Genomic DNA, 56,857 nt, shown 5'->3' on the forward strand with positions numbered 1-56,857 from the left:
CCGGAACGATCCGGCTGGCGTGCCCGCAGGCCTTCGCCCTTGAGTACGCCGTTCCGGCGCTTACCGAACTGCAGGGGCAGCACCCGGGACTGCAGATCGAACTGATCACCGCTACGCAGCGGGCCCGGCAGTATCGGTCGGGCGTCGATATCGAAATCGTCGTGGGACGTCCGGATGCCCCGCGCTCGATCGCCAAGCACATCCGCGACTACCGGCTCCAGCTCTACGCTTCGCAGGATTACATCGCCTCGCATCCGATGCCGCAGACGCTGGATGATCTGGCCGACCACCGGATGGTCTACTACATCGAGAATTCGCTGCGGGTCGATGATCTCGACGAGGCGGCCGACGCACTTCCGCGCGGGAAGGGATTCTTCCGGTCGACCTCGGTGCATGCGCATGTGCTCGCGACCTCGCACGGTGCCGGGATCGGCATCCTGCCTGACTTCCTCGCCCACGGAAACTCCCGCTTGGTGCAGGTTCTGCCCGAGCTGTTCTCCAAGCAGGTGTCGTATTGGGCCTCAGTCCGCCACGAGTCCCTGCGCAACGCCGGAGTCCGCAAAGTCCTAGAATCCCTCTAATTGCTACCTGACGGCGGCCCAGCTACCTCGCGCGAGGTTGCTGGGCCGCCGTCAGGTAGTTCTGGGAGGGGGAGCGAGATGCTGGACAGTTCAGGCGGCCACCCAGCCCCCGTCGATGCTGTGAGCGCTGCCGTTGATGACCGCGGCATGGTCCCCGGCCAGGAAGGTCGCGATGGCCGCGACGTCCTCGGGCTCGGCGAGCTTGGGCACTGCTGAATGGCCGAGGAAGACCTGCTCGAGGACCTCGTCCTCGCTGATGCCGTGAGTCTTCGCCTGATCGGCGATCTGTCCCTTGACCAGTGGCGTGAGCACGTAGCCGGGATTGATCGCATTGCACGTCACTCCGTGCGGACCGGCCTCGAGCGCGGTCGTCTTCGTCAGTCCCATGAGACCGTGCTTGGCCGCGACATACGCGGACTTGTTCGCCGAGGCCCGCAGACCGTGGACGGAGGAGAGATTGATGATGCGTCCCCAACCGCGTTCGTACATCTTCGGCAGCACCGCCTTCGTGAGCACGAACGGCGCTTCGAGCATGAGCGTATTGATCAGCCGCCAGTCCTCGAGCGGAAATTCCGTGATCGGGTGGATCCGCTGGATGCCGGCGTTGTTGACGAGGATGTCGACGTCGAGCTCGGTGCCGTCCAGCGCCGCGGTGTCCGCCAGGTTGACTGCCCACGCTTCGCCGCCGATCTCGTCGGCAACGGCCTGCGCCGAGTCGGCGTCGACATCGGCGACGATGACGGAGGCTCCGGCCCGCGCAAACGACTGCGCGATCGCTTTTCCGAGCCCGGATGCTCCGCCGGTGACGAGGGCGCGTTTGCCGGTGAGGTCTCCCATGAGATGTGCCTTTCGTGGTTCGAGTCTGTCGTACGTGTCCATCTTCCACCCTGCGGAGGCCGAGGAATCATCGAGGTGGGCGCCGAGGCGGCTGCCGAGCGTAGGTCGTAGTCCGACAGGTGAGGTCGGCGCCAGGCAAAGGGGCGGTGCCGATATTCACCGACACCGCCCCTCACCGGGTCAACATCCGGCCTCAGCTGGCCGTGGCGACTCCGCGGCGCACCTTGTCTGCATGGTCGAGCGAGCGCAGGTCGATCCCCTTGGTCTCGCGGGTGAACATGAGTGCGATGAACGAGATGATCGCAGCGGCCAGCAGGTAGAGCGCGATCGGCACCGAGGAGCCGAAGGCGTCGAGCAGTGCGGTGGCGATGATCGGCGCGAAGGATCCAGCGACGATGGCCGTCACCTGGTAGCCGGTCGAGACGCCCGAGTTGCGCATGCGGGTCGGGAACATCTCGGACATGATCGCCGGCTGGCCCGCGTACATCAGTGCGTGGAAGACGAGACCGATGAGGAGGGCGAGGAAGATCATGCCGGCACTGCCGGTGTCGTACATCGGGAAGGCGAAGAAGCCCCAGGTCGCGGTCAGGATGATGCCCACGGCGTAGGGCATCTTGCGTCCGATCCGGTCGGTGGCGGCACCGACGAGCGGAACGAGGACTGCGTGGATCGCATGGGCGCCGAGGAGGAGGCCGAGGATCTCGGCGGATTCGATCTTCACCTGCGTGGCGAGGTAGGTGATCGAGAAGGTCACCACGAGGTAGTAGTGGATGTTCTCGACGAAGCGCAGGCCCATCGCGGCGAAGACCTCACGCGGGTAGCGCTTGAATACGGCCTTGATGCCGTAGTCGACGCCTTCTTCGATCTCCTCGGCCTGAACCTCGTCGAAGATCGGCGCATCGGAGACTCGGGTGCGGATGTAGTAGCCGATGAGGACGATGACGGCCGAGAGCCAGAACGAAATGCGCCAGCCCCACGACAGGAAGTGCTCTTCGGTCAGCGTTGCAGTGAGAACGAAGAGAACCGCGGTGGCCAGCAGGTTGCCCAAGGGCACGCCGGACTGCGGGAATGATGCCCAGAAACCGCGCTCCTTGTTCGGAGCGTGCTCGGCCACGAGGAGGACAGCTCCGCCCCATTCGCCGCCGACTGCGAAGCCCTGGACCACACGCAGCAGCACGAGCAGGATCGGAGCGAGGTAGCCGATCTGGTCGAAGGTCGGCAGACAGCCCATGAGGAACGTGGCCACACCGACGAGGACGATCGAGAGCTGCAGCAGCTTCTTGCGTCCGTACTTGTCGCCGAAGTGACCGAAGACGATGCCACCGACGGGGCGGGCGATGAATCCGACTGCGTAGGTGGCGAAGCCGGCCAGGATCGGCGTCAGCGGATTGTCGGAAGGCGGGAACAGAATGTGGTTGAACACCAGCGTGGCGGCCGAACCGTAGAGGAAGAACTCGTACCATTCGACGACCGTTCCGGCCATCGAGGCAGCGACGACCTTGCGCAGCTGAGCGCGGATCGACTTCCTCTCAGCATTGTTCTGAGAACTCATGGGACTCCTTCGTTTCCACAATCCGCGTCACCGTTGAATGCGCGAATAGGCTTGCTCCGGCGCCGACCGGCTGACAACCCGGAGCACTCAGACCGCATCGGCGCGGCCGGTGTACCCCTGCTTCAGCGCAGTGTTTCGGGCGCTTGGATATTTCTCATCCAAGGATCAGTGTGCGCCACGTTACGGAGTTTTTGGTAACGACCTGGCCATAATCCGAGAATTTCCGGTGCACATTCGTGCACAGCCGATGTGCAGCAGTCAGCTGTGACTGCTGCGAGCGAGCAAGGCCCATTGCGGCGCGAATCGTCCCTGCGCGTCAGGCCAGCACCTCTGCGTCTGAACACCACGCCAGCCATCGAGGTACCACCGCAGTCAGCGCAGCGAGCACAACCCCGAACCTCACCGTCGGCGCGGAGGCGCCTTCGCATCGCGTTCGGCCATCGAGGCGAGCATCGCATTGTAGGCGCGCAGCTCGGCGTCGTCGGTGCGGTCTTCGCTGCGGTCGATGCGCTTGGCCTCCCGGTCCGAGGACTTCGCCCATTGGACGCAGACCATGATCGCGATGAACAGGGTCGGGAATTCGCCGATGCCCCACGCGATGGAACCGCCGAGCTGCTGGTCGTCGATCGCCGTGTAGCCCCATCCTGCGCCGACGTTGCCGAACCAGTCTCCGGCGATCAGCACGTTCGAACTCATGATCGAAATGCCGAAGAAGGCGTGGAAGGCCATCGTCACCAGCAGCATCACGAGCCGCATCGGGAAGACAGGGCGCTTGACGCCCGGATCGATGCCGATGAGGGCTTGGGCGAACAGGTACCCGGCGCCGAGGAAGTGCGCGATCATCAGTTCGTGCCCGATATGAGTATCGAGCGCGTAGTACATGATTCCCGAGTAGTAGAAGACGACCAGCGAACCCGCGAAGTTCACACTCGCCACGATCGGGTGCGCGAAGAAGCGCAGGTACGGAGTATGGACGAGCCAGAGCACCCATTCGCGCAGGCCGACGGACCCATCCGTGCGCGCCTTCGTTCCGCGCATGAGCATCGTGATCGGTGCGCCGAGCACGAGCGGCAGGGGTACGACCATGACCAGGAGCATGTGCTCGATCATGTGCGCGGAGAACTGCACCTCGCCGTAGACCCGGGGTCCGCCCGAGGTGACGTAGACGAGGAAGACCATGCCCACCAGCCAACTGATGAGGCGCAGCACCGGCCATTTGTCGCCTCGGCGGCGGAGGTTGATGAACGCCACGACGTAGGCGATCGAGGCGCCCGCTGCGATCGCGATCCACAGCGGATCCATCGACCATTCGCTGAAGTAGCGGGACAGGTTCGGCTTCGGCGGCAGCGGATCACCGGTGAGGATCTCGGCCGGGGTGGGGTCGCCCACCGGCTCCTGCGGCACGGGCGGCTGTGACCGGGCCAAGGCCACGGCCAATCCCATCGTGACCCCGAAGAGGATGAATTCGACGGTGATGAGGCGCCAGAATTCCACTGTCGCCGAGGCGGCTGTGCCCAAGCGTGAAATGACGAACTGACGGTGCCAGAATCCGATCAGACCGAGCAGGACCGTCGCGAACGCCTTTGCGAGGATGACCTGCCCGTACGTGGTCATGAGGTCGTCGAAGCCCTGCACGCGCAGAAGCGAGTTGACGACTCCGGAGAAGACGATGAGGCCGAAGGCGATGAGGGCGATCGTCGAATACCGTTCGACGATCGGCTTGAGGTTCTTCGAAGCGGCCAGACGGGTGCCCAACAGGGCGATGACGAAGAGCCCACCGAGCCAGAGGACCGCGCCGAGGATGTGCAGACCGAGGCTGTTGACGGCCTGCGTGTGCCCGGAGGCCTCTGCGGAGTGGCCCATCAGAGCCAAGGGGAGGATCACGGCGACGCTGAGCACTCCGGCGGCGGCGATGCCGATATGGGAGCGGGTGCCGAAGCACAGGGTCGAGGCGACAGCGATGAGGACGACGATGAGCACCCACAGCTGCCCGTAGGCGATCTGAGTGACGAACACGCCGAGTTGGTTCGAGAAGTCGAGATAGGCCTGGGCGCCCACAGTATCGACGAATGAGAAGACGAGCACGGCGACCGCGGACAGCGTCCACACGACTGAGGAGTATTCGGCGATCTGAATGGCCTTCGTCCACAGCGGGTCGAGAGGCACGTCATCGTCCGTGGCCTTGTGCCGGCGGGCGCGACCGCCGGCCGTGCGCGGGAGGATGAGGACGGCGAACATGAGGGCGCCGACGGTCAGCGACATCGCAATATTGAAGACGAACTTCGCTGCGGGAAGACCGAAACGGACGACAGAGCCGGGGTCATTGAGCAGAGTCGGGTTGGCTGCTCCGGTGAAGAAGAGTGCGGCCAGACCGGCGATCACCCCGAGGAAGACGACGATGGGGACCGTGGCACGTTGCACGAACCGTGTGATCGGCTCGAATCCTGAAGAACTCACTGCGTGCGGACCGCCCCTTCTGACATGACCCAAGGATATCGTTCGGCGTCGCCGCACTGCCAACCGGGAGATCTCTTCGTGGTCGAGATCTCGGGGAGCCGCCTCGGCGAGGATGGATTCAGTCGTACGGGACGACGATCCTCCCTGTTCGAAGGCGGTCTGAGACGCTTGAAGACGCTCAGAGACAGCAAACGGCCCGGATCATACGATCCGGGCCATTCGACGCTGCTGCGTTGATCAGTTCGGGCTGCCAGCGGCACCCTTCAGCTTCGAACCAGCGGACAGCTTCACGGAGTAGCCGGCCTTGATCTGGATCTCTTCACCGGTCTGCGGGTTGCGACCCTTGCGAGCGGCACGCTCGGTGCGCTCAACGGAGAGCCAGCCGGGGATGGTGAGCTTTTCGCCCTTGGCCACGACGTCGGAGAAGACATCGAAGACACCATCGAGCACGTCCGAGACCTGCTTCTGGGTCAGGCCGGACTTCTCGGCAACTTCTGCAACGAGCTCACTGCGGTTCTTAGCCATAAAAGTGTCCTCCTTAGGACAAGTCGGTAGGTCACCGGTCCGTTTTTCCGATGACGAACTTCCTCGAGATTACCAGCTCGACTTGGTAACGCCGGGCAACTCGCCGTTGTGTGCCATTTCGCGGAAGCGAACTCGCGAGAGTCCGAACTTCCGGAGGTAGCCACGCGGACGACCATCCACCTGGTCGCGGTTGCGAACGCGAACCGGCGAAGCATCGCGGGGAAGCTTCTGCAGTGCGAGGCGTGCTTCCTCGCGCTGCTCATCGGTGGAATCGGGGTGGGTCAGCTGACGCTTGAGAGTCGCGCGGCGCTCTGCATAGCGTTCAACGATGACGCGACGCTGCTTGTCTTTTGCGATCTTTGACTTCTTAGCCATGTGCGCTCAGCGCTCCTCTCGGAAATCGACGTGCTTGCGGACTACGGGATCGTACTTCTTGAGCACGATGCGGTCCGGGGTGTTGCGGCGGTTCTTGCGGGTCACGTAGGTGAACCCGGTGCCGGCCGTCGACTTGAGCTTGATGATGGGACGAACATCCTGTGCCTTAGCCATCAGAGCTTCACTCCCTTGGCGATGAGTTCGTTGACCACAGCGTCGATTCCGCGAGCGTCGATGACCTTGATGCCCTTAGCGGACAGGGTCAGCGTGACGTTGCGGCGCAGCGACGGAACGTAGTAGCGCTTTTTCTGAATGTTCGGGTTGAAGCGGCGCTTCGTGCGGCGCTTCGAGTGGGACACGTTGTGTCCGAAACCGGGGACTGCCCCGGTTACCTGGCAGGTTGCTGCCATGTCTCTCCTCCAGTTCACAAGTTACCGACTCTCGAAACAAGCCCCTGCGGGATTGCACTTGCGTGCCCTCTCCGCTTGCTTGCGCCGATGTCGGAAGACATCAACAAATTTTCTCGACTGTCACCGTGAAAATTGTGTACGCCAAAACAGGTCTGCCCGTTCGGGCGAGATGTCTCACCAGCGCTGAAGCCGTAGCCTGTGAGAGATGGCCGAAGCTGGAGTGCAGCGGTGGGTGAGCACCATGTGTGTCCTAGCAGATCGATCGGTGACCTGGCTGCTACGACACAACAAGAATCAATCTTACTGAGATGGCGGGCCGGAGGGCAAATTCATCCCGGTTTTCGCGGTGGGGTCTTCGTCACTGACATCGCCCACCTGGATGGGCTTGTGCGGTCGTCATCGATGCCCGGAGGGACCTTTGTCGACGCCCGGAGGGACTTTCACAGCTGGGGCCAAGCCAACTCGGTGATTTCCGCAGTAGGCTTTCGTCGGCAACGCGTCCTGTCGGCGATCCTGTTGAACGACTGCTCGACTCGTGCCAAGGTAAGTAGATGATTGCCACCACATCTGGCATTCAGGAGGACTGATGAGCGACGTTCCACAGAGGCCGCGCATTCGTCCGGCGACTAGCGACGACTGGCACAAGGGTTCAGGTGAACCTGCTGGTCAGACCCCGTCGTACGGGAATGACGCGGAACGTTCGTCTGCCGATTTCGACAACTCGACCTACTACGAGTACCTCGAACGGCACACGGGGGAACAGTCGATCTCGAAAGCTCGCAGCGGCAATGTCTTCGCCCCTGCCGGACGCTCACCCTTCGATGACGCTCACTCTGCCGGTTCCCACCAGTATGTGAATTCTCAGCAGTCTCAGCAGCCTGCCGGCGGTGGTGCCGGCAATGGCGTCGGCGGCTCGACACAGAATGGAGCCCAGACTCCTCCTTCCCCACAGTTTCCGCCCACCGTCCAAGACGATTCTTCCTCGCGCAATGGTCTGAAGATCGCTGTCGTCATCATCGTCATACTCATGGTTCTGGCCTTGGTGGGATTCTTCGGTATCCGGTGGCTCGCGCCGTCCTCGGGAACCGTCCCTGTGGATGTCGGATCCAGCGAGCCGGCCAGCCCGTCGCCCAGCCCTTCGGATGACCTTGTCCAACCGACGAAGAGCCCGGAAGACCAGCTCGACGCCTATACCGAAGAAGGCACCGAGAAAGCCGCTGACCTCGAAGGTGAGTGGGTGACTCAGGTGAGCGCGAAGAACGTCGGCCTCAAGGCCGACGGCAAGACCTGGTCAGCGCAGGACATCCTCAACGAGTACGAGGCCAACAAGGTCAAGTACCCGGGCGCAATCCTCATCCACAGCGGCGACTGGGCCTCGTACAGGGACGGCAGCTACTGGGTCACGGTCGTCGACACCGGCTACAGCAATCCGGAGCAGGCCCTCGACCAGTGCCGCTCGTGGGGTCTCGACCGCAACCACTGCATCGCCAAGCGACTCGTCAAAGACGGCAGCCCCAAGGACAACAGCGCCTACCTCGACGGGTAGACCGCACCGTCGGACCGGCCGGAGCACATGCAGGTCTGCCCCTCGACGAGCATCCCGCTCAGTGCTTCAACTGCATCGTCAGCAGGTGGTAGCTCAGCGTCTTTCCATGTCCGTCGAGGTGGCTGACTCCCGTGACACCCCTGCCCAGCATTCCCTTGAGTTCAAAACTCATGGCGTTCAGCCGCGGCAATAGACAGCGGCGGACTCGCGAGACCGGCAGCCCGAAGTGATGCGCCACTGCCTCCTCGGTGACCGCGCGACTCAGCACGGAGAATTGGGCCCCTTCACGGGCAATGACACCGAGGATGAGCGTATCCCCTTTGTCTCCGGTCCTGACTGTGGCCAGGTCATCGACGGTGAGCATGTGCTCAGACTTCGCGGCCATCAGACGCCTCCTCATGGTCAGTCAGTTCGTCGGCGTGAATGACGGAGACCTTCGTGAGTGCACGCGGCAGCGAACACGATTTGACACTGAGGCTCTCCCGAACGGACGTCCTTGCGCCGCCTCCTCCCGCCGGCCCGTTGGTATAGAGCGCCTCGACCTCGGCTCCGATCGCAGAGGCGCGTCTGCGGCTCTGAGCAGCTCCTGCCACCCGCAGTCGCACTTCGGGCGGATCTGCCACATCGCTGAGACCTCTGAAGCTGGCTCCGGCGCCGATGAACTCTACCGAGAGTTCGGATTCCCGATATCCGTGTATGCGCTCCAACCGACGTACGACGATGTCTGCCGCGAGCTGGGCACGCAACAGAGCCCGCGGGCCGGCATAGGTGATCTGTCCTTCTGCTTCCCACCCGCCGAGGTAGCCCAATGTCACCTTGAGCTCGACTGGTGCGGCAACTCCTTTTCCACCAGTTACAGCGATCCGGTCGGACCCGACCTCTCGGAGTACTGTTCCAGTGAAGTCTGCGACCACGTCCGGGGTGACGTAGGCACCGGGGTCGGCCACTTCGTAGAGCAGCTGCTCCGTGCAGGTCCGGACGGTGACGGCGCCTCCGGTACCCGCGAGCTTCCCAATGACGGCGTCGCCGCTGGGTGAGACATCGGCGTAAGGGAAGCCGAGACGGTCCAACCCTGCCACGGGCTTCGTCATCGGGTCGGCGAAGTATCCACCGGTGACCTGGCCTCCGCATTCGAGGAGGTGGCCGATGACAGTGGCCTGCCCGATGAGGTCGGAATCGTCGTCCGACCAGGAGAAGCTGTGGCTCAGCGGCCCGACGTACAGCGAGGGATCGGCAACTCTGCCGGTGATGACGATGCGTGCACCTTCGTCGAGCGCACGTCGGATGCCGGATGCGCCGAGGTAGGCGTTGGCAGAAGCGAGCCGGGGCTCCGAGCTGGCAGCCGGTTGGGAGTCTTCCCACCTAAGGGGATCCGTCGCAAGCACTTGGTCGAGCACATCGTCACCGATGACAACTGCCACCGGCATGTCAATGCCCATGTCGTCGAGAAGCCCAGCGACGGCGCGCCCTGCTGTAAGCGGATTCGCTGCTCCGCCATTGGTGATGATGCGAGTTCCGTTGGCCGAGCAGTGCGGTGCGGTGAGCCGGATCCTATCGAGCAGAGTCGGATCGTAGCCCGCAGAGGGGTCATTCAGCCGGGCTTTCTGAGCGTTCGCGACCGTCCGTTCGCCGAGGAGCTCGAAGACGAGGAAGTCGAGATGCCCAAGCTGCGCGAGCTCGAGGGCCGGGTCGAGACGGTCGCCGGCGAACCCTGCTCCCGATCCGATGCGAACTGTCCCAGGTTCTGGCGGATCAGCTTCTCTGGCCGTTGAGCCCAGATCCTGTGCTTTTACGATACCCACAGCGGAATCACTCCTAGTGCGATGGCGACGATGGTGACGACGATGCTGACCAGCCACAGCCAGCCGGTGGCGCGGATGATGTGCTTGCCGATCGGGACCCCGGCTAAGCCGACAAGCAGATAGAAGGAGCCGGTCAACGGGCTGATGGGGAAGCCCAGTGTCTCCTGCCCGATGATCGATGCCTGACCGAGGACGACCGGATCGATGCCGTAGGTGCTGCCGACGCTCGCCAGCACGGGCAAGAGCCCGAAATAGTATGCGTCCGGGCCGAACAGCAGACTCATCGGCACGCCGAGCACAGCGACGATGATCGGCAACACCGGCATGACGCCGGCGGGAAGCACAGCGGTCGCCGACTTGGCCATCGCCTCGATCATTCCGCTTTCGTCGAGCACTCCCAAGAGCACACCCGCTGCCAACAGAGTGCTGGCCATGAGCATGCATGATTTGGCGTTGAGGTCGAACTGTTCGGACTGACCCGCCATTCCGCGATGGTTGATCAGCAGAGCGAGAATCGTTGCAACCATAAAGGTCAGTGCGGGTGAGATCACGCCAGTCATCATCGTCGCCAAGGCAGCGACGAGCACGACACCATTGAGGACGAGCGACAGCACCGTCGGCCCCGCCTCCGCTGGACCGCGAGTGGAGTTCGAATCACCCGCAACATCGGTTCCGTCGGGTGAGCCCGATCCCGCCGTCTGGTCGGTTCCAGCCGTTTCCTCCGAACCCTGTGCTGATCGGATTGTGCTGGATGCCTCCGCCGAACGGCCGGCTTCTGCAGCCGACGTCGCTGCGACCATCACCGAGTCGGCAGAGTCGTCAGCAGGCACCCGGTCGAGCCGCTTTGCTTCACGATGCCCGAGGTACCAAGCCACTGCCAGAGCCGCAATGATCCCAGCGATCTGAGCCGGGATGAGAGGGACCCACAAGTCGTTCGCATCGACCTTGATCGTTGCCGCCGCACGGGCAGTCGGCCCTCCCCAGGGCAACATGTTCATGACGCCGGCGCCCAGCGCCACGCACGTCGACAGCGTCAACCGGCTCATCCCGAGACGCTGGTAGAGCGGCAGCATGGCTGGGATCGTGACCAGGAACGTCGTCGCACCTGCACCGTCGAGGTGAACGACACATGCCAGAAGTGTGGTCGCAACGGCTACGTTGCGCGGTGAGGATCCGCCGAACCTGATGATCCGATCGATGATCGGGTCGAAGAACTTCGCATTGCGCAGGATTCCGAAGAAGACGATTGCGAAGATGAACATGACGACGACGTCTGCGACTCCCGCGATTCCGGCTGAGACGAATTCACTGATGTCGGTCGGCGACTGTCCGGCGATCAGCGCCGCGACGAGCGGCACTCCGGCCAATGCGACGACCGGAGAGACCTTCTGCGTGAGCAACAACGCCAGAATGATGAGCATGGTGACATAGCCGATAAGTGAAAGCACCTTTGATTCCCTTCTCGATGAACGTATTCATCCTCGTTGAGCATGAGTAGGACCGTCCAATATCCGTTGCGGCTAGACTCATGATTTATGGTTATCAATCTGTCCTTGCACCACCTGCGAGCAATCGAAGCGGTGCAGCGCACGGAGAGTTTCACCCGTGCGGCCGAGGAGATCGAGGTCAGCCAGCCGGCTCTCAGCCGTACCGTCGCGGAGGCAGAGCGACGCATCGGCACACAACTGTTCGAGCGCACTACCCGCAAGGTCACCGCAACGGTTACCGGCACCGAAGTGGCACTGTACGCCGCACACGCAGTTCGCTCGTTCGACTCGGCATTGGAACGGATCTCCGGCTTCGTCACCGGCAGTTCGGGGCAGGTGAGAATCGCCTGCCTGCCATCGTTGGCAGCAACCGGTTTGCCCGAGGTCGTTCACGCGTTTCGCCGGGAGTTCCCGGAGGTCGAACTCGTCATCCGTGATGCGGCTCAGGATCAGGTCGTGCCGATGGTGACCGAAGGGACGGTGGACATCGGCCTCGTCGCCTTCACGGACTCTCTCCCTGCCGATCTGGCAGTGACTCCATTCCTGTCCGATCCTTTCGTCGCAATCGTTCCACGCGGTCATCGATTGGCTGCACGCGCATCTCTGCGGTGGGAGGAGTTCCACGGCGAAGAGTTCGTCGGCTTCAACTCCGTGACGAGCATCGCGCCGATGGTGCGGCGAACTCTGCTCAAGGCAGCAGCAGAACCCCATGAAGTGCAGACGGCAGATACGATTCCCGCGGTCGGCGGCATGGTGGCAGCAGGTATGGGCATCACCGCAGTACCGAGGTTGGTCGTCCCCCTGATGAATTTCAGCGATCTCGTCAGCATCCCGATCATGCCCACCATTGAACGCAAACTGGTGATCGCCTACCTTTCCGATGCTCCGCTCCCGCGCCCGGTCTTCAACTTCAAACAGCGACTGATCGAGTCAGCCGCCGAGTGACTGGCGAAACGCTGAAACGCCCCGGCTTCGCACTGTGCGAAGCCGGGGCGCTCAAGCTCCCGGAGCCGGTCAGAAGCCGGCGCCCGGGCGAGAATCAGGCCAACATCAGAATCGGGTCCTCCAGACCCCGGCCGACGTCGGCGAGGAACTTCGAGATGATCTCGCCGTCGACGACACGATGGTCGGCGCTGACCGACAGCGTGGTGATCTCGCGCGGAACGATCTCGTCGCCCACCACCCACGGCTTCTTCCGGACCTGTCCGAACGCGAGGATCGCGGCCTCACCAGGATTGATGATCGGCGTACCGGCATCGACTCCGAAGACACCGACATTCGTGATCGTGATCGTGCCCCCGGCCTGATCGGCCGGCGGCGTCTTGCCCGACCGCGCCAGAGCGGTGAGATCCTGAATGCCCTGCGCCAGTTCGCCCAGCCCCATGGCCTGCGCGTTCTTGATGTTCGGCACGATCAGTCCGCGCGGAGTGGCGGCCGCGATGCCGAGGTTGACGTACTTCTTCACGACGATCTCGTCGCCCTCGAGGCACGAGTTGATCCGCGGGTTGCGTCCCACGGCCCACGCCACTGCCTTGGCGACGATGAGCAGAGGCGAGACCTTGACGTCCTCGCCCAGGAACTTCGTCGACTTCAGCCGGCGGACCATCGCCATCGTCTCGGTGACGTCGACGTCGAGGAATTCGGTGACGTGCGGCATCGTGAATGCTGAATCGACCATGGCCTTCGCCATCATCTTCGTCACGCCCTTGAACGGGATCCGCTCTTCGAGCGCTCCCTGATCACTCGCCGAGGCGGCCGCCGGTGCCGTCGCACCCGACGTGGGAGCGGCGGTCTGGTTGGCGGCGGCGTGCACATCGTCGCGCGTGACGTCCCCGCGGGGCCCGGTCGGTGTCACCTGGGAGAGGTCGACGCCCAGATCCTTCGCGAGCTTCCGCACGGGCGGCTTCGCCAGCGGCTTGCTCGGTGACGCGGGAGCCGAAGCGGACTGCGACTGCGCTGCCGGAGCAGGTGCCGACGCCGACTGTGCCTGAGCCGCCGGAGCCGCGGCCGGTGCAGGCGCGGCCGCCTCCGCAGCCTGGGCAGCTGAGGCAACCGGGGCAGCCGACGCTGCGGGAGCGGCGGGAGCGGGGACGGAAGCGCCCTTCCGCGGACGCCGCTTCGACGACGTCTCCTTCGCTCCATAACCGACGAGAGTGGCTCCGCCGTCGGCATCACCGGAGGCATCGACCGACTTCTCAGCCGAACCGGAAGTCGGCGCATCAGCGGAGGCGGGGGCCGCCTCGGTGTTGGCATCATCTCCGCCGAACCGGATGATCGGGGTGCCGACCTCGATGGTCTGGCCCTCCTCGACAAGGAGCGCACCGACGGTGCCGGCCTGCGGACTGGGCAGCTCGACGAGCGATTTCGCGGTCTCGATCTCGACGAGAATCTGGTTGACGGTGACAGTGTCGCCGGGGGCGACCTTCCACGCGACGATGTCGGCCTCGGTCAGGCCCTCACCGACGTCGGGAAGAGGAAATTCGAATGACATTCTTGACTCTCCTCGAAATCAGTAGGACAGGGCCCGATCGACACCATCGAAGATGCGATCGAGGTCGGGCAGGTAGTGCTCTTCCATCCGCGAACCGGGGTACGGGGTGTGGTAGCCGCCGACCCGGATGACCGGGGCTTCGAGGTTGAAGAAGCAGCGTTCGGTGATGCGCGCGGCGATCTCCGAACCCAGCCCCAGGAAGGTTGGAGCCTCATGGGCGACGACCAGTCGGCCGGTCTTCGTCACGGACTTCTCGATCGCGGTGAAGTCGATCGGGTTGAGGCTGCGCAGGTCGATGAGTTCGACGCTCTTGCCTTCCTCGGCGGCCGCGGTGACCACGTCCTGCGCGGTCGGCACCAGCGGGCCGTAGGCGACGAGGGTGACGTCGGTGCCTTCGGACACGACGCGGGCGTCATGCATGCCCAGCTCGCCTCGGGCCGACGTGTCGACGTCCCCGCGCATCCAGTAGCGACGCTTGGGTTCGAAGAACATCACCGGATCCTCGCTCTTGATTGCGTCCTGGATCATCCAGTACGCGTCATGAGCGTTCGACGGGGATATGAGCCGCAGTCCCGCATGGTGGGCGAACACGGTCTCGGGGCTCTCCGAATGGTGCTCGGGTGAGCCGATGCCGCCGCCGTAGGGCACGCGGATGACCAACGGGATGTTCTCTTTGCCCAGGGTGCGGTTGTACAGCTTCGCCACCTGGGTGACGATCTGGTCATAGGCCGGGAAGATGAACGCGTCGAACTGGATCTCGATGACGGGACGGTAGCCGCGGATGGCCATGCCGATCGAGGTGCCGACGATGCCGGATTCGGCCAGCGGGGCATCGATGACACGCTGCGGACCGAAGTCCTTCTGCAGACCCTCGGTGACGCGGAAGACGCCGCCGAGTTTGCCGATGTCCTCGCCGATGAGGACGACCTTCGGGTCGTCCTCCATGGCCTTGCGCATTCCGGCGGTGATCGCCTTCGAGAGGGGAAGTTTCTCCATCAGGCCTCACCCGCATCGGCGAACGAGGCCTGGTATGCCAGGAATTCGGCACGTTCCTCGTCGACGAGGGAGTGGGGTTCCGCGGTGACATGGGCGAACATCTCGACGCCGTCGGGGTTCTCCATGGTCATGCAGTTGTGGCGGATGCGGGCGGCGAGGGTGTCGGCCTCGGCGTCCACCTCGGCGAAGAATTCGTCGCTGGTCTCGGTGTGCTTGCCCAGGTAGGCCTTGAGGCGGGTGATCGGGTCGCGGTCCTCCCAGATCTCCTCTTCGGCCTTGTCGCGGTACTTCGTCGGATCATCGGCCGTGGTGTGGGCGCCGCGACGATAGGTGAAGGCTTCGATGAGCATCGGGCCGTGGCCGGCGCGCACGGAGTCGAGGCTGGCGCGGGCCACGGAGTACATCGCGATGATGTCGTTGCCGTCGACGCGGATGCCGGGGACTCCGAATCCTTCGCCGCGGGTCGACAGCGGGGCTGCGGACTGGACGTGAGTGGGTTCGGAGATGGCCCACTGGTTGTTCTGGCAGAAGAACAGAACCGGGGCGTGGAAGGCTCCGGCGAAAGTCAGCGCCTCGGAGACGTCGCCCTGCGAGGTCGCACCATCGCCGAAGCAGGCGATGGAGACAGTGTCGCGTTCGATGTCGCCGGTGCCGACGTCGCCGTCCATGGAGATGCCCATGGCGTAGCCGGTGGCGTGCAGGGCCTGCGAGCCGATGACGATGGTGTAGGTGTGGAAGCGGTGCTCCTGCGGATCCCAGCCGCCGTGGTTCTGACCGCGGAAGATGCTGAGCAGGGTTTCGGGTTCGACACCGCGGGTGTAGGCGAGGCCGTGTTCGCGGTAGGTGGGGAAGACGAAGTCTTGGGGGCGAGCGGCCCGTCCCATGCCGATCTGGGCTGCTTCCTGTCCGAACAGAGGTGCCCACAGGCCCAACTGTCCCTGACGCTGCAGAGCAGCTCCTTCGGCGTCGATGCGGCGGACCAGGACCATATCCCGGTAGAAGCCGCGCAGATCCTCATCGGTGAGTTCTGCTGCGAAGGCATCGTACTCACCGGATTCGACGCGGTTTCCGTCTTCGGTGAGCATCTGGATCATTCTGGGCTCCGAGGACTGACTGTGGGCAGCGCCGGTTCCCACTGAAATGTTGGAGGTCATTTCAGTTCTCCTTTGTTCGAGGTCCATCTTCACCGGAGGTGACCAGTGGTGGACCGTGTCCGTCGGGCAGGCCCTCGGATGTGAGAACTCGCCCTCGAGTGATCTGATTCACAGGTGATATCACAATACCGAATCCACTCACTGCTTGCCACTCTCCCCATGCGGTTCGAGTATCAAAAGTGCAGGTCAGGAACAGACTATGGCCCGAGCTCGACACATGTGGCCGAGTTCCAAAGCGTTCCGTGGACAATTGTCGATCACGGCAGAGATGCTCCATCGTCCGACCAATGCACATCCGAGCACCGAGGCGGCCCTTCTTCGGGAGGTCGTGCGCGGGTTTCGCACGATCCCATCGCTCGCCGGGGCGGCCCATCTTCGGGAGATCGAGTGCAGGTCCCATGAGCTCCGTTGGTGCACCGGGGTGTCCCATCGTTTCGATGCCGAGTGCCGTTCCGCGAAACCGAGTTCAATGACGTCTGCGCTTGCCCTGGTAGTCGCGCGTCTTCCCGAGATCACCGGTGAAGAAGCCTGAGTTCTTCGAGGTGAAACGGTCGACTGCGGAATTCCCGCCCTTCAGCAGCAGTCCGATCGAGGCCGCATAGGCGACGGACGAGTGCGCTGCCCCGGCCGAGGCGAACATCGCATCGAGTTCGGCATCGGTCTTGTCCGCCAGTTCGGGGACCTTGCGCAGTTCGTCGGGGTCGTAGTCGACAGTGATCGTCGACCAGTTCTTCGTCGCCGGGTTCTCATTGCCGTCGAGATCGGGGACGAGGTCCTGTTCGTGCTCGATCGAAAGCACGTCGATTCCCGAATCGATGGCGAAATCGGAGACCGGAGCACCGACCGTCATCAGGGCAGTGACGTTGACATCGTCGAGGAACGCGGGGTCCGCGGCCAGAGAGCCTGCGGTGATTCCTCCCTGCGAATATCCGACGAGCATGACCTCGGCGCCGCGACCGATCCCGGCATCGGCGATCGCCTGGCGCACCATTTCGCGCATCACGGTGTCGTTGCCGGCCATGCCCTGCACGTTGGTCGTCAGGTCCGTCGTATTGTCACCCGACTTCGGAGACCAGTCGGTGGTGGCCGGGACGTAGACGATATAGCGGGTCGTCCCATCGGGTCCGACGACCTCTTCGATGCGGACCTGTCCGGAATCGGCTCCGCGGTGGCAGTTCGCTTCGCGGGAGAAGAGGTCTTCGACGTCACGCGGCGGTTCTTTGTGCGGAGCAGTCAGACCTTTCGCCCTCCATACCTCGACATCGGAGGGCAGCAGCAGTCCGAACGCGTTCGCACCTGCCAGGACCCAGATCGTCATCGACGTCGAGTCGTGCGGCCAGAACGCGTGATCGCCTTCGGAGTCGAGGATGAATGGAGGCAGCCCGAAGAATCCGACGACGAAGCCCGGCAGCACATGCTCGATGACGGCCCCGGTGACGTCGGACTGTTCGAACGCGAACGTGATCAGCGCTTCCTTCGCTTTCGCCTTCGTCTTGCCTAGGTCGATGCCGAACTGCTTGGTGATGACATCGTCGAGTCCGGTGACGTCGAGGATCTTCGTGGCCACGACGACCTGGGCGCCGACGACGAGCGCAACGGGAATGATGACGGGCAGGCTGAGCGCGATGATGCGACCGGTCGCGTAGCCGAGAGCGTCGAGCAGTCCGCCGAAGACTTCGCTGATGCCCTTCTCCGCCTGCCGGTAGGCGAAGGCAGCGGCTCGAACGGCGAGCAGTGTGGCCTCGAGTTCGAGCACCGAGGCGGTCAGCTGGGCGTGGAACCGGATCCGGCAGGCATCGAGGTTGAGCGCCGTCACCGGGGCGGGGACCTGGGTGAGCAGGGTCGCGAGGTCGAAGTCTCCGACAGCGGCGTCGACGGACAGATCACCGATATCGGCGATGACGCTCTGCAGTGCGTCTCCGCTGCCGTCGGCGCGTTCGTCGACGGTGATCCGACCGCCTCCGCGGGTCGTCGAGTCGATCATCGCGGGTCTCCTCTCATGCCCCGGTCGCTGCCGCCGTCAGTGCTGCCGCCGTCAACTCGGAGCTCCTGCCGTCAGCGTCCGCGTGAGCACGGCGCTCAGCAGCTTTCGCACCGCTGATTCGCCGGCGTCGACGTCATCGTCGACGGTGACGGAATCGCCGGCGCGCTCGATGACCGGCCGGAACCATGTCCCGCCCTCTCGGCGGAGGAATTCCAATCCTGTCGCACCCCGTCCGGACGCCCAGCTGAGCGTGAGCACACAGTCCTGGTCGACGAGCTCGGTGAGATCCTCGACGACGTGCCCGATCCGTCCCGGCTCGATCCGGCGCAGCAGCTGGTGCCGCGCGAAGTCTTCGAGCCCCTCCCCCTGCAACGCGAGGATCGCATGCGCGATCCCCGGCCCCAGGCACAGTGCCAGGTGGACGGTCTCGACTCCCGATGAAACGACGACGCTGATGCGCGTTCGCACCCGGTTGAGTTCGGAGGCGAAGCCGCGCAGCCATGCGGTGAGCACATCGAGGTCCCGTTTCGCGCCCCCACGGCCCTCGCCCATTCCCGAGGGTGCGGCGCCAGTCCCCGAACCTGCGGCCGCAGTCCCTGCGGTTGCATTGGATCTTTCCGCCTCCGCCGAGGCGGCTCGGGAGTCCCGGTCGACCCGGCGAGGGAGCAGATCGGGCGGCCAAAGACAACGCAGCCGTTCGGGCAGTCTGCTGATCCGGTCGAGGTCGACGACGATCCAACTGTCGATGCCGGCGCCCTCACGTTCGGCGGGGTGAGTGTTCACAGCTGGATCCGCCCGCCCACCGACACGACCTGCAGGTGGAGGTCATACGCCTCGGCGAGCTTCTCCGCCCTCTCGCCCAACTCGTCGATCGATTCTGCGCAAGAGGCCACTCGGTCATCGAGCAGCGCTCCCGCCGGGGAATCCCATCCGTCGATCTGGCGGCAGCTCTGCGCCAGGGAGTGCAGCACCTCCGCTCGCCGCCTCCACTGCTCACGATTGCGCTCCAATTCGTCAGTGATCATGACTCTGCCCTCCCGCCTGCCTGTTCGGCATCCGTGCCCGAATCACTCGACCGTAGGCGGCAGCGGCTCGAGCAGAGAAGCCTCGATTCCAAGGCTGGGGAAGAGGCTTGAGCATCCACAGGGCACAGGCGTCGAAGTCGCCACCGAATCCACAAGGGGCGATGCTCGAGTCTCGTGGTCCCGCCGGCGCCTGGCGATCGGTCGGCGCGGACGGGTGCCGCTCCGATTCGCCGCTCATGAGAAAATGAGGGCATGCCGACTGTTTCCCTTGCCGAAATCTCGCCCGCCATCGCTCTCGGACCGCTTGATGGTCGCTACCGCAAAGACACCGCTGACCTCGTCGATCATCTCTCCGAGGCGGCGCTCAACCGCAACCGCATCATCGTTGAGATCGAATGGTTCATCCATCTCGCACAGAACTCGGTGATCGAGGGCGTTCGCACCCTCACCCCCGATGAGGTCGACGGACTGCGTGCCTTCGCCGCCGACTTCGACGCCGACACCATCGCCACGCTGGCCGCTCATGAAGCCGTCACCGTTCATGACGTCAAGGCCGTCGAATACACAATCAAAGAAGCCCTAGTGACGATCGGCGCCGAGGACCTCGGCGAGCTCGTCCACTTCTGCTGCACGTCCGAAGACATCAACAACCTGTCCTGGGCGCTCGGCATCAAGGGTGCCACCGAACAGGTGTGGCTGCCGAGAGCGAAAGCCCTCATCGACGCTCTCGCCGAGTCCGCCGCGGAACTGGCCGAAGTTCCGATGCTCGCCCACACCCACGGTCAGCCGGCCACTCCGACGACGATGGGCAAGGAGCTCGCGGTCTTCATCCACCGCCTGCGTCGTCAGTACGAACGCATCGCCGCCACAGAGTTCCTCGGCAAGATCAACGGCGCCACGGGCACCTATTCGGCCCATCTGGCCGCTGTGCCGGGAGCGGATTGGCCGCAGATCGCCCGCACCTTCGTCGAAGACCGTCTCGGGCTGACCTTCAACTCGCTGACCACGCAGATCGAGTCCCACGACTGGAACTCCGAGCTGTTCGCCGATATCGCTCGGTTCAACCGGATCGCACACAACCTGGCCACCGATTTGTGGACCTACATCTCGATGAACTACTTCAAACAGATCCCCGTCGCCGGTGCGACCGGTTCGTCGACGATGCCGCACAAGGTCAACCCGATCCGCTTCGAGAACGCCGAAGCGAACCTCGAACTCTCCTGCGCCCTGCTCGATTCCCTCGGCTCGACGCTGATCACCTCGCGGATGCAGCGCGACCTCACCGACTCGACCTCGCAGCGCAATATCGGCGTCGCTTACGGCCACTCGGTCCTCGCGCTCAACAACCTGGTCAAGGGCCTCGGTGCGCTCGCCATCAACGAGGAGGCTCTGGCCGCCGACCTCGACGGCAACTGGGAGGTCCTCGGTGAAGCCGTCCAGTCGGTCATGCGTGCCGCCGGACTGCAGGGCGTGCCGGGAATGGACAACCCGTACGAAACGCTCAAGGAACTCACTCGCGGCAAGCGCATCAACCAAGCTGATCTGCAGACGTTCGTCGACGGTCTCGGACTGCCCGAGGAGCGTGCCGAACTGCTCAAGGCCCTCACGCCCGCCACCTACACCGGTGTCGCGGCTCAGCTCGCCGAGTCCGAGGTCTCGGACTGGAAGGCCTTCAGCGAAGGCTGATCTCAGGGCCTGACAACGCCTCGAGGCCGGTCTCCGAATTCGGAGACCGGCCTCGATGTGCATTTCCCTGGTCGGCCGACGCCGCCCTGACTCAGGCTTGGCGGGTCGCAGCCACATGACTCACGGTTCGCAGCCGCCCTCGCGAGTCAGCCTCGAGAGTCAGACGGAGGGGATGTCGAAGGTCGTCGTGAACTCCGGGACCTTCTCGTCGGTTCCCAGCACCTTGCCGGGTCCGCGTTCATAGCGGATCGTGTAGGCGTCCTGCTTCTCGTTCGGAACATAGGCGAGCCAGCCCTGGTGGGTTCCGCCGTCTCGGCGTCTGACGTCTTCGAAGGGCTCGTAGCCAGCAGCTCGCATTTCGGCTTCGAGGCCGTCGGTCTGGTCGTATCGGTAGTCCGCCCCGCCGTCTTCGGAGATCTTGAATGCTCCGGACTGGATGAGTCCGCTGTATTTCTGCCCTGGGGTGATCTTGACTTCGAGGAGGACTACTTCGCCCCCGAGTTCGATCGCCGATGCCCTCTTGGACGACTCGAAGTTCCGCACCGCAGAGAGCACCTCGATCTTGTCCTGCATCTCCGGATCCTCGAAGCTTTCGCCGATGCTGACCTGCCCCTGGCTGCCGGACGACGCTCCCGAGTCCGAACCGGCGGACCCGTCAGAAGACGAGGCCGACGAGGAGCCCGAGGTCGACTGATCGGAACTCGCGTCCTGACCGCCGGTCTGGTCCTGTCCGGCCTGTTCCTGGCCGTTCTGGTCGGCACTCGACTCCTGACCGTTCTGGTCGCCCTGACCCTGAGCGTTCTGATCCTGGCCGTTCTGATCCTGGTCGCCCTGATCCTGAGCGTCGGCATTCGACTGCTCTCCGGTCTGGCCCTGTTCGGGCTGGACGGCCTGGCTGATGAGCGAGCAGCCCGAGAAGGCGAGTGTGCAGCTGAGCAGGGCCGCAGCGGTGAAGGTGGCACGCTTCATGCGTTTCATGATGACTCCTTAATCGGTCTCTCACACCCGGGAGTCGTTCGCCCGAATGCGTGTTCTGAAACCAACCTATGAGTTCATCGAGCGCGAGATGTGCGCAGAGTGTGGCAGAACGGCAACGTCTGTCACCGATCCGCCGCAGCCCCCGAAGAGTCTCACTCCGCGAGGCGTCGGTGTGCCGCTTTGAGCGGGTCGCGCGAATTCCCCGGCCACGCGCTCAAGCAGGGACGAGATGCTTGTCCGCGTCCACCTCGGCGAGGGTCTTCTTGCCCATGCTGCGAGCGAGGAACAGGGTGGGAACGCCAGCGACGACGATGACGACGGTGGCGTAGATCGCCGGCGCCAGGTTGATGCCCGTCGACGACATGAGTGCCGTGGCGATGAGCGGCGAGAGACCGCCGAAGAGGACGGTGGCGACGTTGTAGCCGATCGCCATGCCGGAGAAACGGCTCGTGCCGGTGAACTGCTCGGGCACCATAGCGGCGGCCACCGCGCTCCACCCGGCGGCGGGAATTGCGAGGAACGCAACACCGAAGACCGCCCCACTCGAGGAGCTGCCGCCCAGCAGAGCGTATGCGGGAATGATCGTGAACACGAAGACAGCCATGAGAACGGCCAGGGCGGGTTTGCGCCCGAACCTGTCGGAGGCCAGGCCGAAGAACGGAGTGACGACGATGGCGACGACGGCCGCGACCGTGCCCAGGGCCAGGGAGCCGGAGTTCGGAACCTTCGCCACCTCTTCGATGTACGTGGGCACATAGGTGATGTTGAGGAAGTAGCTGACCGAGCCGATCGAGGAGATGAGGAAGGCCACGAGGATCGCCCGCGGCTGTTCGAGGATCGCAGTGATGAGCGGGGAGCGCTCGAGGGCCGTGTCCTTCGTGCCCTTCTTCTCCTTCTCTGCCTGCTGCAGCCGTTTGAAGGTCTCGGTCTCCTCCATCATCGACCGCAGCGGAACCATGAGGATGGCGAGCACAGCACCGAGGACGAACAGCAGCCGCCAACCCCAGGAGTCCATTGCCTCGGGGCTGAGCGTATTCGCCAGCAGCGCACCGGACCCCACCGCCAAGAGGGCGCCGACCTCGCTGTTGGCCGCAGCCCAGCTGGCCGCCAATCCGCGCTTTCCCGGTCCCGCCGATTCCATGAGGAAGACCATGATTCCCGTGTATTCCGCGCCGACGGAGAATCCGGACAGGCAGCGCAGGGCGACCATGAGCACGCCTGCCCAGATGCCGATCGTGTCGTAGTTCGGGATCACCGCGATCCCGAGCATGGAGATCGCCATGAGGACCGCGGAGATGATGAGCGTCGATCGTCGCCCGATCCGATCACCGAGGTGGCCGAAGACCATCGCGCCCAAGGGCCGGAAGAGGAATCCCGCCGCGCCGACCCCGAGGGTCAGCAGCAGAGAATCCGTCTGATCGCCGAAGAACTCCTTGGTCAGGGTCGTGGCGACATAGAAGAAGATCGAGAAGTCGTACCATTCGACGACGGTGCCGAATGCGGCGACGAACATCGACCTGCGCCGGCCTCTCTCCCGCTCGCGGCTGGTCGCCTGAGTGGGTGATGCGGGATGGTTCCGATCCGACGCGGTCATTCCCCGAGCGTACCAGCACGCTCGGACATGGGAACCCGCAAAGGACTTCGGCGAAATACTGCCGAGGATTACGGCGGGGACGGGCCGGAGGCTGCAGCGGGAGGGCGCCGAACACGCCGGCACGGAGGGCAACGACCAAAATTATATTACCGACTAGTAGCATCCTGGCGTCGTGGTGATTACGCTGAAGGATATGGACTCACTTCTCAAACAGGACGTACGCATCCCGGTGCCGAGCCGGTACGGATCCAACGACCTCGAGGGACATCTCTTCCTCCCCACGGCCGACCCCCGTGCGGTGCTGACGATCCACCCGGCGACCGCGACTCCGGAACGCTTCTACTTCTCCTTCGCCGAGGCGGCCACCGCGAGAGGGTTCGCCGTGATCACCTACGGCTTCCGCGGCGTCGGCGATCGAACGGAAGCTCGCGCACATCGGCACATCCGCATGCGCGACTGGATCTCCGAAGATGTGGCGGCAGCGGGCGCCTGGGCGGAGGAGAGATTTACTGATCTGCCGCATACGGCGTTGGGCCACAGCGTCGGCGGGCACGCTCTGCTCCTGGGATACGGCGGTCAGCGCCTGAGTGGAATCGCCACGGTCGCCACAGCGATGGTGGCGGCGCGCCAAATCGCACCCCGCAGCGAGCGATTTCGGGTGGAAGTCGGCCTCGGGGTCTTCGGCAGAGCGATCACTCGGGTGTTCGGGTACATGCCAGGCAGCCGAGTGGGACTCGGTGAGGACATTCCCGCTGCCGCTCTCTACGAGTGGACGAAATGGCTGCGCCGCCCCCACTTCTTCTTCGACGACCCGAGCTTCGATGCCGAGGCACGAGCCTCCCGACTGCGCACACCTGTGCTCGCCATCGGCACCTCAGACGATCCTTGGGCGACGCAGGCGTTCATCGATGCGATCACCGACCGGCTGCGACTGGCCCCGGTGACTCGTCGTACCTTCGCCCCGGAGGAGCTCGGAGTGAAGAGCATCGGACATCACGGCCTCATGCGCAGATCGACCGCCGAGGCCGCCTGGCCGGAGATCCTCGACTGGCTCGACGCGCGAGCAGCCGAAGAATAGGTCACTACCGGAGATTCTCCGCGCCCAGAAGTATCCGATTGCGACCACTTTCCGGTCGCCAGTATCCGTTTGCGACCACTTCTCGGCTGACCGGCCCTCAACTGCGGGCGACGCCGAACACTCTCAGCCGCGGGTGACGTCGACGGACCTCAGCGCCGCGTGACGCCGAACAGCGAGTCGGTGAAGCGATTGCCGAACATGGCCTCCGGATCCAGTCGAGCCCGCAGATCGCAGAAGTCCGCGAATCGCGGATAGAGCTCGTGCAGGTCAGCAGCGGTACGAGTGTGGATCTTGCCCCAGTGCGGTCGGCCGCCGTGCCGGCACAGGATCTCCTCGACGACGCGGAAGTACTCGGCGAAGTCCTCTTTGATGAAGCGGTGGACGGCGATGTACATCGTCTCCCGCCCCGATGCCGTCGACAGCGGCACATCATCGGCGGCGGCGCACCGAACCTCGACGGGGAATGAGATCGCCCACCCCTTGGCCTCGATGACGTCTCTGATCTCCCGAATCGCCTCGGACCCGGAGTCGAAGGGCAGCGCGTATTCCATCTCGTTGAACCGCACCCGCCGTGGGGTGACGAACACATCGTGACCCGGCGCCCGGTACGTCCGGTCTGCCACGACGGACTGAGCGATCCGATTGATCGAGGGCACCACGGCCGGGACCTTGGCACCGAGCTCGACGGCCAGCCGCAGCGCCCCGTTCTCCACCACCTCTTTGTCGAGGAGGTTGAGCCACCGGTTGCGCCCCCCCGCCTCGGCGAGGTGACCCGGCCCGGCATGCCCAGGCTCGACCCGGGTGTTCGTCTTCGTCAGCACCGAATCGGTGTGCGGGAACCAGTAGAACTCGAAATGGTCTGCCCCGCGCATCCGCTCGGTGAGCCCATCGAGGAGCTCGTCGAATCCGGCGACCTTCTCCTCGGCGATGAGGTCGAAGGCAGGCACGCACTGGAGTTCGACCTCGGTGATGACTCCGAGGACGCCGAGGCTGACCCGTGCGAGGTCGAAGATCTCCGGTTCCGCCTCGGCCGACAGCTCCCGTACTTCGCCGTCGGGGCCCATGAGGCTCAGTCCGGTGACGGTCCCGGCGAACCCGGTGAACCCGATCCCGGTGCCGTGTGTGCTCGTCGAGATCGCACCGGCAAGGGCTTGCGGATTGACGTCACCCTGGTTCTCCAGGGCCAGGCCGAAGGGTGCGAGGAGGGCGGGAATGTCCCGCAGTCGGGTGCCGGCGTGGAAGCGGACCCGGTCGGCCGCCTCGTCGACGGCGACGATCCCCGACAGTCCGTCGAGGCTGACCATGACGTCATCGCCGGCGGCCACGGGAGTGAACGAATGCCCGGCCCCGACGACCCGCAGACGGTCCCCGGCCGCTGCAGCGGCCGTGACGATTCCCGATAGCTCTTCCGCCGAGGCGGGGCTCGAGAATGTGTGCGGATGTGCGTGGACGTGCCCGGCCCAGTTCCGGAACGCTCGTCGCTGCGCGGTCCGAGCGCGCGCTTGAGTGCTTCGGCCTCTGTTCATCGTGCTCACAGCACCAGTCCCTCTCCCCTGTATGTCGACCAGGTGTCGATGATCGTCGATCCCGAGACGACGAGGAATTCGTTGAAATGTTCGGCCAGTTCGCCTGCTTTCGCATGCCTGAACCACACGAGATCCCCGATGCGCAGCGATTCCGTGCCGGGCCCGGTCAGCGGAGTCTGCACCTCGCCGGGACCCTCGAGACCGGAGTACTCGAGGCCCGGCGGCCAGGCGATGGTCGGCAGCCGGTCGGAACCAGGAACCCCCGACGCGATGAATCCGCCTTTGAAGACCGTCACCCAGCCAGGGCCGGGCCTGCGCACGACGGGCGTGGCGAAGTACGCGGCCGGCCGATGCCGGAAGTGCGTATAGCCGTCGAAGAGTCCCGGGGAGAAGAGGCCGGATCCGGCGGCGAGTTCGGTCAGAGTGCCCTCGACGGAGCTGGATTCGAACGAACCGGTCCCCCCGCCGTTGACGAATTCGAGGTCGGCAACCTCGCGGACTGCGGCGATGACGGCTGCTCGCCGTTCGGCGAGTTCGGTGATCGAGGCCTTCTGCATAGCGCGCACGATCGTCTGCCGCACCGAGCGTCCGGCATCGGCGGTGCCGGCGATCTGCCCCTCGTAGAACATCATCCCGACGAGGTCGAAACCGGGCCGCGCCGCGACCTGCCGGGCAAGCGCGATGGCCGCTCGCCCGTCACGGATCGGCGAGCGCCTGGCCCCGATATGGACGCGGTCGCCCAACCAGGATTCGGCCGGTCGATAGGAGGAGTCGACGTCGATGCACACCCGCACCGAGGCGGCTCCCGCCTCGGTGAGGTTCTCTCGGACGTCGTCGATGATGTCGAGGTGGTCCACGGAATCGATCATCAGGGTGATGTTCGTGCACGCTCCCGACTCGGCGAACATCCGACTCAGGGAAGCTCGGTCGAGGCTGGGATAGCCGATCACGATATCGCGGATGCCGCGGACGTGGAGGAACAGCGCCTCGGGGACGGAATAGGCGAGCACCCCGGAAAATGCGGGATGGGCGAGCGCCCGGTCGATGGCGGCGGGCACGCGCAGGGACTTCGTGGCCAGGCGGATCGGCAGTCCGCGAGCCCGTTCGGCAAGGGCGTCGAGGTTCGCGTCGAAGGCGTCGAGATCGAGGACGGCGGTGGGTGCGCCGGTCCCCTTCAGCGCCCTCCGCAGATCACTCGAAACCATATTCGGTAGTCTAGCCTGCGATGACCTACGTCACAGAAAGAGGAAGCCGATGAGTACAAAGACCACCGCACGCACCTCCGAAGCAGACGCTGCCGGGACCCCTTCCGCGCATGTCACCGCGGCGCTGCGGGACTTCCTCGACACCGATCCGTACGCTGACGCCTCCGGCTCGGGCGAGGTGGTGCGCGGAGTCGAGCCGTTCACCGGCCAGGAGGTCGACAGGTTCGCCCGGAACACTCCCGAAGATATCGAGGCTGCCTACGCCACCGCGCGCATTGCCGGCGAAGCATGGGCCGCTCAGTCGGTCGAGCACCGAGCGAAGGTGCTCACCCGACTGCATTCCGCACTGGTCCGCAATGAGGATCTGCTCCTCGACATCATCCAGTACGAGACCGGCAAGGCCCGCATCCACGCCTATGACGAGATCCTCGATACCTTCAATGTGCTCCGCCACTACGGGGTGATGGCCGCCCGCTATCTGCGCCCCGAACGACGGCGCGGAGCCATCCCCGTGCTCACCCGCACCGAGGTCACCCGCACCCCACTGGGCGTGATCGGCTTCATCACACCATGGAACTACCCGCTGACCCTGGGGGCGACCGACCTGTTCGCCGCCCTGACCGCCGGCAATGCCGTCGTCCACAAACCCGACTCGACGACGACGCTGACCTCGGTGTTCATGCGCAGGCTGGCGATCGCCGCCGGCCTGCCCGCCGAGGTCTGGCAGCTCGTGCCCGGGCCCTCCGCCGAGGTCGGACCCGCGCTCATGGCCGGCGCCGACGGAATCTCGTTCACCGGGTCGACGGCCGCTGGGCGGTCGATCGCCGCCGAGGCGGGTCAGCGTCTGCTCCCCGCCGCACTCGAGCTCGGAGGCAAGAATCCCCTGATCGTGGCCGCCGATGCGGATCTGGAGAAGGCCGTCGAGGGTGCTGTGCGCGGATCGTTCTCGTCGGCCGGGCAGCTGTGCATCTCCATCGAGCGCATCTACGTCCACGAGGACCTCTATGAGACCTTCTGCGCCCATTTCGCCGAGGCGGCCCGTGCCTACCGTCTCAGCGCCGCGTTCGAGTACGGCCCGGACATGGGCACCTTGGCGGGACCGAAGCAGCTCGAGACGATCACCAACCATGTCGAGCAGGCGCGCAGCGCCGGTGCCACGGTTCTCGCCGGAGGACACCCGGTGCCCGATCTCGGCCCCTACTTCTACGCCCCGACCGTGCTCACGGATGTTCCTCCTGAGGCGGAGCTGCATCGCGAGGAGACCTTCGGTCCCGTCGTCTCCGTCTATTCGGTGCCGTCGGATGCCGCGGCGATCGCTGCGGCCAATGACAGCGACTACGGACTCTCGGCATCGGTGTACTCACGCTCCCACGGGCGTGAGATCGCGCGGCAGGTCGAGGCCGGAATGGTCAACATCAACGAGGTCTACCCGGCCAGCTGGGGATCCATCGACGCACCAGCCGGCGGAGTCAAGGCCTCGGGAATGGGCCACCGGCACGGCCCTGAGGGCCTCTTTCAGTTCATGCACTCGCACACGATCGCGCAGCAGCGCCTCCACCCGATCGCACCGGCCGGCCCCCTCGACCAGGCGAAGTTCGCGAAGGCCATGACCGGGGCGCTGCAGGCCATGCGGTCCCTGCGCATGAAGTAGACCGGCGAATATAGGTGGGGGTCAGTTGACGTTGTCGAAGAATTCGTGCGCCACCGGCACGGCCGCCTCGGCGCCGAATCCGCCGTCTTCGACGAGCACGGCCACGGCCAGGTCGCCCTGGAATCCGGCGAACCACGAATGGGTGCGCGGCGGGGAGTCATTGCCGTATTCGGCTGTTCCGGTTTTGCCGTGGACGGGATCGCCGGGAACGTCCTTGAGATCGGTGGCGGTGCCCTCGGTGACGACCGCTCGCATCATCTTCGAGATCTCCTTCGCCGCTTGGCCATCAAGGGCCGGAGGATCGTCAGCCCCTTCCGCACCCGACTCGTCGACGCCGGCATCGTCGAGGGCATCACCGAGCACGAGCTGCGGGTCCACGGTCTCCCCGGCCTGCACCGAGGCGGCCATCGTCGCCACGGACAGCGGGCTCGCCTGCACCTTGCCCTGACCGATCATCTGCGCAGCATGCGTGACCTCGTCGTCGTCGGCCGGCACCGAGGCGGTCTTCGCTCCGATGCCCAATGTCGCAGCCGTCATGCCCAGCTGCTCGGCTGCTGCGGTCAGGTCGTCGCCGGTGACCTCGTCCCCGGAGGAGACGAAAGCGGTGTTGCACGAGTGTGCGAAGTCGCTGGCGAAGCTGACGTCGCCGAGCACTTCATCTTCGGCGTTCTTGAACCTCTTGCCACCGACCGTCGCTGTCTGCGGGCAGTCGATCGTGTCGTCCGGCTTCACTCCGGATTCGAGGAGCGCGAGGCCCGAAGCGATCTTGAACACCGAGCCGGGAGCGTACTGGCCGCTCAGCGCTCGGTCCCAGGCCGCTCCTTCCGGGTCGTGGTTGGCCACGGCGAGGACGTGACCGTCGCTCGGTCGGATGGCGACGAGAGCTGTCGGTTTCCTGCCGGTCGCAGCCGCCTTGTCCGCGGCTTCTTGGATCCGCACATCGAGGGTGGTCTCGAGATTCTCGCCGTCTTCGGCTGTGAAGGCATGGAGACTCGTCAGCTTCGTCGTTCCGCCCGTGTCATCGCTCGCATCGCCTTTCGCGAAGACTTCGACGCCGCCGGGTCCGCTCAGCCGATTGTTGAATGTCTTCTGCAGACCCGTGCGGCCGATGATCTCGCCGGGGATGATCGTGGCCTGGGATTTCTCGATGTCGTCGGCGCTGGCCTGCCCCACGGAACCGAGGGTGGCCTGGGCGAACCCGCGGGACCGGGTCAGGGTCTGGGTATCCTCGGTGAACAGCACTCCCGGCAGATCGTGGATGGCGTCCTTGACCGACTTGTAGTCGCCTTCGCGCAGCGTCACGACGGGGACGAGCTGGTTGCCTTCGGCGTCATCGACGGACTTCTCGAGATCATCGGCGTCGAGGTCGAGGGAGTCGACACCGTCGTTGAGTCCGCTGACGAGTCGGCCGATGGTGTCGGGTTCGAGTCGATTCGGGTGGACGCCGATGTCGACGACCTTCTCCTCCTCCATGAGCACTTCATCATCGGCACCGAGGATGTTCCCCCTCCTTCCCTGGTTCGCGCGCAGTTCGAAGCGACCGCCCTTGCCGAGCTTCGGGTGGATGGCCTTCTCCGTGAGATCCGCCCACCAGAAGAGCCCGTTCTTCTCCAGGGGCAGCTGCGAACTGTACTCCCAGGACTCTCCGTCGTTGTTCGCCCACGTCCAATCGAGTGTGGCCAGGGTCCGACCGTCGGCCTCGGTGATGTCGTCGACGGTGACCGACCGCAGGTCGACCTTCGTGCCCAATGCCTTCGTGACGCGGTCGAACAGGCCCTGGGCGAGGTCCTTCTCATGCCAGATGTCCGAGCTCAGCTGCTCTTCGGCGAGGTCGTGGGCGGCCGCCTCGGCGGCGGAGGACTTCGTCATCGGCAGCCGGAAGAGAGCGAAGACTCCGGCTCCGGCGAGCAGCACGAGGACGAAGGCGACGGCCAGCCAGACCCGGGACTTCTTCGACATGGAACCATCCTCTACCGGGGTTCGCCCGATGTCCATTGCCCTGCGGCGAGACCGGCGCAACGTCGGCCCCACGACCGATTGTTGGGGCGATCCACGGCGGTTTCGGCGTTCAGAACGCCGTGGATCGGCCCAACAGTGCTTGCGGCGTCGGTCACGGGCGCGGTGACAGAGCGATCAGCCCGCGGCGTCGGTCACGGTCGGCTGCTCGCGCAAGTAATCCGCGGTCAGCCTGCGTCGGGGACGACGGTGTATTCGAGGACGGGACGACCGGCCGAACCGTATCGGGGACGGCGTTCGAGCATGCCGGCGTCGGCCATGGATTCGAGGTAGCGGCGAGCGGTGACTCGGGAGACCCCGAGCCCTTCGGCCAGCTCTGCTGCGGACTGGCCGGGATTCTCATCGAGCAGGCTCTTCACCTCGGCTTGGACCGCATCGGGCACTCCCTTCGCGGTCGCCGCCACGGTGTGCGTGCGCAGGGCCGAGATCGCTTTGTCGACCTCGGTCTGGGTGACCTCGCCGTCGTTCGAATCCCCGCCGAGGCGGTTGCGGAAGGACGAATACGCCTCGAGTTTGGATTTGAAGACGGGGAAGGTGAAGGGCTTGATGATGTACTGGGCGACGCCGTAGGACAGAGCCTCCTGCACGATCTGCATATCCCTGGCAGCGGTGACCGCGATGATGTCGACGTCGACGCGTTGGCCGCGGATAGCGCGGCAGACCTGCAGCCCGTGCCCGTCGGGCAGGTTCATATCGAGGAGGACGAGATGGACGCCGGAGGGATCGAGGCCGTAGATCTGGCCTGTGAGAGCAGCCATCGCCTGAGTGGCATTCTTCGCCACTCCGGCGACGTGATAGCCGTCGATGCGGTCGATGTACTTCGCGTGAGCACGGGCGGCGACCACCTCATCCTCGACGACGAGCACACCGATGCTCGATTCAGGCGCAGTTGTGTCCGACATGCCGCCAGTCTATCTTCACCCGTTTGACAGCGTCCCGGATCGTGTTGCAGTCCCGTCACATCCGGTTCCGGTCCACCTGGGCGGTGCCGGCATCACCGGCGATCACCCGCCCCTATCCGCCCCGCCCCTATCCGACCTGCCCGTCGCCGGACTGTCCGGAACCCGACCTGCCTGCCGCGGTCTGACCCGCCCCGATCTGACCCACATTCCCCGGGTCGGGCAGCCACACCGTGAGCACTGCGCCCTTGAATCGGTCGCAGTCCTCCCCGTGGCCCTGCACGTCGACGGCTCCCCCGAGGCGGCGGATCGCCTGCACGACCAGGGACAGCCCGACCCCGCGGGTGCCCGTCTGCTGGCGACCCTGTCCCTGGTCGGTCTCGACGCCATCGTGCTTCGTCGACCAGCCGCGCTCGAAGATCGCGTCGAGGTATTCCTCGTCGATTCCCGGGCCGTCATCGCTGACCTCGATCGTGAATCCGCCGGGACCGCCGGAGCCGGAGAGTTCGACATGGACTCTCTTGTCCTCGGGCAGTACGTCCTGCCTGCTCAGGGCGTCGAAGGCATTGTCGACGAGGTTGCCGAGGATCGTTGCGAGGTCGCGATCGTCCCCGCCGAGGTTGCCCGTGAGGTCCGCGGTGTCCACCGTCATCTCGATGCCCGCCTCGGCGGCTTGGGCGATCTTCGACAGCAGCAGCGCCGAGAGGACAGGATGGTCGAAGGTCATCGACCCGTCACCGTTGACCCGGTTGAGATCGTCGATGTCCTTGGCCGCGAAGTCGATGGCCTCATCGACGTGCCCGGTCTCGAGCAGGGACACGACCATGTGCAGCCGGTTCGCGTATTCATGGGTCTGCGCGCGAAGGGAATCGGAGAAGGAGCGCACGGAGACGAGTTCGCCGGAGAGCTCGGCCAGCTCCGTGTGATCGCGCATGGTCACGACCCACGTGTCGCTGGCCGCCTCGGTGGGCTGCTGATTGACGACGAGGACACGGTCGTCGGTGTAGTGGATCTCGTCACGAGCCCACCGTCCGGAAGCGAGCAGATCGTGCAGCGCCTCGGGCAGGTCGAGTTCGCGCAGCGGCATCTCCTCCGCCGAGGTGGGGCCCGAGTCCGCATCGTCGCCGGCGGGCGGCATGCCCAGCAGTTCCCGGGCCTCGGTGTTGATGAGCACGATCCCGCGGGCTCGGTCGACGAGCAGCAGTCCTTCGGAGACGGCCGTGAGCACGGAGGAGTAGAAGTCGAGCATGCTGCGCAGCTCGTCGGCACCGTAGTCACCGGTGACCCTGCGCAGTCCCCGCGATGTCACCCAGGACGAACCGATGCCGAGGACGAGGGTGAGGACGGCGATGCCGATGAGCCATTTGCCCTGCGCCAGGAAGCCTTCGCGGACCGAATCTGCGGAGCTGCCGACGATGACGGCGCCGACCACGGTGTCCGATCTCAGTCCGTCGACGCCGACGTGCTCGGCGTAGACGGGGGTGACGACGTACATGGTGCCGTCGGCCGGGCCGCCGTCGTTGATGAAGCGCACGGTCGACCTGCCATTCTGCAGGGCCTGTCCGTCGACGGCCTGGGCCAGCTGGTCGATGGAGTCCTCGGGGATCTTCCCGGAATCCGCCGAGGCGGTCTTCGCTTCCAGCGCCTGCTGGCGTCCGGGTGAGCCCAGGGTCGGTGGGGTGAGGAGGAAGTCGATGGGCACGACCGCGGCGATGTCGAAGCCGTATTGGCTGATGACGTTGTCCAGCAGCGTCTGAACGTCGTCGCGGGATTCGGAGTCGAGGTAGTCGTCCTGGCCGACGTCACCGGTGCCGACGAGGCCCAGTGACATCGAGATGTTGTCCGCGGCCGACCGCAGCAGGTCCTGTTCGCGCTTCGTGTTGAGCTGGGAGAGCTGGAGGTAGAGCAGACTCGTCGTGAGCACCATGATGCCCACGAGCATGATCGAGTTCGCGAACATGATCCGCCCGGCCGCGGAAAGGCGGACCCACCGACTCAGGCGACCCACCGGTCCGGCGGGCCCCTTCGACAGCACGGTGCGCTTCTTCTTCGGCATGGAATCCATTGTGCCACCCGCCCAGCCGCCGTCTGCCTGATCGGGCCGGCAGCTCATTCGGCGGGTTCAGAGGGCCGGCTGGGTCAGTCCGCCTAGTCAGTCAGCCGCGCCATTCCGGCCGGTCGGCCTGCCGGGTTCAGAGCGTCAGGCTGATGGGCCCGGCGGGGACCGCGGAGCACACGAGCACCTCGTCGCTCTCGACGCGGGCGGCGGGTTCGATCGGATAGAGCACGGACCCGGCGGCCAGGGTCACCGAACAGGTTCCGCAGGATCCGCCTCGGCAGGAGCTCGGCGAGCGGAATCCGCGCGCTTCCAAGGATTCGAGCAGGGTGCCTTCCTGCGGCTGCCAGACGAAGCTCGTGCCCGATTCCTCCAGTGTCACCTCGGCGGGCGAGCATGCGGCGATGGCCTCGCTCATCCCCGTGTTCGGAGAGGCGAAGGTCTCCTGGTGGACGGCGGGAACGCCGGCCTCGTCAGCGGCGGCGAGCACGGCCGCCGTGAAGTCGCGGGGTCCGCAGACCATGACGTTGTCACAGCCGGCCACCCAATCCACGAGCTCCCGGTGGCCGGGTCGACCGGCCGTCGCGGTGTCGCGGTGGTGGGTCTCGACGGGCACGGCACCCGAGTGGGCACGGTCCTGCAGCCGGTTCCACAGGCAGGCGGTGCGGTGGTCGCGGTCGACGTGGACGAGGCGGATCCGGTCGGTGGCGGGCAGGTCGGCCAGCCCATCGCTGCGCAGCAGTCCGAGGCTCGGGGTGATGCCGATTCCCGCGGTGATCAGGGCCGTTGTGCCGCCGAAGACGCGGGAGGCGGTCATGGTTCCGTGCGGGCCGGAGGTGAGGATCCGCTGCCCCTCGTCCAGCGACGCCACGGCGCGGGAGCCCTTGCCTTGGGTGCGCACGGCGATGCGGACGATGTCGCCGTCGACGTCGGTGATCGTATAGGTTCGCCAGAACGGTGCGCCGAGGTCGAGATGGACGCGCAGGTTCGTGCCCGGCTCGTCGAATTCGCGGATCCAGCCGAGGTCGTCGCGCAGGGCCACCTCGACGATGTCGTTGCAGATCTGCCGGCGGCCGACGACGGTCATGAACCGCGGAGTTCGTGCGACCTTGACCAGTTCCCGCGGGGCCGGGCCTTCGACCGTGATCTCGTCGCCGGCCGCGACATCGCCGGTCTCGAGGATCTGCCCGTAGATTCCGCAGTGCAGATGCCCGCAGGCGGAGTTGAGCAGACGTGGGACGTTGACGTCGACCTCGGTGGTCGTCGGGTTGACGGTCGTCGCCGGGCAGCGTTCGATCGTCGAACGGATCGCCAGGCGCACGCCGCCGAGGCGGATGATCGAACCGATGAGCGCGAACTCCTCGAACGGGGCGAGTCCGTCGACGAGGATGTTGCCGCGGAACCGCAGCGGGTCGAGCTCGGCTGTGGGAGTGACCGGGTCGTCCGTGTCCGCCGGGTCGACCGCCGTACGACCGGCAGCTTCCGCGCTCAACCCGAGGGCCGCGCGGCCCTCGTCGGTATCGGCGATCGCGGCGACCGTGGCGGGGTTGATGAGCGAGATTCCCGAGCGCTGCGAGTCGAACATCCCCTGATCGGCGACGGCCAGGCAGCGCGGGAATGTACCCTGAGGGGGTATCCGCTCGGAGAGGAACATCGCCGAGGCGGCCCTGCCCTCTTCGTCATCAGTGGAGAAAGTCGTCGACTCCCCCGTCGGGGCCGTGAGGGTCACGGTCGCGGAAATATCGTCGACCGCCTCGGCGGGGGCGCTCCGGCCATCCGGATCAGGTCCGGGCGCGGATTCGGCGCCGACCGCCTCGGGGAGGGTCGTTGCGACCTGCCATTTCTGCAGGTCGGTGTCGTTCTTGAGCACGGTGAAGGCGGAGTACGAGTGCCAGGCGTCGGCGGGGACGTCGAGGCTGCCATTAGTGAACGCCGCGATCCGGTCGCCGCGGATTCCGCGGTCCTTGACCACTCGGGCCTCGGTGAGCTCCTCGGCGGGGAATCCCTTGACCGGGAACCGGAACAGTCTGGCAGCACGCATGATTCGATTGTAGGAGCCGGAGAACACGTCAGGGTCAGGGTGAGAGCAAACGCACAGCCGCCTCGGCGAGGATCGACCTTGATTTATACCCTATAGGGGTATACGGTGTGAATATGACTGAGCAACATGGATACACCCCGCAGAAGGACGCTCTCGCGCGGAGGATGAAGCGGATCGAAGGTCAGGTCCGCGGAATCGGGAAGATGATCGAAGAGGACAAGTACTGCATCGACATCCTCACCCAGGTCTCCGCCGCGACAGCCGCGCTGCACGCGGTCTCCATCAACCTCCTCGAAGAGCACATAGCTCACTGCGTGGTCGACGCCGCCTCATCGGGCGACGACGAAGAAGCGCGGAAGAAGGTCGAGGAGGCATCAGCCGCCATCTCCCGACTCATCAAGAGCTGAGCGGAGGGCCGCGTCCGCCCGATCGGGGTGCGACGACGCCTGAGGCTCTGACATCGGGAAGCACTCACAGCTGATAGGAGAGCACAATGACGACCACCACCATCACCGTTTCGGGAATGACCTGCGGACACTGCGAAGCCGCTGTCAAGGAAGAGCTCGGCGCACTTGCGGGCGTCTCGGACGTCGCGGTTGACCTCAACGCCGGGGGCGATTCCCCGGTCACGATCACCTCGTCGGACGCACTCGACGATGCGGCGATCCGTGCCGCCGTCGATGAGGCCGGCTACGAGGTGAAGTGATGCCTCGCGAGCTCGAGCTCGACATCACGGGCATGACCTGCGCGTCGTGCTCGGCGCGGATCGAGAAGAAGCTCACCCGCCTCGACGGGGTCACGGCGGAGGTCAACCTGCCGCTGGAGACCGCGCATGTGGTCGTCGATTCCGAACTCAGCGACGACGACATCACCGCCGCCGTCGAGAAGGCCGGCTACGGTGCCACGGTGCGCAGCCCCGGCGCGGGCGGTGCCGGTCCGGAGATCGTCGACTACGATCCCCGCCACCTGCGACCGCGCTTCGCAGGCGCCCTCATCCTGGCCGTGCCGATCGTCGCGATCTCGATGGTCATGAGCTGGCACTTCACCGGGTGGCAGTGGATCGTCGCGATCCTCGCCCTGCCGGTCGTCACCTGGGGCGCGTGGCCGTTCCACTCGGCGGCGTACAAGGCTGCCCGCGGTGGATCGACGACAATGGACACCCTGGTCAGCGTCGGCATCACCGTCGCGAGCCTCTACTCGTACTTCACGCTGGGCCGGGCCGTCGCCGACGGTCACGGCTGGGCGATCCCCGCCGAGTACCACGTGTGGTTCGAGGCGGCCGCGGCGATCACGGTGTTCCTGCTCATCGGCAAGCTCACCGAGGACCGGGCGAAGAACCGGGCGACGGCCGCGCTCAAGGCGCTGCTCGACCTCGGCGCGAAGTCCGCGACCGTGCTGCGGGAGGGTGCCGCCGCGAACAGTGGGGCCGCTTCGGGCGGGGCTGCTGCGAATGGCGGCCGTGTCGAAGTGCAGGTGCCGATCGATGAGCTGACCGTCGACGATGTCTTCCTCGTCCGTCCCGGCGAGAAGATCGCCACCGACGGCGAGGTGCTGACCGGTCATTCGGCCATCGACGAGGCGATGCTCACCGGCGAATCCGTGCCGGTCGAGGTCGGCCCCGGAGATTCCGTCACCGGCGCCACGATCAACACCTCCGGTGTGCTCGAGGTCCGTGCCACCCGAGTGGGTGCGGATACGACGCTGGCGGCCATGGCCGATCTCGTCTCTCGTGCGCAGAACGGCAAACCTGCCGTGCAGCGGCTGGCCGATCGGATCTCGGCGGTGTTCGTGCCGATCGTCTTCGGCATCGCCATTCTCACCCTGCTCATCTGGGGCTTCGTCACCGGTGAGTGGGCGGCGGGGCTGCATGCGGCGCTCACCGTGCTCATCATCGCCTGCCCCTGTGCCCTGGGTCTGGCCACGCCGACGGCTCTCGCGGTCTCGTCTGGACGCGGATCCCAGCTGGGCATCCTCGTCTCCGGGCCCGAGGCGCTGGAGTCGACGCGGTCGATCGATACGGTCGTCCTCGACAAGACCGGCACCCTGACCACCGGCGTGATGCGCCTGACCGGAACCGAGCTCTCGCCCGCGGACTTCGATGTCCTGGCCCGATTGGAATCGCGCAGCGAACACCCGATCGCCCGCGCCATCGTCGACGCCGCGCCCGAGATCGTCGGGACGGGTTCAGCGGGAGCCGCCGCGACCGGGACTGTCCCAACTGAGCCGAGCTCGATGGGATCGGCCGAGGATTCGGCCAGGGCCGCCTCGGCGAGGTCGGTCGAAACCGCGACCGGGTCATCGGTCACGGATTTCGAGAACATCGCCGGCGGCGGACTGCGGGCCACGATCGACGGCGCCGAGGTGCTCGCCGGTCGCCCTGATCTGCTCCGGGAACGCGGAATCGCGGTCGACTACCCGACCGATTCGATTCCGCGTGGGGCCACGATCGTCGCACTGGCGATCGACGGTCAGTTCCGCGGGTTGAGCTTCGTCTCCGATGAAGCCAAACCTACGGCCAAGGCGGCGATCGACGAACTGCATTCGCTGGGACTGAGCACCGTGCTCCTGACCGGGGACAATGCTCAAGCCGCCGAGGTGGTCGCCGAGGCTCTCGGGATCACCGAGGTCCGCGCGGATGTCCGCCCGGAAGGCAAGGTCTCCGTGGTCAGCGAACTGCAGGGGCCGGGCCGGGCCGTGGCCATGGTGGGCGACGGGGTCAACGACGCCGCCGCACTGGCCGGCGCCGATCTCGGCATCGCGATGGGGTCGGGCACGGACGCGGCGATGGCGGCTTCGGATGTCACCATGGTCAAGTCCGATCCACAGCAGATCCCGCAGGCGATCCGACTCTCGCGCCGAACCTTGGGGCTCATCAAGGGCAACCTGTTCTGGGCCTTCGCCTACAACACGGCAGCGATCCCGATCGCGGCGTTCGGTCTGCTCGACCCGATGATCGCCGGTGCAGCGATGGCGTTCTCGTCGGTGTTCGTCATCCTCAACAGCCTCCGCCTGCTGCGCTTCAGGTAAGCGCGGCGGGGCGGACCGCGACGGAGCTGCGGCGGGGCCCTCCGGCGACGGAGCTGCGGCGGGCACACGTCGGCCGCACAGCGGTAACCGACAAGCTGCCTCTTCCCGGACTGCGAGCATCACCCACTGAAAGCGCCATAACGCCCTGCAGGAGCAGGGCGTTATGGCGCTTTCAGTGTCTGATGCCTCAGCAGCTGTAGGAAATGACAGTCACGCGAGGTGGTGCCGCGAGAGGGAAGTCGATCCGGCGCCGCAGTGAACGTCTCAGCGGAGGGCCGGCGCGTCTCTGTGCGTGGCGGGGCGTCTTACCGCATGACCGGGTAGGACTGGTTCTGGTTCTGCGTATCCTTGCGCATCACCCAGTTGAGGTAGCTCGTGAAGCCCGACACCAGCACAAATGCGGCTCCGGCGTAGATGAACGCGTAGCCGAAGGCGCGGCCGTCCTGCCAAGCTCGAGTGACGATGATCGCGAGGACGAGAGTGACGATTCCGCAGACGGCGCCGACTTTGATCGCGTCCTTGTAGGACACCGTGCTGGTGGGCTTGCCGCCTGTGGACTTCTTCTTCGGGGTGTTCGTGGGCGCCATGCCGCTCATTCTACCGGTCCGACCTGAGAGCAGTCCCATCCTGTGGGCGAGATCAAATCTCGGTCGACCCCAACTGGAACTTCGATTCCACCGGCACCGAGGTGGGCCCCGCCGACCGTCCATCCCAAGCACCGAGGCGGCCACAAGACGCCTTGAAACCGGCGGACGACACGACGGCAGGTGGATCCGACGACGGCGCTGAGCCCTCTGCGCCGATGATCAGGTGGACTACAGGCTCGGAACAGGCAAAAATGAGGATGTGCCCGTCACTGTCAGACGCGCCTCCGGGGAGGAGCTGCGCTCATTTCACTCCAGCCAGGCCCCGCCTGGCTGTGAATCATGCGCGGACACCACTGCACCGACGACCACCGCCGCAGGCGTCGCAGCCGTCGCAGCCGTCGGCCCCGGCCCCCTCGATATTCCCCACTCGGCATCCCCCCGTCGCACACTCCGCACCTTCACCGCACTCCTCCTCGCGGCAATCATGACTCTCACCGTCACAGCCTGCGGCCCCGATCGCGGCCTCAAGGTCTCCCCCGAGGGCAACCCCTCCCCCTCTCTCTTCGCCCCCAACACCGAGGCAGCCGGCCAGGCGAACGAACCGTTCTCGCTCGACGAGGTCCGCAAGGCCATCGAATCGTCCTCGGGAATCGCCGTCACCGGCAGCGCCACGGAGACCGCCAAGGTCGTCGCCGACTGCAAGGACTGCCTGAAGTTCGCGTCGCCGTTCCTCAGCGGCAAACAGAAGTTCCAGCTGGTCACGGTGGCCAACCCCAAACAGCGGAATGAGATCATCGCCGGCGCTGTCATCAGCGAACAGAAGGGCGAGCCCCGCCTCGAGCTCATCGCCACGGGCAATCAGCTCAAGGTCAGTCCCGGCAGAAATGGGACACTGGTGGTGCAGGAGGCCATGTTCGCTGACGGGGACAAAGCATGCTGCCCCTCCGGCTGGTCGGTGCAGGTGTTCCGCCTGCACGACGGTAGGTTTGAACCAGGTCAACGCTTCACGCGGCTTAATGGAGAAACGTAATGCACATAGTTCTGGTCGAGGATGACGAGGTCATCCGCGAAACGACGCAGATCGGACTCGAACGCTTCGATTACACGGTCTCGGCCTTTGCCGACGGCCGCGAGGGCTACGAGTTCGTCTCCGCCAACGGCGCCGACGTCCTGCTTCTGGATCTCATGCTGCCGACGATGAACGGCGCGTCCATCTGCCGTGCCGTGCGCGAACGTTCGACGATCCCGATCATCATCATCTCCGCCCGCTCCGATGCCATCGACATCGTCCAGGCGCTCGAGGCCGGAGCCGACGACTACCTCACCAAACCCTTCGACATGCAGGTGCTCAACGCCCGCATCCGCGCGGTCGTCCGCCGATTCATCACCACCGGCACCGACCGGTTCGGCTATTCCCCCGCCCCCGAGGCGGATGAGCATCACGAAACCGTCATCGGTCCCGGCGGCATGGTCACCGGCGACGGCATCCCCGAGGTCCTCGGCGCCAGCCCCGGAATGGACACCCGGGATCGGCTGCGAGCGCAGCTCGAATCCGATGACACCTACCTCGGTGCCGGTGGGAAATTCACCACCGCCCCCGAGACAGATGACGACGAAGAGGCGATCGGCGGCACCGGGGTTCCACCCCGCCCGAGCGGCACGCCCACTGTGGCCCAGGAACCGTCCGGCTCCGACGGCGGGCTGGGTCCGTTCCGCACACGACTGGGATCCCTCGTCCTCGACACCGGCCGGCTGACCGTCGAGGTCGACGGAGAGGAAGTCCACCTCACCCCGACCGAGCTGCGCGTCCTCCTGCTGCTGACCGAGCAGCCCGAACATGTGTACTCCCGGGAGAAGATCGCGTTCACGGTGTGGGGATACGAATGGGCCGGTGACTCCCGCGTCGTCGACGTTCACATCCAGCGCCTGCGGAAGAAGATCGGGGCGAACATGATCGAAACCGTTCGCGGATTCGGTTACCGCTTCGCAGGCTGATCGCATGTCGCTGCGCTGGAAGATCTCTCTGCTCATCGTCGCCTCGGTGATCATCGCCGTGCTGTCGTGCTCGATCGTTTTGCGCCAATCCGCCGCACGAGCCGAGGACGACCGGATGCGTTCGACCGTGACGGAGCAGCTGACGAATGCGACGGCCATCTTCTCCGAAACCGGAGTGCTCACCCTCAATGCCCGCATCGACGATCCGGAGCTGCCCAAGGAAGCGCGCAAGTCCGCGCTCAAGGGCCAGAGTGTGACGATCCGGTCCGAGGTCGACGGTGAGGAGATCGTGTGGGCCGCCGCCCCGATCGAGGTCGGTTCGCACACCCAGGTGATCTCCGTGCGCGCCTCGACGAAGGACAGCCAAGAGCTCATCGGCCGCATCGACCAAGCACTGCTGGTGGGCATGATCGGCTCCGCCCTCGTTGTCGGCGGTGTGGGATCGATCGTCGCCGGCCGCATCTCCCGCAGGCTCACCCTCGGCGCTCAGGCTGCCAGGAAGATCGCCGCCGGGGACACGACGACGCGCATCGCCGATGTCATCGACGAATCCGATCAGGAGGTGTGGGCCTTCGCCACTGCCGTCGATACCGCGGTAGCCCGACTGACCGAACGCATCGACTCCGAGCAGCGCTTCACCGCCGACCTCGCGCACGAGATGCGCACCCCGCTGACCGGTCTGGTCAACGCCGCCAACCTGCTCGAAGAGGATTCCCGCCCGGCCGAACTCGTCAAGGACCGGGTCGTGCGCATGCAGGTCCTCGTCGAAGATCTCCTCGAGGTCTCCCGCCTCGACGCCGGCCGCGCCAACCCGGAGTTCACCCGCGTCGACGTCGATCAGGCGATCCGGTCCCTGCTGGGCACGATGGAAGCCTCGGGTGCCCTCGCCGGTCATCAGATCGACACCCATCTGGCGGCGCTGAATTCGACGCTGGTCACCGATGTCCGCCGTTTCGAGCGCATCGTCTCGAACCTGCTCGTCAACGCGATCAAACACGGTGGAGATCCCATCCGCCTGGAGACGAGCACGCGCAGCATCGTCGTCACCGACTCCGGCTCCGGCTACCCACCGGACATCGTCAACACCGGCCCGACCCGTTTCGTCTCCGCCGGCGGCGGCGGAATGGGCCTCGGTCTCGTCATCGCTCAGGGGCAGGCTCGGCTGCTCGGCATCACGCTGATCTTCAGTAACGACCCCGTAACGGGAGGCGCGCGAACCGAGGTGATCTTCCCTGACGAGGAGGCCCAGGATCGCGCGCTCCGGGAGTACATCGAGAGCCGATCCGAATGATTTCGCCGAGGCGGCCCCTCAACTCCATTCAGGGCGCTGACCTGGTCTGATGCCCGGACTCCGAGGTTTCGCTGGACCCAGCCTGGACAACGGCTGACCGACCGCGAGTGCAACTCGTCACCAAAATATGACAGGTTCTATATATTCCCGTTACACTTTTGTGATGTTGTATTGAAGTCGTCGAAACCTCGGCGGTCTTCGACGAGTCACAGTCACACGGAGAGTTATGTCAGAGTCATCATCGACCACAGAACCAACGGTGCGTCGACGGGATCTGCACAGGCGTCGCTCATCGTCCCCGTTCTCACGCGCACGCACCTCGTCGCGCAGCACCGGGGCACCGACCGCGCCTGCATCCACTGACTCTTCTGCCGAGTCCCTGTCGCCCAGGCGCGCAGCAATGGCCGACGAGGCGCGGGCCGCTCAGGCGTCTCCGCGTCGTGCCGCAATGGCGCGTGAAGCAGCCGCGGTCCCCACGACCTTCGGCTCACCGTCTGCCTCGTCTGCCCGTCGGGTCAGCGCAGGAGCCGCCGAGAGCCGCGGGTCCGATGGTGCGCTGCTCAAGTCCGTGCGAAAGAAGAAAGTGCGGACCGTCTCGACTCTGGCAGCCGTCTCAGTGGCGGGTGCCGCCACTGCCGTGACCATGCTGGTCAACAACCTCAGCGGAGGTGCCGAGGTCAAGACCGACCCGACCGCCGCCGGTGAGCCCGCCGCCATCAATGCTGAGAAGGTCAACGCCGACGTCCCGGAAGTCAAGGGAAAGTCATCGATGGAGATCGGCGTGCCGAGCGCCAAGCAGAAGAAGGTCGAAGCCGCGTCCCGCGCTGTTGAGAAGAGCGCCCTGCCCGGCTGCGATGCGAAGCAGAACTTCGACCAGTCCGCCGGCAACGGCGAACTGCCCGACGAGTGGCTGTGCGACCTCGGCAAGGAAGACCACCGACTCCGCGCCGACGCCGCTGTCTCCTTCGCGAAGATGAATGCCGCGTACAAGAAGGACACCGGCAAGGAGCTCGAGATCACGGACTCCTACCGCGACATGGCCGGACAGCTCTCGGTCGCCGGCCGGAAGCCGGGGCTGGCCGCCAAGCCGGGCACCTCACTGCATGGTTGGGGAATCGCACTCGACCTCGGCGGCGGAGTCGCCAACAAGACCGGAGCCTGGAACTGGCTCGTCGAGCACGGAGACGAATACGGCTGGGAGAACCCCGACTGGGCCAAGGCGAGCATGTACGAGCCGTGGCACTGGGAATACACCCCCGCCCGCGACTCGATTCCCGGCAAGTGATCGATCAGCGGCGCAAGGCTCGTCCGTAACGGCGGCGGTAGATGATCTGAGCGAGCCGGACGAACGGTTCGCCGAGTCTCCAGATGCCCAGCCCCGCCCGCGAGACCGACCTCAGGACGAGGAAGACCCGGTCCTCGGCCGTGCGGATGAGGATGAATGACTCCTCTCCGGTGATCGGATGTCCCGGCTTCGTGCCATAGGTGAATCCGCATCGGTCCTCCGCTTCGAAGACGTCGATGACTCGTGAGGGCTCAGGCAGGCGGAAGGGCCCGAGGCGCACGCGGATCGTCGGCTCCTGCCCCGGCTCCACACGAGGCGGCCTACCAGGTCTCACTCCGTCCGCGCGAGCGTCGACATCGGCCGTCGACTCCGCTCCAGCCGCTCGACTGACCATGTCCGCACTTCCGACGAGGACGTCGCCGACGTCCACCTCGATGTCGAAGCCGCTGCGGATCTTGACCTCCCAGTGCAGGAGCTCCTCGGCGCAGCGCTCGAACGTGTCTGTCCCGTGGCCGACGAAGTACGCGGATTCGAAGTGACGGTAGCCGTCGGGACGTTCCAGCCACCTCGGCGAGAGGGGATGCGTCAGCGTCTCCGGGCGCTCCTGTGATTGTTCGGCCATGCCTCCAACCTAACGGACTTGAACCGTCAACCGAACGGACTCGGACCGTCAGCCTAACGGACTCGGACCGTGGGACTCACAGTCCGGACGGCTGTGTGGCGTCGACCGGACGGCCACGTATGATGCCAAGAACAGCGGACCTCAATCGAATGTCCGCTCAGCATCTGAGCCAGGATCAAAGGAGAACCACGTGCGCACAATCAACGGCATCGACGAAATCGAATCGCTCATCGGCCAGGAGCTCGGCTCCTCCGAATGGATGACGATGGATCAGGACGCCATCAACACCTTCGCCGATGTCACCGGCGACCACCAGTGGATCCACGTGGACGAAACGCGCGCGGCCGAAGGGCCCTACGGTGCGACGATCGTCCACGGATTCTTCACCCTCTCGCTCATTCCGAAGTTCTCCACGGAGGTCTTCACGATCGAAGGCGTGTCGATCCGAGTCAACTACGGGCTCAACAAGGCCCGCTTCCTCCAGCCCGTCCTCGTCGGCTCCCGACTGCGCGGAACCATCAGCGTCAAGGACGTCATCCGCGGGGAGAAGGGCACGCAAGTCATCCTCGAACACACGATCGAGATCGACGGCCAGGATCGCCCCGCCTGCGTCGCCGAGGTGGTCACCCTCCTCGTCGAGTGAGCTGAGCGCGACAGGACAGCTGGCACCACTGAGCGTCCGCCGTCTGACGGCAGGATAAGTGTGCGCAGATTGCCCATTTCCAGCTCGGAGTTGGCAATCTGCGCACATTTATCGCGCGGACAGGGTCCGCCGCGGCAGGCAGCGTTGCCTCAGCTCGGGCGGTGGGCGTCGAGCTGTTGGGCGACGCGGATGTAGCCGAGGTGTGAGTACGCCTGCGGGTGGTTGCCCAGGTGCATCTCGGCGACGGGGTCGTATTCCTCTGACAGCAGCCCGGTGGGCCCGAGCAAGTTGTCGACCTGCCGGAACAGATCCCAGGCGTCGTCGATGCGACCGACCTTGATGAAGGCTTCGATGAGCCAGGTCGTACAGATGTGGAATCCGCCCTCGAGCCCGGGCAGCCCGTCATCGTAGCGATAGCGGAACACCGTCGGGCCGACCCGCAGCTCGCGTTCGATCGCATCGACGGTGGACACGAAGCGCGGATCGTCGGCGGCGAGCAGTCCCGAGAGTCCGACGAACAGTGCGGCCGAGTCCAGGTCCGTCTCACCGTAGGCGACGGTGAATGCTCCGACTTCCTCGTTAAAGCCATGCGTGAGCACGTCGTGGGCGATCTCCTCGCGCAGTTGCCGCCACGCACCGGGCGGCTCACGATCGAACCGGTCCGCGATCCGCAGCGCCCGATCGACCGTCACCCAGCACATCACGCGCGTGTACACGTTGTGCTTCGGCGGACGCCTGGCTTCCCAGATCCCGTGATCGGCCTCGAACCACCGTTTGCCCACGGCCTCGACCATCTGACAGGTGAGCGTCCAATAATCCTCGGGCAACTCGCCGAGGTGGTCGCTGAGTTCGTCGAGGAGCTCCGTGACCGGGCCGAACACGTCGAGTTGGACCTGATGTTCGGCGGCGTTGCCGACCCGCACCGGCCGTGATCCGGCGTATCCGGGCAGGTGGTTGAGCACCGCCTCGGTGGTCAGGGCCGAGCCGTCGACGGCGTAGAGCGGATGCAGCTGTTCGGGTGAGACCGTGCGCTCGAGCACCCCCGACAGCCAGGAGAGGAATCCTTCGGCCTCACCGGTGGAACCGAGGGCGAGCAGGGCGCGGACGGTCATCGATCCGTCGCGCAGCCATGTATAGCGGTAGTCCCAGTTGCGGACGCCGCCGATGCCCTCGGGCAGGGAGGTCGTGGGGGCGGCGAGGACTCCGCCGGTGGGTTCGTGGCACAGAGCGCGCAGGGTGATCGCGGAGCGGATGACCTCTTCGCGGTGGTGACCGGGCAGAGTCAGTGATTCGACCCAGTTCGTCCAGAAGTTCAGGGCGCGTTCGCGCACATGATGCTCGCCGCCGGTGGCCATGTATCCGGCGTCGCCCGTGCCCGTCCCGCAGGCGAGGACGAGGACGACGGATCCGCCGGGCTGCTGCGAGGGGACGACGGTCGCCTCGGCGGTGTGGGAGTCGCCGTTCTCGACGATGTCGAAGTCGATTCCGGGGGCGTGGAGTTCGATCGGCTCGGCGGTGCCGAGCACCGCCACACCATCATCGGACCGGGTCATGCGGGTGGGAACCGTGGCGTAGTCGAGCCTGGGTGCGAAGCGGATGCGGGTCGGGGTGTCGCCGGTGAGCACGCGGACGACGATCGTGTCATCGCTGTGCCCGTCGACGGGAGCGAGGTAGTCGACACAGCTCAGTCCGGCCCACCGGGTCTCGAGCAGGGTCGAGTTCCCGAGGTAGCGCTGGGTCAGCGGGGCGGCCCCGTTGGCCGGTGCCACGGCGAAGAATCCTGCCGCCTCGGAGCCGAGGATCTCGGAGAACATCGACGCCGAATGCGGCAGCGGGTGCGGCATCCAGCAGATGCTGCCGGTGGGGTCGATGAGCGCGGTCGACTGTCCGTTGCCGATGAGGCTGTGCCGCTGGATCGGGGTGGCGCGGCGGCCGAAGAACCAGGACTTGCGCAGCTCGAACAGGGCACTGAGGACGGTGGAGACCTCGGCCGGTGAGTCCAGCCGGAAGTCGGCGTGAGTGGGTGCGGTCTGAGTTCCGACCTTGAGCCCGAGGTCATCGGCGCCGAGGGTTTCGAGAGCGAACTCGTCGGCGGTGTCATCGCCGATGAAGACGACGGCTTCCGCCCCTGTCTGGCTGCGCAGACGGGTCAGCGCGTCGGCCTTCGACGACGGTACGACGGACAGGTCGATGACCTGCTTGCCGCGGGTGGGGTGGATCGGGTGGGCGTCGGCGAGCTTCTCGACAGCGGCTTCGATCTCCCGCCGGCCGGCCCCGTCGAGTCCGCGCAGGTGCACGGCCGCGCCAGTGGTCTTGTGCTCGATGACGTCGCGCGGCAGGGCGCGGGTGAGGTCGGCGCGGAAGTCGGCGAGGACCGCCCGCTGCTCTTCGGTGAGCGTGTCGATGGTGAATGTGTCGGTCTCACCGCCGTGGGACCCGAAGAGGTGGACCTCCCGGGGCAGGCGCGACATTGCCGCGAGGTCACGCAGACTGCGACCGGAGATCACCCCCGCCGAGGTGGACGGCAGCAAGGCGAGCGCGCGCAATGAGTCGACCGAGCTCTCCAAGGGAAAGGCTTGGCTGGGGATGTCGACGATGGGGGCAATCGTCCCGTCGTAGTCGGTGGCCACCAGCAGGGATGGGGAACGGGAGAGCGCGAAGAGGCGCCGGAAGAGGACGGGGTCGAGTGCTCGGCTGGCTTCGGCAAGGTCGCCCAATAACTCGGAGGACCTCACCGAGGCGGCGATGGTGGCCAATCGGGATTCGGTTGCGCTCTCGTGCTCGACAGTGCTCATCTCACCTCGGGTGTCTCGGTTGGCTCGGGTGCCGGTCAGGGCTCTTTCTTCACTGGGGTGTCGCTGTCCGGATCGTCCGGATCACCGGAATCGGCCGAGTTGGCGGCCTCGGTCGTGCGATCGGCTTCGCCGGCGGCATCGGCTGGGTTCGACGTGTCCGCGGCATCGGACGGATTCGTATCGTCGGCGGCGTCAGCGGCACCCGAGGGGGCAGCGTCGGTGGGGTCGGCCGCCTCGGCGGGGGTGTCGATCTGTTCGGGCAGGGCACCGAGCTTGGCCAGTTGGCGGCCCTTGCTCAGGCGGGAGTAGCCGCCGATGATGAAGATCACGCCGGCGATGAGGGTCGCCGCTCCTGTGAAGCCGAGGATCGACAGGGCCTCCATGCCGTCGCCGAAGACGAGGATGATGCCGAGCAGGACGTGGACTCCGGAGGCGATGAGGAAATCCGAGGCCATGGGCTGGGACCGCAGCTGCCGGTAGGCCCAGAATTCGAGGGCGCCGTGCAGCAGGGCCCAGATGCTCAGGGCCGCGCGCAGTTCGGCGGGCTGGTCGGCGAGGAAGAGGAAGACGATGGCCGGGATCGCGATGACGGCCTGTCCGAAGATCGCGGTGCGCACGTTCAACGGCGAGCGCACGGCCTGGAAGACCAGGGCCAGGGCAAAGAGGATGAGGTAGCCGATCGCGAGGTGGTCGACAACGTCGGTCGGCAGGCTCAGTTGCAGCGGATTGCTCGAATCGCGGGGCCAGAAGACGGTGACGATGCCGAAGGCGACGCCGAGGATTCCGCGTACGACCATGGGCCAGCCGAGTCGACTCGCTGCGGCAATGGCCTGCGGGGCGGCTTCGTTACGCGGGGCTGTGGATTCGGTGCGCGGATCTTCGGTACTCATCACGGCACCAGTCTAGGTCGCCTGCCTGAGTCTGTCCGATCAGCGTCGGTTCAGGGTCGAGTGAGAGCCGCCTCTTCGCTCTGCATGTATTTACGTAATTACGTATTTCCTGTATTGTCGAAGCATGGAACCAACACCGTCGGCAGAAGATCGCCTCTCCGCTCTCGAACAGCGAGTCGCCGAGCTCGAGGCTGCAGCCGCAGAACCCTCTGCATCGCAGGAGCCCGGCGTGACTCAGCAGAAGGCGGACGGAACGTCGTCGATCAGAGCGGAATCACCGGCGCCATCCGGTTGCCCGGAATCGTCAGTCCAACCCGCCGCCGGGAACACAGCCCTGCCGGGCGACACCGAAACGTTCTGGGCGCTGCACGGGCTCGTCGACCACCTCGGCGAGGAGGGCGGAGTGACCTACACCGGGTACACGACTCCCCCGGGCGGCAACGGTCCCGTGGCGTGGCAGATGGGTCTGAGCAGCGCAGGGCTGGCGCAGATCGATTTCGCCGAGGCGGCCGGATCCTTGGCAGCCCTCGGTCACCCGGTCCGCCTGCAGCTGCTCCAAGCGATCTATGAGGGCACGAGCACCGTCGCCGAGCTGGGCAAGGACGAACGGTTCGGCACGTCCGGGCAGATCTATCACCATGTGCATGCCCTCGCCGGCGCCGGCTGGTTAGAGAGCGCCCGCCGCGGACACTGGCGCGTGCCCGCTCAGCGAGTCGTTCCGCTGCTCACCCTCGTCCTCATCGGAACGCACTGACAGAACCTCTCGGCGGCGGGCCGCTCGCCCACCGCGCGACCCGGACCCGACCATCACCCATTCCACCCCTGCTGACCAGGAGGAACGATGACTGACTCCGATCTCAACCGCACATCTGCGGCTGCGGGACGGCCGCCTCGGCGAGTGTTGATTGCCGTGATCGCGGCAACCGTCACAGCCGCCGTGCTCGCGGCGATCACCCCGTGGCCGCGCGGCTTCCAAGGCACGCCGACAGGGGACGCCGAGCTCATGACCGAACTCGGGGACGCGCTCGGCAGCCAGCATTGGCAGCATGTGGCCGCGGCCCACATCGACGGAGACGCAGTGACCTTCGCGGGCACCGGAGCCGAGGAGCACACCGAGTTCGAGATCGGCTCAATCACGAAGACGTTCACGGCCGCCCTCTTCGCCGAGGCGATCGACCGGGGCGAGGTGAAGGCGGACACCCGCCTCGGCGAGGTCTGGCCGAACCTGGAGGGGAAGGTCGCCGAGGTGACGCTCGAGTCGATTGCGATGCAGCGGTCGGGGCTGCCCTCCCAGGAACCCGCTCCGAGCTTCAGCGACGGGGTGATGAGCGTGCTGTCGAACTACCTGCACACCGACCCGTACCGCGGGGACGCCGGGGACATCGTGGCTAGCCTCAACGACGTGGAGGTGGGCGAGCCGGAACCCGAGTATTCGAACTACGGGTTCGCCGTCCTCGGCCAGGCCCTCGCCGAGGCGGCCGGGCGGGACTATTCCGAGCTCGTTCGCGACCGCCTCACCGAACCCTTGGGGATGAATGAGACGTTCGTTCCCGACTCCGCTGACGGCCTGTCCCATGGGTTCACGGCATCGGGGCTGCCGGCCGCTCCGTGGACTCTCGGCGGCTCGGCATCTGCTGGCGCGATTCGATCGACGACCCATGACCTGTCGATCTGGCTGCGAGCTGTGAGCGACGGAACCGCGCCCGGCGCCGAGGCGGCCGAACCTCGAGCCGACTTCGAGGACGACCGCATCGGCTGGGCGTGGTTCACGACGACGCACGACGGCTCGACCATCACCTGGCACAACGGCGGCACCGGCGGCTTTCGGTCTTTCCTCGGCTTCGACAGGGAGAGCGGTGGCGGCATCATCGTCCTGAACGACTCAGCCAACGACGTCGATGAGGCCGCGACGCTCATCGGTGCCGATGCCGGCGCGGATTCCGGCACCACGGCCGAAACCGAAACCGCGTCCGAAACCGGGGCAGCATCCGGGAACGAAGGCTCGGCGAAAGGAGTACGCTCATGAGTCCCGAACTCGTCTCAGCAGTGATCGGAGCCCTCATCGTGGCCTGGGGCGCATTCACAGCGTGGCGGGCGCCCCGCGCGACGTCCCGGATCGGACTGCTCTCGGGGATGGTCACGGCGGTCGTATTCGTGCTGCTCATCCGCCTCATCACACCGTTCGGAGGCTGGGAGAGCTGGTTCATCTACGTCTGGCTGACCGGAATGCTCGTCATCGTCGTCTCCGTCTTCCGGGCCGCGCTCGTCTGGGCGGACCTGCCGTGGCGATCCGACGATGCGAAGGCACGCCGGAACGAAGCGAGCGGGCTCGGCTTCTCCGCCCTGCTCGCGCTCCTCATCGCCGGCGCCCTCGTCCTCCCCGGGCTCTTCCTCTGACGGAGAGTGCCCGGCTCCGCGAACGGCCGACCACGGCGGCCCGCGTCGGCCCGAGTCGGTCTCTATGTGCCCTACTGCCCCTTGACGGTCAGTGTGCCGCCGCTTTCGGAGACCTCGTACTTCGGCAGCGGTTCCTCGGCCGGACCGGAGATCACCTCTCCGGTTGTCACCGAGAAGTTCGAGGAATGGCACGGGCAGATAATGGCCTCCTCGGTGATGCGAGTGACCTGGCAGCCCTGGTGGGTGCACACCGATGAGAACGCGAAGAACTCGCCTTCCTTCGGCTGAGTGATCACGTAGGTGTCCTCGATGACGGTGCCGGAACCGACAGGAACGTCGGATGCCGGCAGGCTCGAGTCCTTCGTCGGCTCCGCATCCTCGTCGGACGAACACGCCGAGGTGGCCGCCACGGAACCGCCGATGACCGCCACCGTTCCGGCCACGCCCGCTGTCTTCATCACACGACGTCGGGTCGGATCCGCTGGTGCGGTCGGGTCGGTGTCGGCTGGGCTGTTCGGGGTCGTCGTCATCGGAATCTGCTCCTTCTCGCGGGTGCGCACAATCCGCCATGTGCTCACGCAGGCATGGGCTTTTCAGTTCCAGCGTACAATCGCAGTCGGTTCACCGCCTGCAGACAGCTGTCAGGATCGAAGGGCACCGGATCGGTCCTCGGACGATCGGGGCAATGGGTGGGGTGGGCCGCCTCGGCGAGCGACGATTGCGGACGGAAAAGGGGTACGGTAGTGGCCGACGAAACGGCGGCGGCACACCGGCGGCACCCGGAAGCGCGCGTCGCGACGGGATGGGGATTGGCCGCCTCGGTGTACGTGTTCACTGTCGTCATGATGGGCACCACCCTGCCCACGCCCCTCTACCCGCTCTATGAGGAGCAGTTCGGGTTCGGCACCGCATTCACCACTCAGCTCTTCGCGATCTACGCGGTCGGTGTCATCGGCGCGCTCGTCGTCTTCGGTCGCCTCTCCGACGGACTGGGGCGTCGGCCGGTGCTCAGCCTCGGGGTGATCTTCTCGATCGGCTCGGCGGCGCTCTTCCTCATCGGCTCCCACATCGGCCTGCTGTTGGCCGGCCGGGTCCTGTCCGGGCTGGCCGCGGGGATCTTCACGTCGACCGCCACCGTCACCGTGCTCGAGAACGCGCCGGCCGGTCGCGAACGACTCGCCGGATCCTTGGCGACGGCGGCGAATATGGGCGGGCTGGGACTCGGGATCCTGTCCTCCGGACTGCTCGCCCGATTCGCTCCCGCTCCCCTGCTCACGCCGTTCCTCGTCAATGCGATCATGCTCATCATCGCCGGGGTGGCGCTCATCCTCGTGCGGGACCGGACGCGCGGCGGGGCGACGGCTGTGCGGTTGCAGCTGCCGGGGGTTCCCGCCTCGGCGAAGCGCATGTTCCTGGCCGCCTCACCTGGGGCGATCACCGGCTTCGCGGTGTGCGGGCTGTATTCGGCGATCGCGCCGAGCTTCATCGGTCAGACCCTGCACGTGACGTCGACCGCGGTCACCGGCGCTGTTGTGTTCCTCCTCTTCGGCGCCTCGGCGACCGCGCAGGTGCTGTTGCGCGGGTTCAGCGACCGCCTGCTCATCGTCGGCGGGACCGTGACCATGATCGTGAGCATGGGTGCACTGGTCTTCGCACTCATGGCGGGGTCGCTGCCGGTGCTCATCGTCTCCGCAGCGTTGGCAGGAGCCGGGCAGGGGCTCGTCTTCATGACCGGTATGCGCGCGATCACCGCGGTGACTGCGCCCGAGCACCGCACCGAGGCGACCACCTCGTACTTCATCCTCGCCTATGTGTTCATGTCGGTTCCGGCGATCGGTGCCGGATTCCTCGCCGCCGAGGTGGGACTGGCGAATGCGACCGTCGTCTTCGCCGTCGCTGTGGCCGTGGTGTGCGTGTTGGGCCTCGTGGCGGCACGGAGGTTCGCGGGCCGTTAAATATGGGATTGCCGGGTGCTGTGGGCTGTCTCCGGTGGAGGTTCGGGTCAGTGACGTGAACTAGGGTGGGAGCCATGACCTCCGCAGCCACGACCTCCGCCCTCGATGTCCTCCACGATGTCTTCGGCTATGAAGAGTTCCGGGGCCAGCAGGCGGCCATCGTCGACCAAGTCGTCGGCGGCGGGGATGCGGTCGTACTCATGCCCACCGGCGGCGGAAAATCCCTGTGCTATCAGATCCCGGCCCTGGTCAGGCACGGTACAGGTGTCGTCATCTCCCCGCTCATCGCACTCATGGCCGATCAGGTCGCGGCACTGGAGAATCTCGGCGTGCGGGCGGCCTATCTCAACTCATCCCTCGATTTCGAGACCGCCCAACAGGTCGAACAGCAGCTGCTCGCCGGAGAGATCGACCTGCTCTACCTCGCGCCCGAGCGTCTCGTCCTGCCGCGGACGATGCGACTGCTCGAGCAGGCACAGATCTCCCTGTTCGCCATCGACGAAGCCCACTGCGTGTCCCAATGGGGACATGACTTCCGCAGCGACTATCTGGGACTCGGCGTCCTGGCCGAACGATTCCCGGATGTCCCGCGCATCGCACTGACGGCCACGGCCACGCCGGCCACCCACGCCGAACTCACCGAACGACTCCACCTCCAGGACGCCGACCACTTCGTCGCGAGCTTCGACCGACCCAACATCACCTACCGGATCGAGCCGAAGGCCTCGGCGAGATCGCAGCTGCTGAACTTCATCACCACCGAACACCCCGGGGATTCGGGCATCGTCTACTGTCTGTCCCGGCGCGGGGTCGATCAGCTGGCCGAAGCACTCGTCGCCCGCGGCCTCACAGCCCTGCCGTACCACGCAGGGCTGCCCTCCGAGGTGCGGGCGGAGAATCAGGCGAGATTCCTCCGCGAGGACGGCATCGTCATGGTCGCCACGATCGCCTTCGGCATGGGCATCGACAAACCCGATGTCCGCTTCGTCGCCCACCTCGATCTGCCCCGCTCGGTCGAGGGCTACTACCAGGAGACCGGTCGAGCCGGCCGTGACGGACTGCCCGCGGATGCGTGGATGGTCTACGGCCTCGGCGATGTCGTCTCCCAACGTCGACTCATCGAATCCGGCGAAGGCGACCAGGTGTTCAAACGCCGCCAGATGAGCCACCTCGATTCGATGCTCGCCCTCTGCGAGACAGTCGACTGCCGACGTGTGCAGCTGCTGCGGTACTTCGATGAGGAATCCGCACCGTGCGGCAACTGCGACACCTGCATGACACCCCCAGTGACCTGGGACGCGACCGTGGCCGTGCAGAAGCTTCTGTCGGCCGTCATCCGCCTCGACCGAGAACGCGGGCAGCGTTTCGGTTCGGGCCAAGTCATCGATGTGCTGCGCGGCAACGACAATGACCGGTCCCGGGCCTCGGACCATGAGAGCTTGAGCGTCTGGGGCGTCGGCGACGACCTGTCCGAGAGCCAGTGGAAGACCGTCATCCGGCAGGTGCTCGCCCGCGGCCTCCTCGAATCCCATGGTGACTACGGTGTGCTTGTGGTCGGCGAGAACGCCGGCCCCGTGCTGCGCGGAGAAGAGGAGATCTCACTGCGTGTCGACCCGGTGAAGAAAGCCGGAGCGAAGAAGGCCGGATCAAGTCGCCGAGGCGGCCCCGAGGTCGAGCTCGACCCCGCCGATGCCTCCCTGTTCGAGGCACTGCGCTCCTGGCGAGGAGAGCAGGCGAAGGAGCAGGGCGTGCCCGCCTACGTCGTGTTCCCCGATGCCACGCTCTACGGCATCGTCGAGGTCAAGCCGACGACGATCAGCGAACTCGGTCAGGTCAGCGGAGTGGGTCTGAAGAAGCTCGACCGCTACGGCGATTCCGTGCTCGAGGTGCTCGCCGCCCAAGCAGGCTAGACCGCCTCGGGCCCCTCAAACTCCCCATTTGCTATCTGACGGCGGCCCAGCAACCTCGCGCCGGGTTGCTGGGCCGCCATCGGGTAGTTCGACTTCCTAGTCGGCCCCGGATCGGTTTCGGGCTGATCATACTCAGTTCTGCTCGAAGGCCTCGGGACCCTGCTCGGCTGCTGCCGGGTCCATCCACATGAACTCGAGGATGTTGCCGTCGGGGTCGGTCATGCTGATGCCGTACATGAACCCGAGGTCCTGCGGTTCTTTGTTCTCCCCTCCGCCGGCGTCGAGGATCGAGGCGCGCATCGCATCGACCTCGTCGCGGGATTCGCGGCTCATCGCAGTCAGCGCCTGTGCCGCGGTGTGCGGGTCGACGATCGGTTTGTCCGTGAACGTGGCGAGGTAGTCCCGGGTGAGGATCATGAAGAAGATGTCATCGGTCCATTTGATGCACGACGCATTGTCATCGGTGAACTCGGGCACCACCTCGGCGCCGATGGCTTGGTAGAAGGTCTTGGCACGCTCGAGGTCGGTGGTCGGAAGGTTGACGAAGATCTGGGTCATGACTGCTCCCTTGCAGTGACGGCGGCGGATCGGGAGACGCGACACCGGACGGTCCACGACAGCCGGATGGCTGGACGGTGGGACTTCGATTCTTACCGCGCCCAGACCCCCTGTCAACACCCATTTGCTACCCGACGGCGGCACAGCAACCTGGCGCGAGGTTGCTGTGCCGCCGTCGGGTAGTCCTGGGAGGTCAGTTGGTCTTCGTGACGGTGACGTCGATCGGGGTCGGGTTGGTGAAGATGTCGAAGACGGGGCAATGAGCGTCCACGGTCTCCTGCAGCTTCTGGTAGTCCTCGTTGCTGTCGGGTCCGGCGATGTTGACGCTCACGCGCACGGACGAGAATCCGGGGCGCACGGTCTCATCGGCGCCGAAGAGTCCCCGCACATCCAGGTCGCCTTCAGCGCTGACATCAAGTTCGTCGATGGTCAATCCGAGGTTCTGGGCGTAGAGGCGGTAGACGACGACCTGGCAGGAGATCAATGCGCCGAGGGCGTACTCGACGGGATTCGGGGCGGCGTCGTCGCCGGCCAGCGGGGTCGGTTCGTCGACAGTGAAGGTGTGGCGGCCGGCGGTGATGACCGAGGACACCGAACCGCGGGCGGTGCCCGAGGCCGAGAACGTCAGCTGCCCGTTCTTCGCCGAGGCGGCCAGCCGTTCGTTCCATGCCTCTCCGGCCGTGGTCAGTCGCGTGGCGCGTTCTTCGTCGCTGATGGCGATGGTCGTGTCGAACTCGGTGGTGGCTGCAGTCATGAGGGTGGACTCCTGATCGAATGGTCGAGCGTGTGGTCGAGATCGTGCGGGTCGGTGCTGATCTCAGACTAGAAACGATCGCCCGGCGGCGTCCTCCCCACCGTCGGCTGCCGTCGTCTGGCGTCATGAGCAGAACACAATTCGTCATCAGCCGACGCACGGTAGCCTGGAAGGCAGACGAACCCACCGGTTCCCC

The 56,857-nt window shown here is 65.7% G+C and carries 51 protein-coding genes (2 of these 51 cut by a window edge); 20 read left to right on the forward strand and 31 right to left on the reverse strand.

All coding sequences use genetic code 11. From position 1 onward, the window contains the following. Positions 1 to 581, forward strand: the 3' portion of a protein-coding gene (locus AC239G_RS17800) for a LysR family transcriptional regulator (protein WP_139468973.1). The gene continues 295 nt to the left of window position 1, outside the view; only the last 581 of its 876 coding nucleotides appear in the window; its start codon lies off the left edge, out of view; the stop codon is at positions 579 to 581. A 90-nt stretch (positions 582 to 671) separates the two neighbouring features. On the opposite strand, the gene AC239G_RS17805 is transcribed toward AC239G_RS17800, so the two are convergent. From AC239G_RS17805 to rpmB, 7 genes are all read right to left on the reverse strand, one after another. Further along, positions 672 to 1,460: a 3-hydroxybutyrate dehydrogenase gene (locus AC239G_RS17805; RefSeq protein ID WP_487489432.1), complete on the reverse strand. Its 789-nt coding sequence runs from the start codon at positions 1,458 to 1,460 to the stop codon at positions 672 to 674. A gap of 151 nt (positions 1,461 to 1,611) precedes the next feature. Further along, positions 1,612 to 2,970, reverse strand: coding sequence for an MFS transporter (locus tag AC239G_RS17810; RefSeq protein ID WP_139467449.1), 1,359 nt, complete (start codon positions 2,968 to 2,970; stop codon positions 1,612 to 1,614). 399 nt (positions 2,971 to 3,369) lie between these two features. Further along, entirely contained in the window at positions 3,370 to 5,391 is a 2,022-nt protein-coding gene (locus AC239G_RS17815; protein WP_420095366.1) for a bifunctional copper resistance protein CopD/cytochrome c oxidase assembly protein, read from the reverse strand. A 273-nt stretch (positions 5,392 to 5,664) separates the two neighbouring features. Continuing rightward, positions 5,665 to 5,952 (reverse strand): HU family DNA-binding protein, encoded by a 288-nt coding sequence (locus AC239G_RS17820; RefSeq protein WP_025779153.1) that lies wholly within the window; start codon positions 5,950 to 5,952, stop codon positions 5,665 to 5,667. A gap of 69 nt (positions 5,953 to 6,021) precedes the next feature. Beyond that, positions 6,022 to 6,327 (reverse strand): 30S ribosomal protein S14, encoded by a 306-nt coding sequence (gene rpsN, locus AC239G_RS17825; protein WP_025779151.1) that lies wholly within the window; start codon positions 6,325 to 6,327, stop codon positions 6,022 to 6,024. Between the two features lie 6 nt (positions 6,328 to 6,333). After that, positions 6,334 to 6,501, reverse strand: coding sequence for a 50S ribosomal protein L33 (gene rpmG, locus AC239G_RS17830; protein ID WP_039211931.1), 168 nt, complete (start codon positions 6,499 to 6,501; stop codon positions 6,334 to 6,336). Continuing rightward, positions 6,501 to 6,737 (reverse strand): 50S ribosomal protein L28, encoded by a 237-nt coding sequence (gene rpmB / locus AC239G_RS17835; protein WP_025779147.1) that lies wholly within the window; start codon positions 6,735 to 6,737, stop codon positions 6,501 to 6,503. The genes rpmG and rpmB overlap by 1 nt, the downstream gene beginning before the upstream one ends. A gap of 586 nt (positions 6,738 to 7,323) precedes the next feature. On the opposite strand from rpmB, the gene AC239G_RS17840 reads away from it, so the two are divergent. Further along, positions 7,324 to 8,283 carry a protein kinase gene (locus tag AC239G_RS17840; protein ID WP_139467451.1) on the forward strand — a complete coding sequence of 320 codons (960 nt, stop codon included), beginning with the start codon at positions 7,324 to 7,326 and terminating at the stop codon, positions 8,281 to 8,283. A 58-nt stretch (positions 8,284 to 8,341) separates the two neighbouring features. Here the strand turns inward: AC239G_RS17840 and AC239G_RS17845 are convergent, their stop codons facing one another. The 3 genes from AC239G_RS17845 to AC239G_RS17855 are packed head-to-tail and all read right to left on the reverse strand — an operon-like array spanning position 8,342 to position 11,533. Then, the gene (locus AC239G_RS17845; RefSeq protein WP_229664082.1) at positions 8,342 to 8,668 is read right to left on the reverse strand and encodes an AtuA-related protein; all 327 of its coding nucleotides are present in this window, start codon (positions 8,666 to 8,668) and stop codon (positions 8,342 to 8,344) included. After that, positions 8,652 to 10,085 carry an acyclic terpene utilization AtuA family protein gene (locus tag AC239G_RS17850; RefSeq protein WP_248283854.1) on the reverse strand — a complete coding sequence of 478 codons (1,434 nt, stop codon included), beginning with the start codon at positions 10,083 to 10,085 and terminating at the stop codon, positions 8,652 to 8,654. Before AC239G_RS17850 ends, AC239G_RS17845 begins: the two co-directional genes overlap by 17 nt. Continuing rightward, on the reverse strand, positions 10,073 to 11,533 hold the full coding sequence (locus AC239G_RS17855; RefSeq protein WP_139467452.1) for a CitMHS family transporter: 1,461 nt from the start codon (positions 11,531 to 11,533) through the stop codon (positions 10,073 to 10,075). Before AC239G_RS17855 ends, AC239G_RS17850 begins: the two co-directional genes overlap by 13 nt. A gap of 87 nt (positions 11,534 to 11,620) precedes the next feature. Between AC239G_RS17855 and AC239G_RS17860 the strand changes: the two genes are divergently transcribed. Continuing rightward, complete coding sequence (locus tag AC239G_RS17860) at positions 11,621 to 12,517, forward strand: LysR family transcriptional regulator (protein WP_139467453.1); 897 nt, start codon at positions 11,621 to 11,623, stop codon at positions 12,515 to 12,517. Between the two features lie 94 nt (positions 12,518 to 12,611). Here the strand turns inward: AC239G_RS17860 and AC239G_RS17865 are convergent, their stop codons facing one another. The 6 genes from AC239G_RS17865 to AC239G_RS17890 form a co-directional block, all read right to left on the reverse strand. After that, positions 12,612 to 14,063: a dihydrolipoamide acetyltransferase family protein gene (locus AC239G_RS17865; RefSeq protein WP_487489433.1), complete on the reverse strand. Its 1,452-nt coding sequence runs from the start codon at positions 14,061 to 14,063 to the stop codon at positions 12,612 to 12,614. Between the two features lie 18 nt (positions 14,064 to 14,081). Beyond that, positions 14,082 to 15,059: an alpha-ketoacid dehydrogenase subunit beta gene (locus AC239G_RS17870; RefSeq protein ID WP_139467455.1), complete on the reverse strand. Its 978-nt coding sequence runs from the start codon at positions 15,057 to 15,059 to the stop codon at positions 14,082 to 14,084. Continuing rightward, complete coding sequence (gene pdhA / locus AC239G_RS17875; RefSeq protein WP_139467456.1) at positions 15,059 to 16,213, reverse strand: pyruvate dehydrogenase (acetyl-transferring) E1 component subunit alpha; 1,155 nt, start codon at positions 16,211 to 16,213, stop codon at positions 15,059 to 15,061. The genes AC239G_RS17870 and pdhA overlap by 1 nt, the downstream gene beginning before the upstream one ends. Before the next feature lie 466 nt (positions 16,214 to 16,679). Next, positions 16,680 to 18,197, reverse strand: a complete 1,518-nt coding sequence (locus AC239G_RS17880; protein ID WP_458310406.1) for a hypothetical protein — start codon at positions 18,195 to 18,197, stop codon at positions 16,680 to 16,682. 51 nt (positions 18,198 to 18,248) lie between these two features. Next, positions 18,249 to 18,980 (reverse strand): hypothetical protein, encoded by a 732-nt coding sequence (locus AC239G_RS17885; protein ID WP_482400950.1) that lies wholly within the window; start codon positions 18,978 to 18,980, stop codon positions 18,249 to 18,251. Next, a complete protein-coding gene (locus AC239G_RS17890) occupies positions 18,977 to 19,222 on the reverse strand; it encodes a hypothetical protein (protein WP_139909343.1) in 246 nt (81 codons plus the stop codon). Before AC239G_RS17890 ends, AC239G_RS17885 begins: the two co-directional genes overlap by 4 nt. A 252-nt stretch (positions 19,223 to 19,474) precedes the next feature. On the opposite strand from AC239G_RS17890, the gene purB reads away from it, so the two are divergent. After that, positions 19,475 to 20,908, forward strand: a complete 1,434-nt coding sequence (purB, locus tag AC239G_RS17895; protein ID WP_482400951.1) for an adenylosuccinate lyase — start codon at positions 19,475 to 19,477, stop codon at positions 20,906 to 20,908. Between the two features lie 159 nt (positions 20,909 to 21,067). Here purB and AC239G_RS17900 read toward each other — a convergent pair whose 3' ends face one another. Together AC239G_RS17900 and AC239G_RS17905 are read right to left on the reverse strand one after the other, a co-directional pair. Then, positions 21,068 to 21,886 (reverse strand): transcriptional regulator, encoded by an 819-nt coding sequence (locus AC239G_RS17900; protein ID WP_458310403.1) that lies wholly within the window; start codon positions 21,884 to 21,886, stop codon positions 21,068 to 21,070. Positions 21,887 to 22,100: 214 nt separating this feature from the next. Next, positions 22,101 to 23,480 (reverse strand): MFS transporter, encoded by a 1,380-nt coding sequence (locus AC239G_RS17905; protein ID WP_482400952.1) that lies wholly within the window; start codon positions 23,478 to 23,480, stop codon positions 22,101 to 22,103. Between the two features lie 193 nt (positions 23,481 to 23,673). Between AC239G_RS17905 and AC239G_RS17910 the strand changes: the two genes are divergently transcribed. Then, on the forward strand, positions 23,674 to 24,558 hold the full coding sequence (locus AC239G_RS17910) for an alpha/beta hydrolase family protein (protein WP_482400953.1): 885 nt from the start codon (positions 23,674 to 23,676) through the stop codon (positions 24,556 to 24,558). A gap of 149 nt (positions 24,559 to 24,707) precedes the next feature. On the opposite strand, the gene AC239G_RS17915 is transcribed toward AC239G_RS17910, so the two are convergent. Both AC239G_RS17915 and AC239G_RS17920 read right to left on the reverse strand, forming a co-directional pair. After that, on the reverse strand, positions 24,708 to 26,084 hold the full coding sequence (locus AC239G_RS17915; protein ID WP_487490125.1) for a D-arabinono-1,4-lactone oxidase: 1,377 nt from the start codon (positions 26,082 to 26,084) through the stop codon (positions 24,708 to 24,710). A gap of 5 nt (positions 26,085 to 26,089) precedes the next feature. Beyond that, positions 26,090 to 27,289, reverse strand: a complete 1,200-nt coding sequence (locus AC239G_RS17920) for an amino acid deaminase/aldolase (RefSeq protein ID WP_487489434.1) — start codon at positions 27,287 to 27,289, stop codon at positions 26,090 to 26,092. Between the two features lie 49 nt (positions 27,290 to 27,338). Here AC239G_RS17920 and AC239G_RS17925 point away from each other — a divergent pair, with 49 nt between their 5' ends. Further along, a complete protein-coding gene (locus tag AC239G_RS17925) occupies positions 27,339 to 28,940 on the forward strand; it encodes a succinic semialdehyde dehydrogenase (protein ID WP_482400955.1) in 1,602 nt (533 codons plus the stop codon). A 21-nt stretch (positions 28,941 to 28,961) separates the two neighbouring features. Here the strand turns inward: AC239G_RS17925 and AC239G_RS17930 are convergent, their stop codons facing one another. From AC239G_RS17930 to AC239G_RS17945, 4 genes are all read right to left on the reverse strand, one after another. Further along, positions 28,962 to 30,899, reverse strand: coding sequence for a penicillin-binding transpeptidase domain-containing protein (locus tag AC239G_RS17930; RefSeq protein WP_482400956.1), 1,938 nt, complete (start codon positions 30,897 to 30,899; stop codon positions 28,962 to 28,964). Positions 30,900 to 31,123: 224 nt separating this feature from the next. Next, a complete protein-coding gene (locus AC239G_RS17935; protein WP_139467467.1) occupies positions 31,124 to 31,858 on the reverse strand; it encodes a response regulator in 735 nt (244 codons plus the stop codon). A gap of 127 nt (positions 31,859 to 31,985) precedes the next feature. After that, positions 31,986 to 33,911: a sensor histidine kinase gene (locus AC239G_RS17940; RefSeq protein WP_139909350.1), complete on the reverse strand. Its 1,926-nt coding sequence runs from the start codon at positions 33,909 to 33,911 to the stop codon at positions 31,986 to 31,988. A 136-nt stretch (positions 33,912 to 34,047) separates the two neighbouring features. Beyond that, a complete protein-coding gene (locus AC239G_RS17945; RefSeq protein ID WP_487489435.1) occupies positions 34,048 to 35,952 on the reverse strand; it encodes an MOSC domain-containing protein in 1,905 nt (634 codons plus the stop codon). A gap of 113 nt (positions 35,953 to 36,065) precedes the next feature. Between AC239G_RS17945 and AC239G_RS17950 the strand changes: the two genes are divergently transcribed. The 3 genes from AC239G_RS17950 to AC239G_RS17960 all read left to right on the forward strand — a co-directional run bounded on the left by AC239G_RS17950 (position 36,066) and on the right by AC239G_RS17960 (position 38,979). Beyond that, complete coding sequence (locus tag AC239G_RS17950; RefSeq protein WP_487489436.1) at positions 36,066 to 36,359, forward strand: metal-sensitive transcriptional regulator; 294 nt, start codon at positions 36,066 to 36,068, stop codon at positions 36,357 to 36,359. Between the two features lie 86 nt (positions 36,360 to 36,445). Then, positions 36,446 to 36,658 carry a heavy-metal-associated domain-containing protein gene (locus AC239G_RS17955; RefSeq protein WP_139909352.1) on the forward strand — a complete coding sequence of 71 codons (213 nt, stop codon included), beginning with the start codon at positions 36,446 to 36,448 and terminating at the stop codon, positions 36,656 to 36,658. Beyond that, on the forward strand, positions 36,658 to 38,979 hold the full coding sequence (locus AC239G_RS17960; protein WP_487489437.1) for a heavy metal translocating P-type ATPase: 2,322 nt from the start codon (positions 36,658 to 36,660) through the stop codon (positions 38,977 to 38,979). The genes AC239G_RS17955 and AC239G_RS17960 overlap by 1 nt, the downstream gene beginning before the upstream one ends. 305 nt (positions 38,980 to 39,284) lie before the next feature. Here the strand turns inward: AC239G_RS17960 and AC239G_RS17965 are convergent, their stop codons facing one another. After that, the gene (locus tag AC239G_RS17965; RefSeq protein WP_139467472.1) at positions 39,285 to 39,566 is read right to left on the reverse strand and encodes a hypothetical protein; all 282 of its coding nucleotides are present in this window, start codon (positions 39,564 to 39,566) and stop codon (positions 39,285 to 39,287) included. 259 nt (positions 39,567 to 39,825) lie between these two features. Here AC239G_RS17965 and AC239G_RS17970 point away from each other — a divergent pair, with 259 nt between their 5' ends. The 4 genes from AC239G_RS17970 (at position 39,826) to AC239G_RS17985 (ending at position 44,137) form a co-directional block, all read left to right on the forward strand. Beyond that, the gene (locus AC239G_RS17970; RefSeq protein ID WP_487489438.1) at positions 39,826 to 40,596 is read left to right on the forward strand and encodes a hypothetical protein; all 771 of its coding nucleotides are present in this window, start codon (positions 39,826 to 39,828) and stop codon (positions 40,594 to 40,596) included. Then, positions 40,596 to 41,561, forward strand: coding sequence for a response regulator transcription factor (locus AC239G_RS17975; protein ID WP_139909354.1), 966 nt, complete (start codon positions 40,596 to 40,598; stop codon positions 41,559 to 41,561). The genes AC239G_RS17970 and AC239G_RS17975 overlap by 1 nt, the downstream gene beginning before the upstream one ends. Before the next feature lie 4 nt (positions 41,562 to 41,565). Next, positions 41,566 to 42,852, forward strand: a complete 1,287-nt coding sequence (locus tag AC239G_RS17980; protein WP_139467474.1) for a sensor histidine kinase — start codon at positions 41,566 to 41,568, stop codon at positions 42,850 to 42,852. A gap of 400 nt (positions 42,853 to 43,252) precedes the next feature. Further along, the gene (locus AC239G_RS17985; RefSeq protein WP_259358465.1) at positions 43,253 to 44,137 is read left to right on the forward strand and encodes a M15 family metallopeptidase; all 885 of its coding nucleotides are present in this window, start codon (positions 43,253 to 43,255) and stop codon (positions 44,135 to 44,137) included. 4 nt (positions 44,138 to 44,141) lie between these two features. Here AC239G_RS17985 and AC239G_RS17990 read toward each other — a convergent pair whose 3' ends face one another. Beyond that, positions 44,142 to 44,759 carry a DUF1990 domain-containing protein gene (locus AC239G_RS17990; protein WP_487489439.1) on the reverse strand — a complete coding sequence of 206 codons (618 nt, stop codon included), beginning with the start codon at positions 44,757 to 44,759 and terminating at the stop codon, positions 44,142 to 44,144. Positions 44,760 to 44,949: 190 nt separating this feature from the next. On the opposite strand from AC239G_RS17990, the gene AC239G_RS17995 reads away from it, so the two are divergent. Beyond that, positions 44,950 to 45,402 carry a MaoC family dehydratase gene (locus AC239G_RS17995; RefSeq protein ID WP_487489440.1) on the forward strand — a complete coding sequence of 151 codons (453 nt, stop codon included), beginning with the start codon at positions 44,950 to 44,952 and terminating at the stop codon, positions 45,400 to 45,402. Between the two features lie 149 nt (positions 45,403 to 45,551). Here AC239G_RS17995 and otsB read toward each other — a convergent pair whose 3' ends face one another. Beyond that, positions 45,552 to 48,197, reverse strand: coding sequence for a trehalose-phosphatase (gene otsB, locus AC239G_RS18000; RefSeq protein ID WP_487489441.1), 2,646 nt, complete (start codon positions 48,195 to 48,197; stop codon positions 45,552 to 45,554). Positions 48,198 to 48,232: 35 nt separating this feature from the next. Beyond that, complete coding sequence (locus AC239G_RS18005) at positions 48,233 to 49,087, reverse strand: HdeD family acid-resistance protein (RefSeq protein ID WP_487490126.1); 855 nt, start codon at positions 49,085 to 49,087, stop codon at positions 48,233 to 48,235. 124 nt (positions 49,088 to 49,211) lie between these two features. On the opposite strand from AC239G_RS18005, the gene AC239G_RS18010 reads away from it, so the two are divergent. The 3 genes from AC239G_RS18010 (at position 49,212) to AC239G_RS18020 (ending at position 51,484) form a co-directional block, all read left to right on the forward strand. Further along, on the forward strand, positions 49,212 to 49,841 hold the full coding sequence (locus tag AC239G_RS18010) for an ArsR/SmtB family transcription factor (protein WP_482400963.1): 630 nt from the start codon (positions 49,212 to 49,214) through the stop codon (positions 49,839 to 49,841). Between the two features lie 87 nt (positions 49,842 to 49,928). Further along, on the forward strand, positions 49,929 to 51,113 hold the full coding sequence (locus AC239G_RS18015) for a serine hydrolase domain-containing protein (protein WP_487489442.1): 1,185 nt from the start codon (positions 49,929 to 49,931) through the stop codon (positions 51,111 to 51,113). Further along, entirely contained in the window at positions 51,110 to 51,484 is a 375-nt protein-coding gene (locus AC239G_RS18020; RefSeq protein WP_487489443.1) for a hypothetical protein, read from the forward strand. The genes AC239G_RS18015 and AC239G_RS18020 overlap by 4 nt, the downstream gene beginning before the upstream one ends. A 71-nt stretch (positions 51,485 to 51,555) precedes the next feature. Here the strand turns inward: AC239G_RS18020 and AC239G_RS18025 are convergent, their stop codons facing one another. Then, positions 51,556 to 52,014, reverse strand: coding sequence for a Rieske (2Fe-2S) protein (locus tag AC239G_RS18025; protein WP_139467482.1), 459 nt, complete (start codon positions 52,012 to 52,014; stop codon positions 51,556 to 51,558). 213 nt (positions 52,015 to 52,227) lie between these two features. Between AC239G_RS18025 and AC239G_RS18030 the strand changes: the two genes are divergently transcribed. After that, on the forward strand, positions 52,228 to 53,439 hold the full coding sequence (locus tag AC239G_RS18030; protein ID WP_487489444.1) for an MFS transporter: 1,212 nt from the start codon (positions 52,228 to 52,230) through the stop codon (positions 53,437 to 53,439). 74 nt (positions 53,440 to 53,513) lie between these two features. After that, the gene (gene recQ, locus AC239G_RS18035; RefSeq protein WP_487489445.1) at positions 53,514 to 55,349 is read left to right on the forward strand and encodes a DNA helicase RecQ; all 1,836 of its coding nucleotides are present in this window, start codon (positions 53,514 to 53,516) and stop codon (positions 55,347 to 55,349) included. A 132-nt stretch (positions 55,350 to 55,481) separates the two neighbouring features. On the opposite strand, the gene AC239G_RS18040 is transcribed toward recQ, so the two are convergent. Further along, positions 55,482 to 55,907 carry a VOC family protein gene (locus AC239G_RS18040; RefSeq protein WP_139909362.1) on the reverse strand — a complete coding sequence of 142 codons (426 nt, stop codon included), beginning with the start codon at positions 55,905 to 55,907 and terminating at the stop codon, positions 55,482 to 55,484. 193 nt (positions 55,908 to 56,100) lie between these two features. Then, positions 56,101 to 56,661 carry an OsmC family protein gene (locus AC239G_RS18045; RefSeq protein ID WP_139467485.1) on the reverse strand — a complete coding sequence of 187 codons (561 nt, stop codon included), beginning with the start codon at positions 56,659 to 56,661 and terminating at the stop codon, positions 56,101 to 56,103. Positions 56,662 to 56,786: 125 nt separating this feature from the next. Between AC239G_RS18045 and kynU the strand changes: the two genes are divergently transcribed. Beyond that, a protein-coding gene (gene kynU / locus AC239G_RS18050; protein ID WP_487489446.1) for a kynureninase crosses the window boundary here: on the forward strand, positions 56,787 to 56,857 show its 5' portion. Its footprint extends 1,333 nt past the window's final position; 71 of the gene's 1,404 nt are visible here — the first part of the coding sequence; it begins with the start codon at positions 56,787 to 56,789; its stop codon lies off the right edge, out of view.

This window comes from Brevibacterium sp. Lmc1 (assembly GCF_057654315.1).

Excerpts from the sequence above, each read along its gene's own strand:
- AC239G_RS17940 (WP_139909350.1), bottom strand. The coding sequence starts at position 33,911 with ATGCCGAAGAAGAAGCGCACCGTGCTGTCGAAGGGGCCCGCCGGACCG.
- AC239G_RS17910 (WP_482400953.1), top strand. The coding sequence starts at position 23,674 with ATGGACTCACTTCTCAAACAGGACGTACGCATCCCGGTGCCGAGCCGG.
- AC239G_RS17945 (WP_487489435.1), bottom strand. The coding sequence starts at position 35,952 with ATGCGTGCTGCCAGACTGTTCCGGTTCCCGGTCAAGGGATTCCCCGCC.
- AC239G_RS17805 (WP_487489432.1), bottom strand. The coding sequence starts at position 1,460 with ATGGACACGTACGACAGACTCGAACCACGAAAGGCACATCTCATGGGA.
- AC239G_RS17845 (WP_229664082.1), bottom strand. The coding sequence starts at position 8,668 with ATGGCCGCGAAGTCTGAGCACATGCTCACCGTCGATGACCTGGCCACA.
- AC239G_RS17980 (WP_139467474.1), top strand. The coding sequence starts at position 41,566 with ATGTCGCTGCGCTGGAAGATCTCTCTGCTCATCGTCGCCTCGGTGATC.
- AC239G_RS17950 (WP_487489436.1), top strand. The coding sequence starts at position 36,066 with ATGACTGAGCAACATGGATACACCCCGCAGAAGGACGCTCTCGCGCGG.
- AC239G_RS17990 (WP_487489439.1), bottom strand. The coding sequence starts at position 44,759 with ATGGCCGAACAATCACAGGAGCGCCCGGAGACGCTGACGCATCCCCTC.
- AC239G_RS18010 (WP_482400963.1), top strand. The coding sequence starts at position 49,212 with ATGGAACCAACACCGTCGGCAGAAGATCGCCTCTCCGCTCTCGAACAG.
- AC239G_RS17960 (WP_487489437.1), top strand. The coding sequence starts at position 36,658 with ATGCCTCGCGAGCTCGAGCTCGACATCACGGGCATGACCTGCGCGTCG.
- AC239G_RS17905 (WP_482400952.1), bottom strand. The coding sequence starts at position 23,480 with ATGACCGCGTCGGATCGGAACCATCCCGCATCACCCACTCAGGCGACC.
- AC239G_RS18025 (WP_139467482.1), bottom strand. The coding sequence starts at position 52,014 with ATGACGACGACCCCGAACAGCCCAGCCGACACCGACCCGACCGCACCA.
- otsB (WP_487489441.1), bottom strand. The coding sequence starts at position 48,197 with ATGAGCACTGTCGAGCACGAGAGCGCAACCGAATCCCGATTGGCCACC.
- AC239G_RS17915 (WP_487490125.1), bottom strand. The coding sequence starts at position 26,084 with ATGAACAGAGGCCGAAGCACTCAAGCGCGCGCTCGGACCGCGCAGCGA.
- rpmB (WP_025779147.1), bottom strand. The coding sequence starts at position 6,737 with ATGGCAGCAACCTGCCAGGTAACCGGGGCAGTCCCCGGTTTCGGACAC.
- AC239G_RS17985 (WP_259358465.1), top strand. The coding sequence starts at position 43,253 with ATGGCCGACGAGGCGCGGGCCGCTCAGGCGTCTCCGCGTCGTGCCGCA.
- purB (WP_482400951.1), top strand. The coding sequence starts at position 19,475 with ATGCCGACTGTTTCCCTTGCCGAAATCTCGCCCGCCATCGCTCTCGGA.
- AC239G_RS17880 (WP_458310406.1), bottom strand. The coding sequence starts at position 18,197 with ATGATCGACTCGACGACCCGCGGAGGCGGTCGGATCACCGTCGACGAA.
- AC239G_RS17840 (WP_139467451.1), top strand. The coding sequence starts at position 7,324 with ATGAGCGACGTTCCACAGAGGCCGCGCATTCGTCCGGCGACTAGCGAC.
- pdhA (WP_139467456.1), bottom strand. The coding sequence starts at position 16,213 with ATGACCTCCAACATTTCAGTGGGAACCGGCGCTGCCCACAGTCAGTCC.
- AC239G_RS17925 (WP_482400955.1), top strand. The coding sequence starts at position 27,339 with ATGAGTACAAAGACCACCGCACGCACCTCCGAAGCAGACGCTGCCGGG.
- AC239G_RS17890 (WP_139909343.1), bottom strand. The coding sequence starts at position 19,222 with ATGATCACTGACGAATTGGAGCGCAATCGTGAGCAGTGGAGGCGGCGA.
- AC239G_RS17810 (WP_139467449.1), bottom strand. The coding sequence starts at position 2,970 with ATGAGTTCTCAGAACAATGCTGAGAGGAAGTCGATCCGCGCTCAGCTG.
- AC239G_RS17900 (WP_458310403.1), bottom strand. The coding sequence starts at position 21,886 with ATGAAACGCATGAAGCGTGCCACCTTCACCGCTGCGGCCCTGCTCAGC.
- AC239G_RS17820 (WP_025779153.1), bottom strand. The coding sequence starts at position 5,952 with ATGGCTAAGAACCGCAGTGAGCTCGTTGCAGAAGTTGCCGAGAAGTCC.
- AC239G_RS18045 (WP_139467485.1), bottom strand. The coding sequence starts at position 56,661 with ATGACTGCAGCCACCACCGAGTTCGACACGACCATCGCCATCAGCGAC.
- rpsN (WP_025779151.1), bottom strand. The coding sequence starts at position 6,327 with ATGGCTAAGAAGTCAAAGATCGCAAAAGACAAGCAGCGTCGCGTCATC.
- AC239G_RS17865 (WP_487489433.1), bottom strand. The coding sequence starts at position 14,063 with ATGTCATTCGAATTTCCTCTTCCCGACGTCGGTGAGGGCCTGACCGAG.
- AC239G_RS17935 (WP_139467467.1), bottom strand. The coding sequence starts at position 31,858 with ATGTCGGACACAACTGCGCCTGAATCGAGCATCGGTGTGCTCGTCGTC.
- AC239G_RS18005 (WP_487490126.1), bottom strand. The coding sequence starts at position 49,087 with ATGAGTACCGAAGATCCGCGCACCGAATCCACAGCCCCGCGTAACGAA.
- AC239G_RS17920 (WP_487489434.1), bottom strand. The coding sequence starts at position 27,289 with ATGGTTTCGAGTGATCTGCGGAGGGCGCTGAAGGGGACCGGCGCACCC.
- AC239G_RS17965 (WP_139467472.1), bottom strand. The coding sequence starts at position 39,566 with ATGGCGCCCACGAACACCCCGAAGAAGAAGTCCACAGGCGGCAAGCCC.
- AC239G_RS18040 (WP_139909362.1), bottom strand. The coding sequence starts at position 55,907 with ATGACCCAGATCTTCGTCAACCTTCCGACCACCGACCTCGAGCGTGCC.
- AC239G_RS18020 (WP_487489443.1), top strand. The coding sequence starts at position 51,110 with ATGAGTCCCGAACTCGTCTCAGCAGTGATCGGAGCCCTCATCGTGGCC.
- AC239G_RS17860 (WP_139467453.1), top strand. The coding sequence starts at position 11,621 with ATGGTTATCAATCTGTCCTTGCACCACCTGCGAGCAATCGAAGCGGTG.
- AC239G_RS18015 (WP_487489442.1), top strand. The coding sequence starts at position 49,929 with ATGACTGACTCCGATCTCAACCGCACATCTGCGGCTGCGGGACGGCCG.
- recQ (WP_487489445.1), top strand. The coding sequence starts at position 53,514 with ATGACCTCCGCAGCCACGACCTCCGCCCTCGATGTCCTCCACGATGTC.
- AC239G_RS17955 (WP_139909352.1), top strand. The coding sequence starts at position 36,446 with ATGACGACCACCACCATCACCGTTTCGGGAATGACCTGCGGACACTGC.
- rpmG (WP_039211931.1), bottom strand. The coding sequence starts at position 6,501 with ATGGCTAAGGCACAGGATGTTCGTCCCATCATCAAGCTCAAGTCGACG.
- AC239G_RS17975 (WP_139909354.1), top strand. The coding sequence starts at position 40,596 with ATGCACATAGTTCTGGTCGAGGATGACGAGGTCATCCGCGAAACGACG.
- AC239G_RS17930 (WP_482400956.1), bottom strand. The coding sequence starts at position 30,899 with ATGTCGAAGAAGTCCCGGGTCTGGCTGGCCGTCGCCTTCGTCCTCGTG.
- AC239G_RS17870 (WP_139467455.1), bottom strand. The coding sequence starts at position 15,059 with ATGGAGAAACTTCCCCTCTCGAAGGCGATCACCGCCGGAATGCGCAAG.